Here is a 55746-nt window from a genome sequence, read left to right on the forward strand (position 1 = left end):
CTGTTGGCCATTGCACGCAATGCTTTTGGTGACCCCGATGGCACGGTAGTCACGGGCGTTTGCAGCGGCGTAAACCGGCGCGGGAAAATCCGGTTAATAGGCGTTAGCCAAGGCCGCGTGACGTCGGATGCAGCCGCAGTCGCGGGGCCTGCGAGATCGGCGCGGCCTTCACCCGGATCAGTCGCCGCTTCGCATGTCCCGGTCGATGCGCATTTGCACGCGCCTGATCGCGAGCAGCGCCAGCCTTCCTTGCACCCGCCCGGAGCGGACCTTGCCGCCGATCGCATAGGCATAGCGCCAATAGCCGGGCGCGGCATTCGGCCTCAGCGAATAGCGGATACCGCGGTGCATGCCGGCGCATGCATCGGACTGTCCGGGAGGGCGTGTCATCGTCTTTCGAATGCGGAATGGCCCCGATGCGTTCCTAATCGTGGGCCCGTCCGGTTCCCGTCGGCTTGACGCCGGATGCGTTGCTGGCAATAACGGCTGGGCCTCGCAAGCACCGGAAGTTGCGTTCATGCCGCAAGGAAAGCTGTGCCCGTGAAAAGTCTCCGTCAGCTCCTGACGGGAGAGGACGTCATCCAGCTCGTGATCCGGCTCGGCCTGCTCGCCCTGCTGATCATCTGGACCTTCCTGATCATCCGCCCGTTCGTGCCGATCCTGGCCTGGAGCGGCGTGCTCGCGGTTGCGTTCTATCCGGCCTTCAGCTGGGTCGCCAAGGCCCTGGGCGGCCGGCCCAAGACAGCAGCACTGATCTTGACGCTGATCACGCTCGGCATCGTCATCGGTCCGGCGACCTGGCTCGGCATCAGCGCGGTGGACGGGGTGCGCGAGTTGGCGCATCAGCTTGGCACCGGCGACCTGGCGCTTCAGGCCGCGCCCGAGCAGCTCAAGACTTGGCCGCTCGTCGGCCCCTGGCTCTACGAGCTCTGGGACCAGGCCTACACCAACGTCCGCGCTGTGGTGCGCGAGGTCGCGCCGTATCTCCAGCCGCTGGCGGGCCCGTTGCTTTCGCTTGCCGGCGATGCCGGCGTCGGCACGCTCCAGTTCCTGGTCTCGGTGTTCGTGGCCGGCTTCCTGTTTCCGCATGGGCCGCGGCTGGTCGCGGCCGGACGCGGCTTCCTGTTCCGTATCGTCCCCGAGCAGAGCGAGCATTTCCTGTCGCTCGCGGGCGCGACCATCCGCGCCGTGGCGCAGGGCGTGATCGGCGTGGCGATCGTGCAGGCGCTGCTCGCCGGCATCGGATTCAAGCTCGCCGCCGTGCCGAGCGCCGGCCTGCTCGCCTTCATCGTGCTGCTGCTCTCGATCGTGCAGATCGGCGCGTTCCTCGTGCTGCTGCCGGTCATCATCTGGATCTGGACCGCCAAGGACGTCACCACGGCGCTGCTGCTCACCGTGTTTCTCGTCCTCGTCGGTTTCATCGACACCATGTTGAAGCCGCTCGTCATGGGGCGCGGGCTGACCACGCCGACCATCGTGATCTTCGTCGGCGTGATCGGCGGCACGCTCGCCCACGGCATCGTCGGCCTGTTCATCGGACCGATCATCCTGTCGGTGGCGTGGGAAATGATGATGGCCTGGATCAGGACCGAGGACCGGGCAGGCGCGGGCAAGGACTGATCTTTCGGCCATCGACGCAATCTGCCCGCGGTACCGTATCAGGACCCGAGGCCTCGCAGCCTGTGATCAAAGCGTGCCGCGAACTTGTCTGTTCGACTAGACAAGTTACGATCGGGACGATTCTGTTTAAACGACGGCAGCAATGGCGAAGTCTTCCAAGCTGGTTGCCGCGAGGCGCGGCAAGGTATTGTTGGTCCGACGCCGGTCGGACGGCCTGTGGATGTTTCCGGGCGGCCGCAAGCGTGCGCGCGAGTCCGCGAAGGATTGCCTGCGGCGGGAGATCAGGGAGGAGCTTCCCAAGCTGAAGCTCGGCAGGATCAGTCTCTGGAAAGAAGTGAAAGCCAGGAACAAGCGCTCCGGCCGCAAGATGAGCGACGCGATCTTCATTGCCAAGACGGCCAAAGGCAGGCTGTCGATCGGCGACAAGAAGGAGATCGACCGCGCGGCTTGGCAGAAGCCGCGCGGCATCCGCCTGACCGCGACCTCGCGCTACATCCGCGACCGCCTGTTTCCGAGGAAGCAGAGGCGGAGGTGAGCTAGTCCTCGCGTCCCGCCGATCGCGTCCGTCCGGCGAACCTCCTCGACTGCGTCGCGCTCGGTTCCGGTGCAGCAAGCTTCGCGGCCTCGAGCTCTCGCATCTCCTTGCGGGCTTTGCGTGCGTTGCGCATCGCGCGCTTGATGAAGGGATGCTGGGAATCCTCGGCGAAGAACAGCACCACTTCGCAACTCGGACATTGCCTGGAATAGCCGTCCTGCAACCGCCCCGCGCGATCGCGAAACACGTTCTTGCACCGCGTGCACTGAATCTGGACCGAACTCATGCGCGGACAACAATGACTTCTGAAAATGGATATTCAGCTGATCCCAAATGTCTGAAGAAAGCTTGAATGCCGCGGGGCTGGATGTCGCAGAGCGCGCGCGGCCAAGCGCCGTCGGCCGGCCGCAGCCGGCATCGGAAGAATCCGGTTCGACGGGCCCGCCGGCTGTTATTGCTTGGCCGCTATCGTCTCCAGGCAGTGGTTGAGAAAGGCGGTGCGATCCCTCGGCAGCACCTTCTCGAGATCCGCCTTCAGCGCGCATTCGCGCTGGCGCAGCTGCTCGGCCCGGCGCTTCTCGGCGGCCTCGCGATATTCGGGAGCGACTTTGTTGGGATCGACCAGCGCCTGCGTGCGGGCCGGTGCCGTCGCAAGGACTGCGATGGCGACGATGAAAAGGAATTGCTTCAAATGAGCCTCCGTAAAAGCGGCATGGTAGCGCGCCGCGCGGGCGCGCTCAAATCAGCGGTGCGGTATCCCGCTCCGGCCCGATTGCACGGGTCGAGCGGGCCGGCGGTCCGAAGAGCCTTTCGCCGGCTTTGGAACGACTTGGCGTGACAGGCGTCGAATCCTCGCTCTCGGCCCAGCCCCAAGCCCCCCTAAAGCCTCGGGCCGCGAGAAAACCTTCCCCACAAAGGTTGGCGACCTCAGGGCCCCCGCGCTGAGGTCGTTTGTTTTGCTGCGAGGTGTGTGAACCAGTTCACACGCGCGCGGTGAAATCGCTGCTATGAAGACGTCATTGCTTGACCAGTTCATTTTGCTCGAAACGCCCCAGCGTGGCTCCAAGCGCTGGGGTTTTTCGTTTCTCTCCGGGCGCAGAATGTTTACAATCGCGCCAAGCGTCGCATCGACAGACGCAGCTCCCGCACCGCGCTAGTTCCGTTCCAAGAGCTCGATCGACCAGCCCTTGTGCCGGGATCGTTGCGCCGTGCCGAACGTTGCCGCCAGGGGTGCGTTCACGGGGCAAATCTCATATGCATGGCGCGAAGTCGCCGAATCGAAAACGAAGGCGGCTGGCGTTCAGTTGACGACGGTTTACGACCAGAAACGGATTCAAGTGAGGCTTACCAAGAAGGCGCGGGTGGCCAAGAAGTCGCCGAACAAGAGGTCGCCGAAGAAGACGTTGCCGAACAGGACGTCGACAAGCAAGGCGCAGCCAATCAGGACGTCGCCAAGGACGAGCAAGGCGGTGCAGCGCGCCTCGATCTCGTCGTCGTCGCCGCTCGGGGTGCTGGCTCTGCATCTGCTTGCCCAATGGAAGCAGTCCGGACGCAGCGGCATCGTTTTTCTCGCCGAGAACGAGAACAGGGCGGAGCGGCTGGGCAGCGTCATTCACGCCCTCGACCCCTCCTGCGAAGTCCTGGTGTTTCCGCGCTTGAACACCTTGCCGTTCGACCAGCTCGAGCCGTCGCACGAGCTCGCGGGGCGCAGAGCCTCCGTCCTGGGGCGCCTCGCGAAATCCAAGAAGCCGCTCTTTCTGGTCTCGACTGCGGAAGCCGTGATGGAGCGCCTGCCGCCGCCGGCGAGCCTGTCGCGCCTCAGCGTGAGCTTGAAGGTGGGCGGCACCTTCTCCGAGCGCGAGCTCGAGACGCGTCTCGAATCCCTCGGATACGATCTCGACGACGAGCCGGATTATCCGGGCGGCGCGCTGTTCCACGGCCAGACCTTCGAGATATTCCCCGCGGGCGCGCTGGGGCCGTTCCGGATCGAGCATTCCGATCGCGCGATCAAGCGGATCGTGGCGTTCGATCCGAACGAGCACAGGATCATCTTCGAGACCAAGGAGCTTCTCGTCGATCCCATGTCGGAGCGGCTTGGCCTTGCCGGCAAACGCGGCAAGCGCGCGACGCTCTTCGACTATTGCGGGCGTGCCAAATGGATCGCCGACGCCGGGGTTCCCGCGCATGCCGACGTTTGGCTCGATACCATCGAGGAGGCCGCGCCGCGCGCCGAGCGTGAGCGCGAATATCTTGGACGGCGCGATTGGAAGCAGCTCTCCAGGGGCATGAAGGTGTTGCCGCGCGCAGCGTCCTTCCAGACCATCCCGGAGTTTTCGAAGCTGACATCCGCCAGGAAGGCGCTGCGTGCGTTCGTCGAGGAGACGCGGCGGGCAGGTTCGCGCCTTCTCCTCGTCGCTGCGCAGGAGGACGATCTGCGCGTGATGGAGCGCATGAGCGGCCTCAAGGCGCCGCGCTGCGACGATTGGGAGGAGGCGGCGAGCGGACGGAGCGGCGAGGCGGCGCTGCTGGCCGATCTCGATGCGGGCTTCATCGTGCCGGGCAAGAAGCCTCTCGTTGTCGTGACGGCCTCCGACGTGCTCGGCAGCCGGGCGCATCATCCGCAGCCGATGGCGCGCGCGTGGAGCACGGCTTTCGACCATGCCGATGTGCCCGAGCAGGGCACGGTGGTCATCCATCTGCAGCGCGGCCTCGGCGTGCTCGACGGCCTGCAGACCGTGAACACCGGCGGTGGCGCGCTGCGCGAGATGATCCGCCTGAAGTTCGCCGGCGACAATGCGGTGCTCGTGCCGCCGCCCGATCTCGCCCTGATGTGGCCCTACGCGGCCGAACTCGGCAAGCTGGCCCTCGACAAGGCGGACGGCAGCACATGGTGGGCCCGCCGCACCGAAGCCGAACGCGAAATCCAGGTCGCCGGCAAGGCGCTCGCCAAGCACATCAGCCAGCGCCGCCGGCGGCGCGGCGAAAAGCTGGTCCCGCCGGGATCGGCCTATGAGAAGTTCGTCGCGCGTTTCCCTTACTTCACGACGACCGACCAAGCCAAGGCGATCGCCGACGTGCTGGACGATCTCGCCTCCGGTCATCCCATGGACCGGGTGATCTGCGGCGACGTCGGCTTCGGCAAGACCGAGGTGGCGCTGCGGGCGGCGGCGGCCGTGGTGCTGTCGGGCAAGCAGGTCGCGATCGCCGTGCCGACGACGGTGCTGGCGCGCCAGCATGTCGCAACCTTCCAGAAGCGCTTTGCGCCGTTCGGGATCGAGCTCGGCAATCTGTCGCGGGCAACCTCGGGCGCGGAGCTGCGGGAGACCCGGGAGGGCCTGCGCAGCGGCCGGATCAAGGTTGTGATCGGCACCCAGGCGCTCACAGGCAAGGACGTCAAGTTCAGCGATCTCGGCCTCGTCATCATCGACGAGGAGCAGCACTTTGGCGCGGCGGAGAAGGCCAAGCTCGCCGGCCTTGCCAAGAACGTCCATGTGCTGATGATGAGCGCGACGCCGATCCCGCGCACGCTCGCCGCGGGTCTTGCTGGCTTCCGCGACCTCAGCGTGATCGCCTCGCCGCCGGTGCACCGGTTGCCGGTCGCGACCCGGATCGCGCCGCTGTCGGATGCCGCCATCGCCTCGGCGCTGCTGCGCGAGCAGCGGCGCCACGGCCAGAGCTTCCTGATCTGCCCACGCATCCAGGATCTCGATCCGATGCTGGCGCGGGTGCAGGCGGTGGCGCCCGACCTGCGCATCGTCTGCTTGCACGGCAGATTGGCGGCGGACGAGATCGACGATCGCATGATGAGCTTCGTCGAGGGCAGGGCCGACGTGCTGCTCGCGACCAACATCGTCGAGAGCGGTCTCGACATTCCCCGCGCGAATACCATCGTGGTCTGCTGGCCGGAGAAATTCGGCCTCGCCCAGCTGCATCAGCTGCGCGGGCGCGTCGGCCGAAGCGGTATCCGCGCCTTCGCCCATCTCCTGACCGAGACGGCGTCCGGACAATCCGAGAAGCGGCTGGCCGTGCTCGAGGAGTTCAGCCGCCCCGGCGCGGGCTTTGCCATCAGCGAGCGCGACCTCGATCTCAGAGGCGCGGGCGATTTGTTTTCGGAGCAGCAATCGGGTCACGTCCAGGTGTTCGGGCCGGTGCTCTACAGCCACTTGCTGAAGATGGCCTCGGAGAAGCTCGACGAAGGGCAGGCGGTGTGGGTGCCGGACCTGAACCTGCCGGTCGCGGACATGCTGCCGGAGACCTATGTGCAGTCCGAGCCGGTGCGGCTCGAGCTCTATGCGCGCGCCGCAAGATGCACTGACGAGGACGACCTCGAAGACCTCGAGGAGGAAACCGCCCGCCGCTTCGGACCCTTGCCGAAGGTCGCGCGCGACTTCTTCGCTGCAGGAAGGCTCAGGATCGAATGCAAGCGCAGAGGCATCATCCGCCTCGACGTCGGCCCTGAAGCTGCGGCCGCGACGTTCCTGCCTGGACGCCTGCGGAAATCCCGAGGCAAGTCGCTGCAGCGCGACGGCGATCGCGTCGTCTATCACGCCAAGATGCAGGACGCGCCGTTCGAGCGGGTCGAGGAGCTGCTCGAGTTGCTGGACGAAGGCTAGGCGCCAGGCAAAATTGCGAAAACGACCCCATGCACATTAGCTAAGTAGCGCTGGCACAAGGCTTTTTGAATCGGGCGGGAAGGGGGCGTTTGCCCCGTCGGGCAAAACAGGATGCTCGCCAGGCCCCGTACTCGAACGGGGACGCCGCGCACATCGGCCGGCCCAGCCGCTAACGTGGAATTAATTCAAAATGCTCACAATTTTAGGCAGTTGTGTAAGGGTGCTGCGTACAAGGACTCGTCGTAAGGGCGTTCCAATGGCGGCTGCCTGTTGCTCGCTCATTGGGGTCCACGCACGTGACCACGACATTCGAAACGGCAAGCTTCGTCGAAGAGCTCGACGCCGTCGCCTTGGCCGACGCGGCGTCAACGCATGAATCCGAAATTCCCGAAGCTCCGGCGCCGGTCAAGCGATCCAGCCGCAAATCGATCCTGGCCTTCTCCGTATGCGCGCTGGCCATCAACGGCGCGGCGGCCATCTATACCTCGCCAACTGATTCTTCGTCGCTGAACGTCAGCCGATTGGCCGAACTGTTCCCGCGCCGCGAAGCGTCCGAGCCAAAGCCGGATCCCGTCGTCGCGGCCCTGAAGGACATTCAGTCGGCCCAGCAGCAACACACCGCGTTGCTGCAGCAGAACAATCAGGCCGCAGATCAGAACTCGGTGATGCTGCAACAGGATTCAATGCTGCTGCTGTCGCTGCGCCAGAGCATCACGGACGAACGGGTCGATGTGAGGAAGATATCGTCGCAGCTGTCCATGCTGATGGCGAAGATCGATACACTGCAAAGCACGATGACGATGTCGGACGTCACGTCCTCCATTCGAAAAGCGCATGCGCGCTACGGACTGTCCGCCGCGATGCGCAAGCGGATGGTTCGGGAGCCCAAACCTGTAGGGCCTGTAGGGCCTGTAGCGCCTCTGGGGCCCGTGGGGCCGGTCTCGGTCGGAGGCGCTCCGCTGAGTGTGCCGGCCGCGACGCCTGAGAGCTGAAGCCAACGTCAAGCTGATCGGCTACGGACGACGTCCGCGGCGGATCGGCGCCGTCACTTCAGGGCGTGATCGATCTTGTGCGCCAAATGCCCGGTGTCGTGATCGCGGCGCAGCTGGCTCAGCGACGTCTCGTTCAACTGGGTCAGGATTTCGCTGAGCTGCGTCGCATCGGGATACCCCGCCGCAAAACTCTTTCCATAGATCTTGCGCAACGTGCCGACCAGCGTGTTGCCGTGCTTCTTGCTGATCGAGCCGTCCTTGTCGCGGTGGCGGCCGTCCAGCCCCGGTTCCTTCATGGGTCTCTCCCGTACGGCGTCTGAAGCGCCTGGAGAGAGCCTGCGCTCAAACCGGTGAACTGGCAATGGCACGGCGCGTCCGGTGAGGGTCGGCCACTACCTTGCGAAGTGCGCGCCTAACCTGACTGCTAAGCCGTTAAGCCGCGAAACAACCCAGCGCTGGTTCAACAATGCCTGGTCGAATGTCGGCCGAGCCGGATAACGGCAGGAGATCGCTTGGGATCAGGCGGCCTGCTCTTCGAACGAGGTGTAGACCCGGCCGGCGGGATCGACGACCTGAACGTCCCAGCAACCGTCCTCGACTAGCTCCCTGGCTTTCTTGAGGGCGGCGGCGAGGGAAGGCCGCTTGAGGCTGACGATACCCGCCGTGTCGAAACCGTTGATTTCAAACATGCCGCTCCTCCGGTTTGGGTGCGAATCCTACACGTTTCGGGCGGGTTGTCAGCGGGTTTTTGGGGCGGGGGAGCTGGCGTGGGTGCAGACGGGAGGCGCTGGCGGCGCGGCCGTTAAGCGCGCCAGCTCAGCTATCCCGGCCTCAATCGAGCGGGATGGTGTCCACCCGCAGGCAGGGACGACACTGGTAGGCGTGCACAGCGGGAAGCGTGAAGATGGACGGCAGGGTCGCCAAGAACGTCATCGGCCGTCTGCACTTGGAGCAGATCAGAACGGGCGGACTGTCTTTCACTGCGCAGATCATCGCCAACATGCCCAAGGAAAGAGGGCACATTAGGCGCAGGCTGCGCGGAGTTCATCTCGGGGCGACTACTGGAGTCTATCGGAATCTGGCGCGGTTATTTGCGCACGAGGCAAAACCTGTCCTGCGCGCTGCCTGGAGGTCGTCAACTGCCCTTGGCGCCTGACGGTGGCTTGTAGCGAGCTTCCAACTCCGGGAACGGCTCATAGGGAGGATAGCCACATTGAAGCTTTGCGTTGACCGAAAGAATGGCCGGCGGCGTGCCATCATCATAGATAGCGATCAGATGATGCTGGAGGATCAATCCGTCGCCGAATCTAAATTTGGAGCCAATCCGGACGCAGACACTCCACCTGCCTATACCCGGGCGGGGTGGAGTGATGGCTGCGCTTATGATTTCGTCGGCGTTCCAAAACGTATTCTTTACCGCGAGGATCGCTGCCTTCGCATCCGGCGGGCGCGGCTCGCTTGCACTCACCTGCGAGCCGGCCGGTTGATGACTGGTCGTCTGGCAGGCAGATAACGCAGGAAGTGCAACGAGTGTGGCTGCGGTTAGCATTCTCGCAATATGCAACTGAAACTCCCACGAGCGAGCGCATGCCCACATTGCGGTAAACATCTGGCGACGTATTGAGGTTGAACAACACGCCGCAGTAGAGCGCAAGATCCATAGACCTTGGGCAGGTCCCGACGAGTGTTACCTTGACGTACCCGGATGCGACGAGGAGGTCGTCCTTCGCTACTAAGTCAATGATCAGGCTTGGTGAGCGCGCTGGGGCTCGAACCCAGGACCCCGTGATTAAAAGTCACGTGCTCTACCGGCTGAGCTACGCGCTCCCATGGCCGCTGATGGCTTTGACGAAGGTCGCCATCGTGTTCGGACATTCGAGAAGCATGTCTTGCCGCTACGCGCGATTTGCGTCGCGGGGAAAAACCGGCTGTTTCCGGATCATGCTTTCGGCCTGCGCTGTGTAGGGGGAGTGGCTGCGCAGGTCAATAGTCCGGGGCGCTGCCGAAACTCATGGCAGCAGCGGGGATTTGCTCGCGGTCTCCGCAGCTTAGGCCGGAATTCTCAACCCGATTGTCGGGCCACCATCCACGTCGAAGAGCTCGTGACTTTTAATCATGAGGTCCCGACTGGCCGGGAGCCCGTCAGTTGGTCTCCCGCCGCACTTCGTTCGGCACCGCCTGCGGCGCGCCCACGGGGGGCAGCGCGACGGGGCGGAGGCCGATCAGCTCGGCGGTGCGGATCGCGCTGTCGCGCCAGAACTGGAACGAGTTGATGCGGCTGAGCTCGAGGATGGCGATCGCGACGGCGGCCAGGAACGGCAGGCTCTGCAGCACCAGCACGCCGGCGAAGATGTAGATCTCGGTGATCTGCCGGAAACTGTTGGAGGCGATCAGGACGCCGGCGCCGACCAGGAGCAGGGTGCCGATCACGGCCTCCCAGAAAGCCTGAAACTCGATCGACATGCGGCTGAGGCCGCCCTTGGAGGTGCGGGCGAAGGCGATGTGCTCTGTGATGAGGCCCTGCGCCACCGCGCGCGACACCGTCCATTGCACGCTCATCGCCGCGATCATGGCGCCCAGCATCTGGCCGGGCTTGATGGCGACGCGGGCGCGGTACATCGACAGGAAGTGCACCAGCGAGACGATGAAGGCGCCGATGATCGGCAGCGTCAGGATCTTGTCGGGAATGGCGATGTCGGCGAAGGCGACGATCGGCACCCAGACGAGATTGAGCAGGGCCACCACGACGCCGAGGCTCTCGGCACCCAGCCAGTTCAGCCAGCCGAGGCCGTATTCGCGCTTCTGGTCGGCGGTCAGCCGGCTCGCGCCGGGCAGGAAGCGGCGCCAGTGCTTCTTGACGATCTGCAGGCCGCCATAAGCCCAGCGGTGGCGCTGCTTCTTGAAAGCCTCGTAGGTGTCCGGCAGGAGGCCCGCGCCGTAGCGGGTGTTGGTGTAGTGGGTGGTCCAGCCGAGCTCCTGGATCGCGAGGCCAAGATCGCTGTCCTCGCAGATCGTGTCGGACGACCAGCCGCCCGCCATGTCCATCGCGGCGCGGCGGATCAGGCACATCGTGCCGTGCACGATGACGGCGTTGAGCTCGTTGCGCTGGACCATGCCGATGTCGAAGAAGCCGGCATATTCGCCGTTCATGATGTAGTGCATGATCGACAGATCGCCGTCGCGGTGCTCCTGCGGCGCCTGCACGAGGCCGACGCGCGGATCGGCGAAGGCGGGCACGAGGTCCTTCAACCAGTCGGGCTCGACCACATAGTCGGCATCGAGAATGCCGATGATCTCGGCATCCGCGGCAGTGCGCTCCATCGCGATGCGTAGCGCGCCGGCCTTGAAGCCCTGCACCTTCTCGGCGTTGATGAACTTGAAGCGTTCACCGAGCGCGCGGCAGTGATCCTGGATCGGCTGCCAGAACGCGGGATCCGGCGTGTTGTTGATGATGACGACGCATTCGTAGTTCGGATAGTTCAGCCGCGACAGCGCATCCAGCGTCTGCTTCAGCATGTCGACCGGCTCGTAATAGGCCGGAATGTGGATCGAGACTTTCGGGCAATATCCTTCGGGCACGTTCTCGACCGGCTTGTCCCTGGTGATCAGCCGCTGCGGCGGCCGGCCGAAGGCGACTGCGGCGATCTCGTCGATGCGCGCCATCGCGATGAGGACGAGAGGAACAAGCAGGATCATGCCGAGCGTCAGCGCGAAGGCCGAGCCGAAGATGAAATAATGCCCGTTCCAGAACGCGAACACGGTCGCGGCCCAGGCGCCGACGCCGTTGGCGGTCGCCGACAGCAGGGCCGCCTGTTTCGCGGTCGGTTTTTCAATCCGCAGGATCGGCAGCGACAGGAGGACGCCGACCAGCAGCGCGATGCCCATCAGCTTCCAATAGTCGGGGTTCTCCACCGGGCCGGTCCAGGCGAATTTCGGCTCGCGGCTGGCGTTGAGGATGCCCCAATACGGACCGACGCCGCCTTCGAAATACTTCCAGGGCTGATCGATGGCTTCGACGATGTTGTAGTCCATGCCAAGCGCGTCGGCACGGCTGACGAAGTTGCGCAGTGTCAGGGCTTGCTGGAACGGACCAGGGTCCGCGTTGCGCAAATTATAACCCGCGCTTGGCCAGCCGAATTCGGCGATGACGATGCGCTTGCCCGGAAACTGATTGCGCAAAAGATTGTAGCGGTCCACAGCCTGGTCGACCGCCTGGTCCGAGCGGAAATTTTCCCAATAGGGCAGGACGTGCGCGGCGATGAAATCGACGTTGGAGCCGAGCTCGGGATTGTCGCGCCAGATGTTCCAGATCTCACCGGTGGTCACGGGCACGCGGACCGCGGCCTTGACCTGCTTGATCATCTCGATGAGGTCTTCGACCTTCTGCTCGCCGCGATAGATCACCTCGTTGCCGACGACGACGCCGTTGACGTTGCTGTTCTTGCGGGCGAGGGCGATCGCGGCCTCGATCTCGCGCTTGTTGCGATCCTTGTCCTTGTCGATCCAGGCGCCGACCGTGACCTTGAGGCCGAACTCGGCCGCGATCGGTGGCACCAGTTCCACACCGCCCGTGGACGAATAGAGACGGATCGCGCGCGTCATGGTCGACAGCGTCTTGAGGTCGGCGCGGATTTTCTCGACGGTCGGGATGTTGTCGATGTCGGGGTGGGCCGAGCCCTCGAACGGCGCGTAGGACACGCTCGGCAGCAGGCCCTTGAAATCGGGCGCGGGTTCCTTGTCGCGCAGGACCCCCCATAGTCCAGCGTGAAGCGCAGACACAAGCAACAAAACGGCGGCGACAACGCGCATCGCGGCTAAACCAAAAGGGGCTGAGGGGGCAGGGAAGCGGATCCGACCCCGAGATCCGACCAAGTCCGCGGCAAAGGGAGCATATCTCCGCCGCGCGGTTTCACAACTGTCATGGCCTCATGTCCTTATGAGGGCATGGCCTTTTTCGAACGACGCGCGGCAGTGCCAACCGCGTCTATGCCCGATCGTTCCTGAACGAGAGCTGAAACGACCGAGTCTGTTTAGGATCCAAATCCGTTTAAGATCCAAGTCTGTTTGAGATCTTGGGCTATTTCGGGGGCGCCGGCGACGGGCTTGCCGCAGGCGAGGGGCTCGCGGCCGGCTGCGGCTGCGCATTGTTGGCGGCCGGAGCCGCCGGCTGGGCGGCCGAGGCCGCCGCCTGCTGCGGCTGGGCCGCCGGGTTGATCCAGCAGGCGTGCACGCGGCTGTCCAAGGTCTCGGCGACCTTGGGGTCGATCTGGCCGCCGAACCGGGTCAGGCAGCGGAACGCGGCCTGGATATGGCCGCCGGGGCAGCCGAAGCGGTCGTAGAGGTCGAGATGGCGGAACGCGGTATCGAGGTCATCCCGCCACATCAGCCGCACCACGCGCCGGCCGAGCCAGACGCATTCGGGATTGCCGCCCGGACCGTTGATGACCTGGGCGGCTTCCGCGAACTCGTCGGTGCGGCGCTGGTTCTGGGCGGCATCCTTGGCGGCGTCGGCAGGCTGGGCGGCGGCCTTGCCCTGATCCGGGGCCGGCGTGCCGCTCTGGGCGGAGGCGCCACCGAGACCGGCGAAAACGAGAAGGCAGGAGACGGCCAAGGTGGCGGCGAACTGCCGCAGGACCGCATTTCGTGACTCGAACACCCGTTGCCGCATGAAATCCCCAATGTATGCGCTGGCCGTCCGCGTCAGGATCCCGCGGACGCGTCGGTGATGGCGTCCAAATGGGTCTCCAATGCGGCGGAAAAGTCTTTCGGAGTCCATGACCTGTATTTGGAATTTTGTCCAGCAAAGTCACGATGCTAGGCCTTGGTCGAACGGCCGCAGCCCGAATCCTTGAAGGAGAAGCGGAACGCTCGAATGGATTGGCATCTGGGCACCCGCTTGGACCCCCCTTGGCAGACGGCGTGCAAGCAGGTAATCGACGGGCCCTTCGCGGAGGACGGAACCGATTTCTCTTCGTACGCCACTGGCGCTTCTGCTCGTTTCACTGGGTGCGATTGCTGCCGTGTGGTGGTGGTTGGCGACGCCGATCACGCTCGCGCGCGCCCCGATCGATCCCGCGGACAAGGTCCAATGCGTCTCCTACGCGCCGTTCCGCGGCGAGCAGACGCCGCTGGAGGCGTGGACCCATATCGACGCCGAGCAGATCGAGCAGGATTTGCGCCAGCTCAAGGAGATCACCGACTGCGTCCGCACCTATTCGATGGAGAACGGGCTCGACCAGGTGCCGGCCATCGCCGCCAAGGTCGGCGGACTGAAGGTGCTGCAGGGCATCTGGCTCTCCAGCAACCGCACCAAGAATTATGAGCAGGCCGGGCTCGCCATCCGCCTCACCAAGGAATTCCCCGGCATCATCACGGCGGTCATCGTCGGCAACGAGGTGCTGCTACGCGGCGAGATGACGATGGCGGACCTCGTCTCCATCATCCGTCTGGTGAAGACGCAGGTCAGCGTGCCCGTCACCTATGCCGACGTCTGGGAGTACTGGCTGAAGAACCGCGAGGTCTATGACGCCGTCGACTTCGTCACGATCCACATCCTGCCCTATTGGGAAGATTTCCCGATCAAGGCGAAATTCGCCTCGGCCCATGTCGAACAGATCCGTGAGCGGATGGCGGTGGCGTTTCCCGGCAAGGAAATCCTGATCGGCGAGACCGGCTGGCCGAGCGAGGGTCGCATGCGCGACGGCGCGCTGCCGTCACGCGCCAACCAGGCGCGGGTGGTCTCGGAAATCCTGGCCCTGGCGAAGGCGCAGAAGTTCCGCGTCAATCTGATCGAGTCCTACGACCAGCCGTGGAAGCGCAAGCTGGAAGGCACCGTCGGCGGCTATTGGGGCCTGTACGACTCGGTGCGCCGGAGCCTGAAATATCCGCCGGGCGAGCCGATCAGCAATTTCCCCTACTGGAAATGGTACATGGGCGCGGGCATGGGCCTGTCCGTGCTGGTGTTCGCGGTCGCCCTCATCACGCTGCGCCGGCGGCCGTGGACGCCGCGCTTCTCGGCCTGGCTCGGGGTCGCGATCTCGGCGACGACGGCGGGGAGCCTGCTCGGGATCGGCGCCGACAAGATGTATTACGAGAGCTACGGCATTGGCGGCTGGCTGCTCTGGGGCGCGCTGCTGCTCGCCGGCATCCTGTCGCCGATCTTCTGCGCGCAGGCCATGGTGATCGGCCGCAGCCTGCCGACCTTCCTCGACCTGCTCGGTCCGCGCGAGGGGCGGAAATGGTCAAAGCTCACCGCCGTGCTGGGCCTGACGCTCGCGGTGGCGGCGGTGATCGCGGCCGCGACCGCGCTCGGCTTCGTTTTCGACCCGCGCTACAAGGATTTTCCCTACGCCGCGCTGACGATGGCGGTGGTGCCGTTTGCGCTTCTGATGCTGAACCGGCCGCAGACCGGCCAGCGTCCGATCGCGGAATCGGTGTTTGCGGGCGTGCTGGCGCTGTCGGCGGTCTTCGTGCTCTTCAACGAAGGCCGCGACAATTGGCAGTCGCTGTGGACCTGCGCGATCTATCTGCTGTTCGCGCTCACGCTGTGGCGGGCGCGGGCCGAGCAAATCCAAGAATGAACAGGCCGATTGCAAGGCCCGACAGCACGACATTGTAGAGCACGATGCCGAGGCCGGCCGCGATGATGCCGACCGTCAGCAGCACGATCGACGGCCGCATCAGGTTCAGCGTCGCAACCACCAGCGCGACGATGCCGAACACCGAATTCTTGAACAGCACGGTCGAGACCGAGCGCCCTTTGCAGATCAGCGTCTGAAGCCCGGCGTCGCAGGCGAGTGCGACCTGCGATAGCTCGATCGCGAGGTAACGCAGATAAAGTGCATAGCCGACGGATGCGAAGCCGACGACGATCAGGAACTGCACCTGGTAGGGCGTGAGGCGGAAGGGCTTTTTTGTCATGGCGGCAATATGGTCGGGATGGCCGGGGCAGGCAACAGGGCAGGTGACGTTTCTTGTCCGGCTGGCTTAGGGCGTGTGCGATGACCCGTCAAAGCCGGCTTTGCGTCCGGCTCTGTTCCGCCAGCCGGCGCTCGTATTTTTCCGCCAAGGCAAGCAATCGTTTCCTGATATGGGGATCCGCCCGGTCCGCCAGCTCGCGGATCAACGCGAGCTGCTCCCGCAGGAAATTCGCGTCCGCCGTCATCTCCGCTCCGAATCAAATCCGTCGCGGATCATGCCGGGTTACGTCGGCTTCGTTCGTATCATTTGGTACGCTCGCCCGACCGGCGCGCGCCGGCGGCCAGGCTATTTCAATCCCAACCGGCGCTCGATCCAGCCGAGAACGAACAGCACGAGCAACGTGACCGTGATCGCAGCGCCGACGAGGAGCCAGGCTCCCAGCGCGCATGCAATTCCGAGCCCCGCCGCGATCCAGACGGTCGCCGCCGTCGTGAGGCCGTGAACGGTCTTTGCCTTGGCATCGTGCAGGATGACGCCCGCGCCAATGAAGCCGACGCCGGTCAGCACCCCGGCGACGACGCCCTGAATGACCCGGGAGATCGCATCCGGATGGTCGCGCAGATTCTGAAACTCGATCACGGAGATCGACACGAGCGCGGAGCCGAGCGCCACGAGCGAGAGCGTCCGCATTCCCACCGGCTTGTCGTTCATGTCGCGGTCGATGCCGATCAGCAGGCCCGTACCCGCCGCAACGAGAAGTCTCAGCACATCGTCAAGTTCGTTCATGGGATTCCGCGAGTTTCGCAAGGAGATGCGACGCGTGGAGCGCGCTGTGAATGAACGCAAATCCGCGGCAAATGGGTAGCGCAGGTCGCAGCGTCCGATCGCCGCATGCAAGCGGTCGCCGTCGAGATGAGCGGCGTCCTACCGCCTGAAGAAGGATGTCAGTGTCGATGCCGCCGACGCCGTCTCCGGCTTGGCCGGTGCTGGCGGCGCTGCGGGCGGTGGCGCGGGCTCCTCGCGCTTCGACGATCGCTTTGAAGAATAGCCACGGCGGCGCTGCGGCTTTTCGGGCTTGGCGCTGGGCGCGGGCGCGGTTTCGGCTTGCGGGGCCGCGTCCTGGTTTTTCTCCGTGTTCTTCTCTTGAACCCTGTCCTGAGACTTTTCCTGTCCCTTCTCCGCCTTTTCCGAGCCGCGCATCGACAGGCGCTGGCCGTCGAACACGGTGGTCTCGCAATGACGGTTGCTCTCAGCGAGGCTCGCGCAGAATTTCGCGGCGGCGGCGGCGTTGACCAGGGGGCCGGCGCCCAAGCGGAGCTGCATTCCGAGCCCGGTATTGCCTTCCTTGATCATGATGATCGGTCGCAGCGCCGCGATTTCCGGATTGGATTTGGTCACGCCGCGCCAGAGCGCGCGCAGGCCGTCCACCGAATTGGCACCGCCGAGATCAATCGCGAAGCGCGTCTGCTGAACCGCGATCGCGGGGGACTCGCTCTCGGTTGCTTCTGCTGGCTTGGCGGTTGCCACGACGGCTTCGGTCGGACCGGGTGTCGGCTCGATCTTCTTCTCGGAAACCTTCTCGTTCGTCTCCGGCTGCATCAATTTCGATGCGGCCGGATCGGGCGGCGCCATGATCGACTTGGACGGTACCAGCGAGACGGCCGGCAAAGCTGAAGTCATGGAAGGCGACTGCTGGACTAGCGAGGCGGCAGCGGCAGTCTGCGGCGGCGGGCTCGGCGGCTCCTTTGCAACTTCCTTCAGCGTGTCCCTGGATGCTTCCTTGGAAGTATCTCTGGACGTGTCCTTGGAGGTGTCTTTGGACGTCTCCTTGGCAGCCTCGGTCCGAGGCTTGTCGGCGGCGGCAGCAGGCGTCGAGGCTACCGGTGCGACGCTCGGGGCTGCGGGCCCGGCATCCTGTGCCTTACCGGCCTGCGGTGCCGCAGTGGTCTGCTTGGCGATGGCGCCGGTGACGGAATCGAGCCCTTGCTCCAGCACGGTGACGCGCGAATACAGCCGGTCGCGATCGGTATTCAGCGTCTCGATGGCGGCAGTGAGCCGGCGAGCCTCGTTCTGGCTCTCCCTGGTGAGCAGCTGGAGCCGGTCGGCCTGGCGCGCCAGATCGGCGGACGCAACCTGGTCGCGCCGCCAGCCGAGCTGAGCCTGATTGGCCATGACCGCGATGGTGACGGCGGCAACGGCCGCCACGCCCCACGAGCCGAGCCGCCACATCATGCGGCGGTCGAACGCGCCTTCCTCAGCCACAAGTCCGGAGAATAGCCCGCCGGTCTCCTTGGTGCCGAAGGCGTCCGCTAATGGGTCGGAATCCTTTGCCATGAACGTTAAGTGCCCAGCCCCGAAGCTTCCCCGAATCAATCAGGGAACATTAACAGGAAAACCCCGTCGCACTTGAATTCCGGGCGTTTGCGGGGGTAGCAAGGCGAGACCCTTTGCGGGCGGCCCGCCCGTCGCGCCAAATGATTCGGCCGTATCTGACAGGATTTCGATGACCGCCCGTTCCAGCCTCACGATCGTGCTCGCCGCCGGCGAAGGCACGCGCATGCGATCGAGCCTGCCGAAAGTGCTGCATCCGGTCGCTCACCAGACGCTGCTGGCCCATGTGCTCGGCGCGGCGCCCAAGGGAACCGGCAGCTCGCTCGCGGTCGTGATCGGTCCCGACCACCAGGCGGTCGCGGACGAGGCCAAGCGCATCAGGCCCGACGCACTCACCTTCGTGCAGGCCGAGCGGCTCGGCACCGCGCATGCGGTGCTGGCGGCGCGCGAGGCGATCGCACGAGGCGCGGACGATCTTCTGATCGCCTTCGGCGATACGCCGCTGATTTCGGCCGAGACCTTTGCACGGCTGCGCGCGCCGCTCGCCAAGGGCGCTGCGATCGCCGCGCTCGGTTTTCGCGCTGCCGATCCCACGGGTTACGGCCGCTTCATCGTCGAAGGCGACCGCCTGGTCGCGATCCGCGAGCAGGCCGACGCCAGCGAAGCCGAACGCAAGATCGATCTGTGCAATGCCGGCGTGATGGCGATCGACGGCCGCCGGGCGCTCCAAATCCTTGAGCAGATCGGCAATGCCAATTCCAAGGGCGAATATTATCTGACCGACGCGGTCGAAATCGTCCGCAAGCAGGGATGGGAGTCCGTGGTGATCGAGACCAGCGAGGACGAGGTGCGCGGCATCAATACCAAGGCGCAGCTTGCGGAAGCGGAGGGCGTGATGCAGGCGCGGCTGCGCAAGGCGGCGATGGAAGCCGGCGTCACGCTGATCGCGCCGGAGACGGTTTATCTCGCCGCCGACACCGTGTTCGGCAAGGACGTCACAATCGAGCCGTTCGTGGTGATCGGCCCCGGCGTGTCGATCGCCGACGGCACCGTGATCCATTCCTTCTCGCACATCGTGCAGACGACGCTCGGCAAGAACGTCTCGATCGGCCCCTATGCGCGGCTGCGGCCCGGCACCTCGCTCGGCGACGGCGCGCGGATCGGCAATTTCGTGGAGACCAAGGCGGCGACGCTGGAGGCGGGCGTCAAGGTCAATCACCTTTCCTATATCGGCGATGCCACCGTGGGCGCCAACTCCAACATCGGCGCCGGCACCATCACCTGCAACTACGACGGCTTCAAGAAGCACAAGACGGTGATCGGGCAGGGCGCCTTCGTCGGCACCAATTCCTCGCTGGTCGCCCCCGTCAAGATCGGCAACGGCGCCTATATCGGCTCGGGCTCGGTGATCACACGCGACGTGCCCGACGATGCCATGGCGCTGGAGCGCAACCAGCAGACCATCCGCGAGGGCGGCGCGGCGCGCTACCGCGAGATGAAGACGGGCGGCAAGAAGCCGGAGAAGTAGGCGGCCGCGTGCCGATTGCTGTTCGGTGTTGCCAAGGCGACGCGCTCATGGATGAGGACTTCGTCGACGATCCGATCGCATTCCTCGTCAAGCACGTCGTCATGCCGCCCGGACGATGGGTGTTGGAACAGTTCGGCGAGCGCGACCCGACCGAGATCGCATCCCTGGTCGCCGGGCTGACGTTCTGGGCGTTCGTCGTTTTCCTCGTGTTCGCCCTGGTTCTCGGGTGGTGAGGCGTCCGCTATTCGTCGTCGGCGAATTCGGAGAAGATCGCGCGGGTCAGGCGCCAGCCGCGCGGCTTGGCGCGCTTGACCGGCTCGCCTTCCGGATGCTTCAGGAAGACCGGCTTGCTTTCCTTGCCGCGTTGGGGCGGCGGCCAATGCGCAAGGTGCGTGCCCGTGGTCTCGCTGGCGCGCACGGACATCGATGACAGACTTTTGCGGTCGGACGAGCCTTTCATGGCTTTGCTCTCCTGCACCGGAATCGTTGGTCAAACATGTTGACAACAAGTTAACGCGCGCGGTTTAAGGCCGGCCAATTCGACGCAGGCGAAGCTCGGGTCGCGGTCCAGGCTGTCTCAATCAGCAATAATTATTGAGTATATGGTTCCCTGGGAATTTCGCTAAAAACCGGGCGCGTCGTTTAGGCGATTTTTCGACGATTTGGGGGATAGTGATCCGCATGTGCGGGATTGTCGGCATTCTCGGGCGCGAGCCGGTTGCAGAGCAGCTGGTGGATTCGCTCAAACGTCTCGAATATCGCGGTTACGATTCGGCGGGCGTTGCCACGCTCGAAGGCAAGCATCTCGAGCGCCGCCGCGCCGAGGGCAAGCTGAAGAACCTGGAGAAGCGGCTGGAAGCCGAGCCGCTCAAGGGCACGACCGGCATCGGCCACACCCGCTGGGCCACCCACGGCAAGCCGACCGTCAACAACGCCCATCCGCACGCGACCGAGCGCGTCGCCGTGGTCCACAACGGCATCATCGAGAATTTCCGCGAGCTGCGCGAGGAGCTCGAGAAGAAGGGCACGGTGTTCCACACCGAGACCGACACCGAGATCGTGCTGCACCTCGTCGACGATCTGCTCGCGCGCGGCAATAAGCCGGTGGAGGCGGTGAAGCTGGCGCTGGGGCGCCTGCGCGGCGCCTTCGCGCTCGGCTTCATCTTCGCCGGCGACGACGATCTCATGATCGGCGCCCGCAACGGCCCACCGCTTGCGATCGGCTATGGCGACGGCGAGATGTATCTCGGCTCCGACGCCATCGCGCTCGGCCCGTTCACCGACACGATCAGCTATCTCGAGGATGGCGACTGGGTCGTGCTGACACGCAAGAGCGCTGATATCTTCGACAAGGACGGCAACGCCGTCCAGCGCGACAAGATCAAGCACGCCGCCTCGACGTCGCTGGTCGACAAGGCCAATTACCGTCACTTCATGGCCAAGGAAATCCACGAGCAGCCGGAAGTGGTCGGCCACACGCTGGCGCGCTACGTCGACATGGCGACGGAGCGGGTCTCGCTGCCGGTCAAGCTGCCCTTCGACTTCAAGACCATCCAGCGCATCAACATCACGGCGTGCGGCACCGCGAGCTATGCCGGCTTCGTCGCAAAATACTGGTTCGAGCGCTTTGCGCGCCTGCCGGTCGAGGTCGATGTCGCCTCCGAATTCCGCTACCGCGAAGCGCCGCTGCGCAAGGGCGATCTCGCCATCTTCATCTCGCAGTCGGGCGAGACCGCCGACACGCTGGCGGCACTGCGCTACGCCAAGGCCGAGGGCGTGCACACGGTCGCCGTCGTCAACGTGCCGACCTCGACGATCGCCCGCGAGAGCGAGACCGTGCTGCAGACGCTGGCCGGTCCCGAGATCGGCGTCGCATCGACCAAGGCCTTCACCTGTCAGCTCATGGTGCTGGCCAATCTTGCGATCGCCGCCGGCAAGGCGCGCGGCGAACTCTCCGACGAGGACGAGACCAAGCTGGTCCACGGTCTCGTCGAGGTCCCGCGCCTGATGGCGGACGCGCTCACCACCGAGCTCCAGATCGAGAAGCTCGCGCACCGGATCGCCAAGTCGCGCGACGTGCTCTATCTCGGCCGCGGCACCAGCTTCCCGCTGGCGCTGGAAGGCGCGCTGAAGCTGAAGGAAATCTCCTACATCCACGCCGAGGGCTATGCCGCCGGCGAGCTCAAGCATGGACCGATCGCGCTGATCGACGAGACCATGCCCGTGGTCGTCATCGCGCCCTACGATCGGGTGTTCGAAAAGACGGTCTCCAACATGCAGGAGGTCGCCGCCCGTGGCGGCAACATCATCCTGATGACCGACGCCAAGGGCGCGGAGGAGGCGACGGTCGAGTCCCTCGTCACCATCGTCATGCCCGACATGGCGGCGGCTTTCACGCCGATGGTCTACGCCGTCCCCGTGCAGCTGCTCGCCTATCACACGGCTGTCGTGATGGGCACCGATGTCGACCAGCCGCGCAATCTCGCGAAATCGGTGACTGTGGAATAGGCAGACGGGATATCAGTCGGTCGCGGTCTTCCAAAACCTGCTAGAAGACCCTAGCTTGTGTGCTGCGACCGACCTGGAACCCGAATGACCCCCCGCGACGACGCGCCTGCGCCTCTTGATCCCCTGCCGGAACCGCATACCGGCCTGATGGGCCGCTTCCGCAATTACTTTCTGACCGGCCTCGTCGTCACAGGGCCGATCGCCATCACGCTGTATCTGGTGTGGTGGTTCGTCACCTGGGTCGACGGCGTGGTGCGGCCGTTCGTGCCGCTGGCCTACCGGCCGGAAACGTATCTGCCCTACGTCATTCCCGGTTGGGGACTGGTTGTCGCATTCTTCACGCTCACACTGGTCGGTTTCCTCGCGGCTAACCTGATCGGCCGCACGCTCGTTGACGTCGGCGAAACGTTTCTTGGCCGGATCCCGGCCGTGCGCGCCATCTACCGTGGCCTGAAACAGGTGTTCGAGACGCTGTTCTCGGGCAAGGGCTCGAGCTTCCGGAAAGTGGGCCTGGTCGAGTTTCCCTCGCCGGGCATGTGGTCGATCGTGCTGATCTCGCAATCGCCGAATGAAGAGGTCGCGCGTAGCCTGCCGGGGCAGGAGGAGCATGTCTCGGTGTTCCTGCCGTGCTCGCCGAACCCGACCACCGGGTTCTTCTTCTATGTGCCCAAGAGCAAGATCGTCGAGGTCGATATGAGCACGGAGGATGCCGCGACGCTGATCATGTCGGCCGGCGTGGTGCAGCCCGGCTCGGCACCAGATCCGAAGAAGGCCGCGGCGCTTGCCGGCATGGCGAATGCCGCGCGCATCGCCAATGCGTCGGCGATTCGGCCCGAGCCTGCGAAGGTGGAGTAGGGCCATTCCCGCGCGGGATGGCCGCCGGTCGCGCTGCCTTCGCATCCTCTGCTATTCTCCGGTGACCTGAGCGCCTCGCTCGGAATTCGATCTGGAGTGCATGATGTCCAAAACCATCGCGATCCTCGCGCCCGGCGCCATGGGCAGCGCCGTCGCCCGCCGTCTCAGCGAGCATGGCGCGCGGGTGTTGACGTCCTTGAAGGGGCGGAGCGAGGCGACGAAAAAGCGCGCAGCAGACGCCGGCATGATCGGCGCCGAGAACGAGGCGATTGCGGACGCCGACATCATTCTTTCGATCGTGCCGCCGGGTGAAGCCGTCGCGCTGGCCGAGCGGCTGGCGGCGCTGATCGTCAGGCGTGAGAACAAGCCCATCGTCGTCGATTGCAACGCCGTCAACGTCGACACCGTGCAACGGATTGAGGAGATCATCGGCTCGGCGCAGGCGCCCTTCGTCGATGGCGGGATCATCGGCTTTCCGCCGCAGCCGGGCGGCAAGAGTCCTGCGTTCTACGTGTCCGGGGAGCACGCCAAGGACGTCGCGGTGCTCAAGGATTTCGGTCTCGACGTGCGGATCGTCGAAGGCCCGGTCGGCGCGGCGTCCGCTTTGAAAATGTCCTATGCCGGCATCGTCAAGGGCCTCGCCGGCATCGGCTCAGCCATGGTGGTCGCGGCCACCAAAGCGGGCGCGGCCGATGCGCTGCGCGACGAGCTGGCACTGAGCCAACCCGCGATCCTGGCCCGGCTTGAGGTCGCGCTGCCGGACATGATTCCGAAAGCCTATCGCTGGGTCGCGGAGATGCGGGAGATCTCCGGTTTCCTCGGGCCCGACCATCCGGCCAGCCAGATCTACGAGGGCTTTGCGCGCTGGTTCGAGCATCTGGCGGAAGACGCGAAGGGCGAGGCGGTGGATGCCGAACTGATGAAGGCATTTGCCGCGGGGATCGCGCGGAAGAAAACCTGATCGGATGGACTCACTCACCATTCACTGAAACCGAGTCCAGAAAGCCCTGAATGTCCCGGTCGCGCCTCAGGCGGACCACGGGGACATCGGGGCCGTGCTGCAAGCGCTCGGCCTCGATGACGGGCACGCGCTCGGTGTCGTAGCGCCATGCCTCCTGCATCACCTTCCAGTCGAACTGTTCCGGGCATCCCTCCGGCAGATCGGGCCGCCTCGTATCGCGATTGAACGCCGAGCGCCAGAGGATGCGCCACTGGCAGAGCCAGCGCGGACGGTCGATGACAACGAGAATATCGGCGCGTGCGATCGTGAGATCGAAGGCCAGATCCGAGAAGCTGCCGTCGACGATCCAGGCGTCGCCGGCGATGGCTTCAGTGACATTTGCCCGAAAGCTCGCCTTGTCCGATGGCTTCCAGCCCGGCCGCCAATAGAGCACGTCGAGATGCACCACGGGCAGGCCGAGCTTGCGCCCGAGACTCAGGGCGAGGCTCGTCTTTCCGCTGCCCTGGGAGCCAACGACAATGATCCGGCGCATCGCGAGAAGGTTTCACGAAAGCGGCCGCGGCGGAAGGGGCGGTCTGCTACAACAGCTTTATCCAAGCCGTCACGGAGGAGACGCTGCGGAGCGCATCTGCTATTGTCTTTGCGGTTCCTCTGCAACGGGAGTTCGAATGAGAGTGCTGGTGATCGGCGCTGGCGCGCTCGGCGGCTATTATGGAGCTTGCTTGGTTCGAGCAGGCCGCGACGTGACCTTCCTGGTGCGCGGGACGCGGGCCGAACAACTGCGCCTGAACGGACTACAGGTCGTGAGTCCACACGGCGATTTTGCCGTGCAGCCGAGGATCGTTCTGACGAAGGACCTCAAGGAGCCATTTGACGTCGTGCTCGTCGGGGTGAAGGCCTACTCGCTCGATGACGCGATGACCCAGTTTGCGCCCGCGGTCGGCCCGAGCACGCTGATCTTGCCGATCCTGAACGGGCTGAAACATGTCGACGCTCTCGCCGCACGTTTCGGCGCCGCGCGCGTCCTCGGTGGTCTCGCGAATGTCAGCGCCGGGCTGGATGCGGATGGCAGGGTGGTTCAGTTCATGGCCAACCAGACCATCGTTTTCGGCGAGGTCGAGGGAGCGCTGAGCGAGCGCGCGCTCGCATTGGAGGGGCTGCTCGACGTTCCCGGCATCGACGTGCGTGCCAGCGAAGCGATCATGCAGGACATGTGGGAGAAGTTCGTGCAGCTCTCGACGCTCGCCGGCATCACCTGCCTGATGCGCGCCAGCATCGGAGATATTCTGGCCGTGCCGAACGGCGAGCAGTCCATTTTCCGCTTGTTCGCCGAATGCTGCGCCGTTGCGACGGCGTCGGGTTTCGAGCCGCGCGCTCCCTTCATCGAGTTCGACCGCAAGCTCTTCACGACGCTGGATTCGCCGCTGAAGGCCTCGATGCTGCGCGACATCGAGCGTGGTTCGGTCACCGAATCCGAGCACATCCTTGGCGATATGGCCAATCGCGCCCGAGCGCTCGGCATCGAGACGCCGCTGCTGGATCTGGCCCGCGCGCATGTGTCGGCCTATGAAGTGGGGCGCCGAAGAGCCGCGAGCTAACCCGCCCCGATCAGCGGGATCGCCTCGTCCCGTTCGTAGAGATACAGCAGGCAGCGCAACGCCTCGCCGCGTTCGCCCTTCAGCTTCGGATCGTCTTTCAGGATGCGCAGCGCCTCGTCTCTCGCCTGGGTGATGAGCTGGCCGTGGACCTCCGAGCGCGCGATGCGGTAGCCGGGCAGGCCGCTCTGGCGCACGCCCAGCACGTCGCCTTCGCCGCGCAGCTTCAGGTCCTCCTCGGCGATGCGAAAACCGTCGGTGGTCTCGCGGATCACCTTCAGCCGGGCCTTCGACATCTCGCCGAGCGGCTCGCTATAGAGCAGGATGCAGGTCGAGGCCTCCGAGCCGCGGCCGATGCGGCCGCGCAACTGGTGCAGCTGGGCGAGGCCGAAACGCTCCGCGTTCTCGATCACCATGATGGTCGCCGCCGGCACGTCGACGCCGACCTCGACCACGGTGGTCGCGACCAGCAGCCCGATCTCGTGGGCGGCGAACTGGCCCATCACGCGGTCTTTGTCCGTGCCCTTCATCTGGCCGTGGACGAGGCCGACACGATCACCGAAACGCTTTTGCAGGCTCTCGAAGCGCTTAGTCGCGTTGGTGAGGTGCTCGGTGCCCTCGGCCTCGGATTCCTCCACCAGCGGGCAGATCCAGTAGACCAGCTTGCCGGCGTCGAGCGCGCGTCCGACGCCGTCCATGACCTCGCCGAGCCGGCTCATGGCGACGGCGCGGGTGTCGATCGGCTGCCGGCCGGCGGGCTTCTCGCGCAGCTCGGAGATGTCCATGTCGCCGAAGTAGGTCAGCACCAGCGTGCGCGGAATCGGTGTGGCGCTGAGCACTAGCACGTCGACGGCTTCCCCCTTCGACGTCAGCGCCAGGCGCTCGCGCACGCCAAAGCGGTGCTGCTCGTCGACGATGGCGAGCGCGAGGTCGTGGAAGATCACGTCGTCCTGGATCAGGGCATGGGTGCCGACGAGCAGATCGATCTCGCCTGCTTCGAGCTGCGTGATGATCTCGCGCCGCTCCTTGCCTTTCTCGCGGCCGGTGAGGATCGCGACGCGCATGCCGGCCCGCTCGGCGAGCGGAGCGATGGTCTTGATGTGCTGGCGCGCCAAAATTTCGGTCGGCGCCATCAGCGCGGCCTGCTTGCCGACCTCGGCGACGGCGGCGGCCGCGAGCAGCGCGACCACGGTCTTGCCCGAGCCGACGTCGCCCTGCAGCAGGCGCAGCATGCGCACCGGCTGCTGCAGGTCCTCGGCGATCGCCGCCGCAGCGCTGCGCTGGGAGGGCGTCAGTGCATAGGGCAGGGCGTCGATGATCTTGTTGCGGAGGTGACCGTCGCCGGCATTGCGCACGCCGGCGGGGCGACGGAGTTGCGCGCGGATCAGGGCGAGCGCGAGCTGCCCCGCCAGGAGCTCGTCGAAGGCAAGGCGCGACCAGAACGGCTGATCGGGCAGGATGTCCGTCAGCTCGACCGGCTGGTGCACCCGATTGAGCGCTTCGGCGATCGGCGGAAAATGACAGCGTCGCATCACCTCCGGGCTGATCCATTCCGGCAGCGCCGGCAGCTTCTGCAGGGCCTGCGCGATCGCGCGGCGCAGCGAGCCGAGCGCGAGGCCTTCCGTCAGCGGATAGACCGGATCGATGCCGGAAAGTTTCGAGATCGCTTCCTCGTCCAGCACGCGGTCGGGATGCACGATCTGCGGAATGCCGTCGTACATCTGCAGCGTGCCGGAGACGTAGCGCTTCTCGCCGACCGGTAGCAGCTTCTCGACATAGCCCGGCTTGGCGCGGAAGAAGGTCAGCACGACGTCGCCGGTGTCGTCGCTGGCGTAGACCAGATACGGCGCGCGCGAATTGCGCGGCGGGGGCGGGCGGTGACGGTCGACGGTGACCTCCAGCGTCACCATGGTTCCCTGCACGGCGTCTCGGATCTTCGGCCGCGCCCGGCGGTCGATCACCTGGCTCGGCAGATGCAGCAGGAGATCGACCAGCCGCGGCGTCTCGTTGCGGCTGAGCAGGTACTGCAGCAGCTTGTCCTGCTTCGGACCGACGCCGGGCAGGCTGGTCACGGCAGCAAACAGCGGATTGAGCAGGCTTGGGCGCATGGATGCGAATCTAGGATCGTTTCGGCCCGTCTTGCCCGGCTTTGTGCGGGGCATCCACGTCTTTTTTCGTACGCTGCGCTGGCCGCTGGGCCATGCCAAATCGAGGGCTGACACGGCCCGGTCGAATGGCTATATCAACCCCGCCCGGCACGTCCGGGCTTTCTGCGTTTGACTGGATTTGAGACATGACGGGAACGACACGATCGAGCAGCGGGCTGGACGATCGCCGCAAGCGGCTTTTGTTCCGCTGCTGGCACCGCGGCACGCGCGAGATGGATCTGATCCTCGGCCGCTTCGCCGATGCCGAGATCGGCCACCTGTCGGATGACGAGTTGACCCAGCTCGAGGCGCTGCTCGAGGTCAACGATCCCGATCTCTATGCCGCCATCACCGGCGACAAGGTGCTGCCGGCTGACGTCACCGGCGCATTGTTCGCCCGCATCAAGGCCTATCCGATCGCGGACGGCGGCGTATGAAACAGGGCATGAAATCGCCGGCCGAGCTGCTTGCGCCCGGCCGGGCGCTGACGCTTGCCAATGTCGCGGAAGGCGCCGAGGGGCTCGTCATCTCCGATCTCGCGCGCGCCATCGCGGCGCGGCCGAAGAAGCCCGCCGTCAGCCTGGCGGTGGTCTGCCGCGACGGTCCGCGCATGCAGCAGCTCGAACGCACGCTGCAATTCTTCGCGCCCGATCTGCCGGTGCTGACCTTTCCGGCCTGGGACTGCCAACCCTATGACCGCGTCTCGCCGCATGGCGGCATCCTGGCGCAACGCCTGACGACGCTGGCACGGCTTGCGTCCCTGACCGGCAGCGACAAGCCGCTGATCGTGCTGACCACGGTGAACGCCGTCGTGCAGCGCGTGCCCGCGCGCGAGCTCGTCGCGGCGCAGGCGCTGTCGGTTGCCCCCGGCAATGTCGTGCCGATGGACACCATCGTCGCCTGGCTGGAGCACAACGGCTACAACCGCTCCTCGACCGTGCGCGAGCCCGGCGAATATGCCGTGCGCGGCGGCATCCTGGACCTGTTTCCGGCGGGCCTCGACCAGCCCGTGCGCTTCGACTTCTTCGGCGACAGCCTGGAATCGATCCGCAGCTTCGATGCCGAGACCCAGCGCACGCTGCTCGATATGCGCTCGCTCGACCTCGTGCCGGTCTCCGAATTCCAGCTCGTCACCGACACCATCCGCCGTTTCCGCATGGGCTATGTCGCCGAGTTCGGCGCGCCCGAGCGCGACGATGCGCTGTACGAGGCCGTCAGCGAGGGCCGCCGCCATCCCGGCATGGAGCACTGGCTGCCGCTGTTCCAGGACCGGATGGACACGCTGTTCGACTATCTGCAAGGCGCTCCGATCGCGATCGAGCCACAGGCCGAGGACGCCGTCCGCGAGCGCTTCAAGCAGATCCAGGACTATTACGAGGCCCGCCGCGAGGCGATGGAGCATCCCGGCGGCGGCGCGATCTACAAGCCGCTGCCGCCTGATCGGCTTTATCTCACCGGCGAGGAATGGACCAAGCGCGAAAGCGAGATGCCGCTGGTGCGGCTGACGCAGTTCTCGGTTCCGACTGATGGGACTGGCGTCGTCGACGCCGGTGCGCGCAAGGGCCGCGACTTCGCGCCGGAGCGCAACGACACCACGGTCAACGTGTTCGAGGCCGTCGTCAGCCACGTCATGGCGCTGCACGCCCAGCGCAAGAAGGTCGTGATCGCGCTGTGGAGCGAAGGCTCGCGCGACCGCATGACCTCCATGCTGCGCGACCACAAGCTGACCCATACCGCCAGCGTCAACTCCTGGCGCACGGTGCAGGCGACCCCGCGCAACGAGACCATGCTCGCCGTGCTCGGCCTCGAGAGCGGCTTCGAGACCGACGAGATCGCCCTCATCAGCGAGCAGGACATCCTCGGCGACCGCCTGGTGCGGCCGCGCAAGGCAAGCCGCAAGCTCGACAATTTCATCTCGGAGGTGACGAGCCTTGCCGCCGGCGACATCGTCGTCCACGTCGATCACGGCATCGGCCGCTTCGTCGGCCTGCAGACGCTGGACGTCGCCGGCGCGCCACACGACTGCCTCGAGCTGCATTATGCCGCCGAGACAAAACTGTTCCTGCCGGTCGAGAACATCGAGCTGCTTTCGCGCTACGGCTCCGACCAGACCTCGGTCGAGCTGGATCGCCTGGGGGGCGGCGGCTGGCAGACCCGCAAGGCGAAGCTCAAGAACCGAATCCGCGAGATCGCCGGCGAATTGATCAAGATCGCGGCCGCGCGCCATTTGCACGAGGCGCCCAAGCTCCCGGTGCAGCCCGGCCTCTACGACGAATTCTGCGCACGCTTCCCCTATGACGAGACCGAGGACCAGCTCGGGGCCATCGAAGCCACGCTGAAGGACCTCGAGCTCGGCCGTCCGATGGACCGGCTGATCTGCGGCGACGTCGGTTTCGGCAAGACCGAGGTGGCCCTGCGCGCAGCGTTTGCCGTGGCGCTCGAAGGCAAGCAGGTCGCGGTCGTGGTGCCGACCACGCTGCTCGCGCGCCAGCACGCAAAGACCTTTACCGAGCGCTTCAAGGGCTTTCCCGTGAACGTGGCGCAGGCTTCGCGCCTGATCGCGACCAAGGAGCTCAACCTCGTCAAGAAGGGTATCGCTGACGGCTCGGTCGATATCGTCGTCGGTACTCACGCGCTGCTCGGCAAGGCCATCAAATTCCGCGACCTCGGCCTCGTGATCGTCGACGAGGAGCAGCATTTCGGCGTCACTCACAAGGAGCGTCTGAAGGCGCTGCGCTCCGAGGTGCACGTGCTGACACTGTCGGCAACGCCGATCCCGCGCACGCTGCAACTCGCGCTGACCGGCGTCCGCGAGCTCTCGATCATCGCTTCTCCGCCCGTGGACCGCCTTGCGGTGCGCACCTTCGTCGCTCCGCACGACCCGCTGATGATCCGCGAGGCATTGCTGCGCGAGCGCTATCGCGGCGGCCAGGCGTTCTACGTGGTGCCGCGCATCGACGACCTCGCCGAGGTCAAGGACTTCCTCGACAAGAACGTGCCCGAGATGAAGGTCGCGGTCGCGCACGGGCAGATGCCGCCCGCCGTGATCGAGGACATCATGACCGCGTTCTACGACGGCAAGTTCGACATCCTGTTGTCGACCACGATCGTCGAGTCCGGCCTCGACATCCCCAACGCCAACACGCTGATCGTGCACCGCGCCGACATGTTCGGCCTCGCCCAGCTCTATCAGCTGCGCGGCCGGGTCGGCCGCTCGAAGCTGCGTGCCTATGCGCTGTTCACGCTGCCGGCGCAGCAGAAGATCACCGCGCAGGCCGAGCGCCGGCTCACCGTGCTGCAATCGCTGGAGACGTTGGGCGCCGGCTTCCAGCTCGCTTCCCACGACCTCGACATCCGCGGCGCCGGCAATCTGCTCGGCGAGGAGCAGTCCGGCCACATCAAGGAGGTCGGCTTCGAGCTTTATCAATCGATGCTGGAGGAGGCGATCGTCAACCTCAAGGCCGGCGTGTCCGAGCCCGCCGCCGACCGCTGGTCGCCACAGATCACCATCGGGATGCCCGTGCTCATTCCCGAGGACTATGTCGGCGATCTCTCGGTGCGGCTGTCGCTGTACCGGCGGCTTGCCGATCTCGACACCGAGGAGGAGATCGAGAACTTTGGCGCCGAGATGCGCGATCGCTTCGGCGTTCTGCCCGACGAGGTGCGCTACCTGTTCAAGGTCGCCGCGATCAAGGCGTTCTGCCGCAGGGCCAATGTCGAGAAGATCGACGCCGGCCCGAAGGGCGCCGTCATCGTCTTCCGCGACAATTCCTTCGCCCATCCCGATCGCCTGGTGAGCTTCATCCGCAGCTACGGCCAGGCCGCCAAGGTGCGCCCCGACATGAAGGTGGTGTTTTTGCAGGACTGGGAGACACCGGAGGAGCGGCTTGCCGGCACGACGGAGATCATGCGGCAGCTGGCGCAGCTCGCGGAGAGCAAGAAGGCGGCGTGAGGCTCTTTGTGTCCCGGACAAGCGCAGCGAAGCGGAGCGCAGAGCCGGGACCCGGTTTTTGGAGGCAATGGTTTGCCCCGGTTCTGCAGCGCACCGCGAAGAGCGCTGCGCTGTGCCCGGGGCACGAGAGCCGTTACGACGCCGCCCGTGACGCGTCCGCCGACAGCCGGGCCAGCAGCGACCGTGCCGTATCCGACGGCGACAGCGAGTCCACGCTGACGACGGGCTCGCTGCGCATCTCGTGCTTGCCGTTCGAGGTATGCCGCATCACCGCCGACAAACGCCGCGCGATCATATGCGCGGTGCGGAAGTCGGTCTCCGCGAACACGACGATCACCGAGCCGTCCTTCTGCGCCACGCCGAAATCCATCTGCCGCATCAGGCGGCTTAAAATACGCGCGGCGTCGAGTTGGGCGCGGGAATTGCCGGGGTCGAAGGCGAAGCGTGCGACCGAGAGGCCGCCGCCGCGCGCCAGTGTCTGCTCGACCGCCTTGGCGAAATCGCGGGCGAAGGCTTCCGCCGTCAGCAGGCCGCTGCGCGGATCGAGCCAGCCGCCGGCATCGATCGAGCGTAGCGTGCGGCTCAATTGGGCTTCCATTGCGTGCTGGCGGATCAGCGGCAGCGCATTGGCCGCGACCCTGGCCGGCTCGCCGGGGATCAATTCGAGATTGGGCAGATCGTAGGTCTGCGTCAGCTGGTGCGCGGTGACGACCACGGGCAGGCTGCGAAAGCGGGTGTCCTCGGCAAGCACCGTCAGAAAGGCGTCGGTGACGCGCGCGGTAAAGCCCTCGGCAAGGACGACGCCGTCGAGGTCACGGGTGTTGAGGTGTTTCGCGGCGGCCTCGATCGAGAGCGCACCGACGACGCCGACGCGTTCGCCGAGCGCGACGGAGAGTGCGGGGTAGGCCGCGCCACGGCCGATCAGCAGCACGGTGGCATCGCGTGCGGGGTCACCCTCCGGCAGCGCGACTTTCACTTCGGGCAGACGGCGCAGCACCGTGGCGTGCAGCGTGCGCACGCGTAGCGCAGCGCGAAGCCGTGCGATCAGGCGGTCGGGATGGCCGCCGCGCGAGGAAAAGGGCAGGGCGTTGTGAGGCAGCGTGCCCGCCGCATCCATGGCGACGAATGGAAGGTAGGGCGATTGCTCGGCGATCTTCCTTGCGAGCGATGCCATATGCGGCTCGTGTCCGCCCGACATCATGGCGAGAATCGCGGCCGGCTGCACCTCTTCGACCGCGCGTGCCGCGCTGGCCCAATCGATATCGACCACGGGAAACAGCCGGGCCTCGTCCAGCGCCCCGACGAAGGGCGGCCGATCGGCATTGGACACAAAGAGGATCGGGCCCGCCTGGGACATTCGACAAACTCTGATCACGCGACAGATGCCGCGCAATCTAGTTTGGCCGCCTTAATGCGGCGTCAACGTTCCAGGCGAAACTGCGCCTAGATCGGCCCGGAGCGGTCGCGAAAAGCTTCGACCATCAAAGGGTTAAGCCCGAGCTCGCTGAGCGCCTCGCGGGCGCGCGCATTGTCCTGGGCGCGCCCGGCCAGCCTGTGCCCGGACAACCGGTCGGGCAGTGCGGTGAGCAGCGCGCCCTGGCCGAGCCGGCGTGCCCATTCCTGCAAATCGTTCGAGAGGAAGCGGTAGCCGCCGACGGCCATGATGCCGGATGGTGGCGCGGTGATGCAGATCGCGCCGCTCGGGCGGTCGAGCCGTGCGGCATAGCCGGTGTCGACATAGTCGCGCGGCGGTTGCGCCGTCAGGGTGTCGCCGACCGGCTGGGGTGGCGCATAGGCCGCGATCGGCACCATCGCGCCGCGCAGGCCGAGCGTACCCTTCGGCGTCAGCAGGATCTCGCCGGCAATGGACGAGCCGGACTGCTCGCGCGGAGCACCGTGCGGTCCGGGCATCACCGCGACCGGCATGCCGTCCTCGCCGCGGCGGGCACCGAACAGGCCGGCTTCACCGAACAGATAGACGTCGGTCAGCGGCGCATGGGGCGCGATCCATGCTTCGCTCGCCGCCACTTGCTCGGGCGCGCGCCACAGGCCGATGACGTTGCGCAAGGAAGGCATCCGCGCCGCCAGGTCGGAATCGCCGAGCCGCAGCGCGAGCTGCGCCGGCGCGATCAGCACCTCGCATTCATGCTCGTTGATCTGCTGCTCCAGCACCTCGTTCTCGAAGGGATGATGCAGCGCCAGCGCGCCGCCCGACAGCAGCCACACCGCGAGCGAGGAGGCGAGGCCGGCGAACGACATCGGCGCGAAGGCCGCCATCACCGTCGCGCCCTGCCTGATGTCGGCTTCGAGCGACATTGCGAGCCCGCCGGCGATCAGGCTGAAATGCGGCCGCGGGACCGGACGAAAGCCTTCCGCGGTGACGTCGAAGGAGATCATCGCCGCCTTGCGGCCGTCCTGGATCACGGTGCGCGTGGTGCCAGGCGGGCGTGCCAGCACGTCGTCGAGCGACGCCATGCCTTCGGGCAGATCGGTCCCGAAGCCGCAGACGTGGCGGATCGAGAAGGCCTCGGCCGCCGCATGCATCGCGAGGTCGGCATAGCTGACGCCGTCGACCTTGCTCATGGTGACGATGGCGCGAGCCGCCGTGCGATTGAGCGCGGCGGTCAGTTCCGCATGGCGCCACAGCAGCGGCAGCACGGCGACGACGAGGCCGGCACGATGGGCGGCGAGCACCGTCAGTACGAACTCGACGGTGTTGGGCAGCTGGATCGCGATGACGGAATTGGCCGGCAGCCCCGATTCGACGAAATGGGCTGACAGCGCCTCGATGGCCGTGTCGGCCTCGGCGTAGCTCATTCGCCGCGGCTGGTGCCCGGTCACGCGTGCCTTGTTGAGGGGATCGAGCAAAGCGGCCGCGTGCGGCTGCCGGGTCAGCGTGCGCTGAAACAGCGTGTCGAGCGTCGGCGATGCGGCTGGCTGGTTCACGGCGTCACTTTGCTTGAGTGGCTTGCGGCTGCCCCTTCGACCACCAGGTCTCCGGCAAATAGCCTGAGAGCGAGGTGGCCTTGGGCCGTTCTATCCGATTCCAGCGCGCGATCCATTGCTCGGATACGTTAAACAGGGGGATTGTGTAGAAGCCTGCGATCAGAGCCCGGTCGAGCGCTCGCACCGACGAGACGAACTCCGTATGTTCACGGGCCTCGAGCAGGGCGGCGATCATGGCATCGACCGCCGGATCCCTGGCGCCCATGTAGTTACGAGTCCCCGGATTGTCCGCGGCCGCGCTGCCCCAGTAGAAAGATTGCTCGTTGCCGGGCGACAGCGACTGGTCCCAGCGGTTCTGGATCATGTCGAATTCGTAGGCCAAACGGCGCTGGTCGAACTGCACGGGGTCGACCGACCGCACGCTCGGCTCGATGCCTGCGCGCTTGAGGTCGCGCTGGAACGCGAGCGCGATGCGCTCCTGGTCGCGGGTCGTGACCAGGATCTCGAAGCTGAAGGGCGCCTTGGTCGCACGGTTGCGCAGCACCGTGCCGTCGAGATCGTAGCCGGCCTCGGACAACAGTTTCAGCGCCGCGCGCAACGTGGTGCGGTCGCGTCCCGATCCGTCGGTCACGGGAAGGCGGTAGCTGCCGTCCATGATGTCGGGTGGAATTCGAGCGGCGAACGGCTTGAGAAGCTCACGCTCGCGCGCGTCCGCTGGCCGGCCATAGGCCGACAGGTCGGATCCGGCGAAATAGCCGGCAACGCGCGAATAGAGCCCGAAAAAATAGTTGCGGTTGACCAGCTCGAAGTCGAACAGCAGCGTCAGCGCCTGGCGCACGCGGATGTCGGCGAAGATCGGCCGGCGCGTGTTGAACACCAGGAATTCGGATGGCTGCGGCAGGCCCGGCTTGACGGTGTCGCGGATCACTTCGCCGCTTTTTGCGGCGGGAAAATCATAGCCGTCGTGCCAGCGCAGCGGCTCGTGCTCGACGCGGAAATCGTAGAGGCCGCGCTTGAAAGCTTCGAATTGGCCGTTGGCCTCGCGAAAATAGTCCAGCCGGATCTCGTCGAAATTGAAGAGCCCGCGGTTGATTGCGAGGTCGCGGCCCCAATAGTCGGGATTGCGAGTGAGCGTCACGCTGGCGCCGGGTCTCACGGCCGTGACACGATAGGGGCCGGAGCCAATCGGGCTCGTCAGCGTCGTTTCCTCGAAGGTCGCGACATCGACCGCGTGCTTGGGCAGGATCGGCATCAGGCCGAGGATCAGCGGCAGCTCGCGATCATTCGCGCCGGTGAGGTCGAAGCGGACGGTGAGGGGATCGGTCGCCTCGGCCTTGGCGACCTTGGCGTAATACTGCCGGTGGTTCGGCCGGCCGTGGTCGCGCAGCAGCTGCCAGGAGAACAGCACGTCCTCCGCAAGCACAGGCTTGCCGTCGGAGAAGCGGGCGCGCGGATCGAGACGGAACGTGACGAAGCTGCGCTCGTCGTCGGTCTCGATGCTCCTGGCGAGCAGGCCGTAAAGCGTGAACGGCTCGTCATTGCCGCGCGCTAGCAGGCTTTCGACCACGTAGCTCCGCATCTGCTGCACGGCCAATCCCTTGACGATGAAGGGATTGAGGCTGTCGAAGGTGCCGAGAGCGCCCCAGGTCAGGCGGCCCCCCTTGGGAGCATCGGGGTTGGCGTAGGGCATATGGCTGAAATCGGCAGGCATCGCCGGCTTGCCATGCATGGCGATGGCATGGGTCTCGTCGGCGCGTGCGGCGCCTGTCGACGGTCCACTGACAAGGGCCAAGCCAAGGACCGAGGCCATCACCAAAGCCAGGACGCAAAGGCGGACACCGGGGCCCTCGAAGAGGCGTTGGAACATGAACATCAGCACACGTTGATTCGAAGACCCGCGGGTCTGAATCCTATCACAGGGAATTCACTGGGCTGAGCTTGCGGCGTGGCCAAAGGCGCTTGTCGGCATTGATCTTTTCGTCGGCCACGTTAAGAAGGCACCCAATCGCGCAAGAGCGTCGAGCCCGTCACTTATCCGCCTCAATTGACGGGGAGAGAGCCGCGCCCAAGGCGGCCAGGTTCGGCGCTTCGGAGCGGTTCGGGCACTTCCCGTTCAGAAAGGGTTTTCCGCAATGAATTTCCGTTACTTGGCCGCGTCCGTCCGGCCGCGCGGGCGACTTTCCGCCTTGTTGACGGCGACGGCGTTGGCCGTCCCGTTTGCCGCCGAGGCCCAAACCCCGGCACCGGCCCCCGGCGCGCCCAAGGCGACTCCGGCACCGAAAGCGGCTCCCAAGGCTGCCCCCAAGGCTCCGGCGCCGGCCGCTCAGGCCCCCGCCCAGCAGGCTCCGGCCCAGGGCGCTCCGGCGCAGCAGGGCGCGGCCCAGCCGGCCGACCAGCAGATCCAGCTGATCTACGCTCCCTGGACCAAGTTCTGCCTGAAGGGCCAGGACGCCAATGCCAAGCAGGTCTGCTTCACCGGCAAGGACGGCCGCATCGAGTCGGGCCAGCCGGTCATCGCCGCCGTCATCATCGAGCCGGAAGGCGAGCCCAAGAAGATCCTGCGCGTGACGCTGCCGCTCGGCATGCAGCTCGTGCACGGCACCCGCATCATCGTGGACAGCAACGCGCCGCTGCAGCAGCCCTATGTGATCTGCTTCCAGAACGGCTGCATGTCGGACTACGAAGCAACGCCCGAGCTCATCAACAACATGAAGAAGGGTCAGAATCTCGTTGTCCAGGCGATCAATGCCAACGGCGCGCCGCTGACCCTGCCGCTGCCGCTCGCCGGCGAATTCCAGAAGGCTTATGACGGTCCGCCGACGGACCCGAAGGTGTTCGAGGAAACCCAGAAGAAGCTGCAGGAAGAGCTGCAGAAGAAGGCCGACGAGCAGCGCAAGAAGCTCGAGCAGCAGGGCACGCCTCCGGGTGCACCGGCCGCGGGTCAGAAGTAATCGGACCCAATCCCGGACATGAAAAAGGCGCTCGTTTCGAGCGCCTTTTTTGCTGGCCGCTGCCGGCGGAGAAATCCTAGTTCAGCGAGGGATTGCGCGGGCGATAGCCGCCATCCTTGTTCTTGATGAAGATCTCGGCCACCTGGGAATGCCGGACCGGCTCGCCAGATTCATCCGGCAGCAGGTTCTGCTCGGAGACGTAGGCGACGTATTCGGACTCCGCGTTCTCCGCGAGCAGGTGGTAGAACGGCTGGTCCTTGTGGGGCCGCACCTCCTCGGGGATCGACAGCCACCACTCCTCGGTGTTGTTGAATTCCGGATCGATGTCGAAGATCACGCCCCGGAACGAGAAGATCCGGTGGCGCACGACCTGTCCGATCTGGAATTTGGCGGTCCGCGCTTTAATCATTCCCCGTCGATAGACCAGGATTGTGGCCGATGCTAGTGGCCTCATCTGGAATTAGCGTTCACTGAAGGGGCGGATAGCCCCCAATTCTTCAGAAAACACTTCATCAATGGTCGATATCCTCAATCTCGCGCTACCTTATTTCGGCCTGATCTTCGTCGGTTTCGCCTGCGGCAAGGTCAAATCCCTGCCGGAATCAGGCCTCGCCTGGATGAACTTCTTCCTGCTCTACGTGTCGCTGCCGGCACTGCTGTTTGCGATCATGTCCAAGACGCCGTTCTCGGAATTGAACAACCCGCCGTTCCTGGTCGCAACCACGCTGTCCACCGTCGCCGCCTTCACCCTGGCGCTGGTCGTGGGCAAGGTTTTCGGCCGGCTGACATTGCGCGAGGCGACGCTTGCGGGTCTCTCCGGCGGCTACGGCAATATCGGCTATATGGGGCCGGGGCTGGCGCTCGCCGTGCTGGGGACCAAGGCCGCGGCGCCGACCGCGCTGATCTTCTGCTGCGACAGCATCTTCCTGTTCACCATCGTGCCGCTGCTGATCGAGCTCTCCGACCGCGACCATCCCTCGATCGTGCACGCCTTCGGCGTCGTGCTGAAGCAGATCGTGCTCAACCCGCTGATCATGTCGGCCTGTTTCGGCGCGGCCTTCGCATCGCTGCATCTCGAGATGCCGGTCGCGCTCGATCGCACGATCACCTTCCTGCAGAACGCGGCGGCCCCGACCGCGCTGTTCGTGCTCGGCGTGACCGTGACGCTGCGCCCATTCGACCGCGTGCCTTGGGAGGTGCCGGGCGTGATCGCCATCAAGCTGCTGTTCCACCCGCTCGCGGCATTCGGCCTGATGCTCGCGTTCGGGCCGTTCGCGCAGCCCTGGGCCGCGACCGCCGTGCTGATGGCCTCGCTGCCACCGGCGCTGAACGTGTTCGTGATCGCCCGGCAGAACGATGCCTGGATCGAATCCGCCTCCGTCGCGGTGCTGCTCGGCACCTTTGCATCCGTGGTCACGCTGACCAGCGTGATGTGGCTGCTCCAGACAGGACGGCTGGCGTTTCCGTGAGCGGGCTTAGCGGCGCCAGAACTACCTTCGCCAGGTCGGCGTCAGGCCCTCGCGCATCGCAAGACGGCGGAGCGGGCCGATGGCGCCGAGCAGGTGCATGCCGACGGCACGGACCGGCTGCAGCGGCAGGAAATCGTTGAGCAGGGAGCGGTTGGCGATGTCGATCGCAAAGGTCCGGCTCAGAATGTCCGGGCGCCGTGCGCGGTCGTAACGCTTGAGCACCTCGTCCGCGCCGGGATCCTGTCCCGCAATGACGGCTTCGCCGGCGAGCCGAGCGATGTCGGCGGCGTCGCGCAGGCCGAGATTGAGGCCCTGGGCGCCGATCGGGGGAACCACATGGGCGGCTTCGCCGATAAGCGCTATGCGGTCGCGGCCGAAGGATTTGGGGCGTTCGATCGCCAGCGGGAACAGGTTGCGCCCGGGCTCCACACTCATGCGTCCCAGGATCGAATGCGACTGCTTCTCGACCGCGGCGGAGAGCTCCGCATCATCGAGGCTCCGCAGCCGCTCGGCCTCGGCAGGAGCCGAGACCCAGACGACGCTGGAGCGGTCGCCGGGCAGGGGAACGAACACGCAGGGACCGTGCGGCGTGTGGAACTCGGTCGAGACGTTGCGATGCGGCCTGACGTGGCCGACGTTGAAGGTCAGCGCGGTCTGGGACAGCTCGCGCCGCGTCACCGCGATGCCGGCAGCCTCGCGGCACAGCGAATGCCGGCCGTCGGCGCCGACCACGAGGCGGGCGACGAGAAACTGCGCGGAGGCCGTGCGGATTGCAACGTCGTCGGCTTCGATCACGACGCTTTCAGCCTCGTCGTCGAACCGAACAAGATTGGGCAGCTCCGCCGCGCGCTCTTCCAACGCCAGCATCAGCGAGCGGTTGTCGATGTTGTAGCCGAAGGCGTCGAGCGCGATTTCGTGACAGGAGAACCGGACCTCGGGGCTGCGGAACAGCCGGCCGGTGTCGTCGACGAGGCGCATGACCTCGAGGGCGGCCGCCTTGTCCCTGCATCGCGACCAGACGTCGAGCGTCTCCAGGAAGTCGACGGAGGCACCCAGTAACGCGGTGGTGCGGTTGTCGGCATAGGGAACGCGCCGCGCCACCAATGCGGTCCGGGCACCCGCCTGCGCCAGGGCGATCGCCGCGGCAAGTCCCGCCGGCCCGCCGCCGATCACGGCGGCGTCATGAAGTGTCGATGCGTCTGTCATGGAACGACAATTGACACGCCCGGCGGCAAATTCAAGCCCGCTGATTCTGCCTGATTTTTCGACGAATTGTGTCACCGGGCGGCGCCCTGGCACATGTGCAAATCGGCCTCATTCTGATAGCAGAAGCCATGGATAGCCAAGAGGATTCCCTGAAGCCCACGCCCGCGATCCGCGCCGCGGCTTTCTCGGTGCACATCTTCACCGCGTTCGGCGCGGCAATCGCGCTGCTCGCGATGCTGGAAGCCGTGCGCGAGCACTGGGCGGCGATGTTTCAATGGCTGGGCGTCGCCCTGATCATCGACGCGATCGACGGTCCGATCGCGCGCCGGCTCGACGTCAAGAACGTGCAGCCGAACTGGTCGGGCGACGTGCTCGATCTCGTGGTCGACTTCGTCACCTATGTGTTCGTGCCGGCCTATGCGATCGTGGCCAGCGGTCTGCTGCTGCCGGTCGCAGCGCCCTTGCTCGGCGTCGCCATCATCGTCACCAGCGCATTATACTTCGCCGACCTGCGCATGAAGGCGGACGACAATCACTTCCGCGGCTTCCCGGCGCTGTGGAATGCGGCAGCGTTCTATCTGTTCCTGCTGCACTGGCCGCCGCTATGGTCGACGCTGCTGGTGACCGCGCTCGTCGTGCTGACCTTCGTGCCGTTCCACGTGCTGCATCCGGTCCGTGTCGTGCGGCTGCGCTGGCTGACGATGTCGCTGATCGCGATCTGGGCGGTGCTCGGCCTCTACGTGCTGGAGATGGATTTTCGGGTCGGCGCCGGCGTCACCATCGTGCTTTGCGCCATCGCGCTCTGGATCAGCTTCAGCGACGCCTTGATCCGCCTCGTCAGATCCTTCGCATGATGCACCTCATCACCAGCCCCGAGGCCTGGGCCGCGCTGCTGACATTGACCGCGCTCGAGATCGTGCTCGGCATCGACAACGTCATCTTCATCTCGGTGATCGTCTCGCGCATCCCGGAGAAGCAGGCGCATCGCGCCCGCCAGATCGGGCTGACGCTGGCGCTGGTGTTTCGCCTCATCCTGCTCAGCCTGCTGGTCTGGCTGATCGGCCTGACCGCGCCGGTGTTCTCGGTTGCCAATCAGGACTTCTCCTGGCGCGACCTCATCCTGATCGGCGGCGGCCTGTTCCTGATCGCCAAGGCGACGCACGAGATCCACGCCGAGGTCGAGGCCGATGACGACAGTAGCGACCAGAAATCCGGCGGCAGCGCGTTCTTCTGGGTGATCGTCCAGATCATCATCATCGACATCGTGTTCTCGCTGGACTCGATCATCACCGCGATCGGCATGGCGCAGGACATCGAGATCATGATCGCGGCGGTCGTGATCGCCTGCCTGATCATGTACATCTCGTCGGGTCCGGTGGCGCGATTCGTCGCAGAGCATCCGACCACGAAAATGCTCGCGCTGGCCTTCCTGGTGCTGATCGGCGTCGCGCTGGTCGCGGACGGATTCCAATTCCATATTCCGCGCGGCTACGTCTATTTCGCCATTGCGTTCTCGGCGGCGGTTGAATTCTTCAACGTGCTGGCCAAGCGCAATCGCAGGAAGACCGGCAAGAAAACCGGGAAGAAAACCGGCGAGCCGTCCGCGTAGCCGTTCCAGCTGCCATCGAGTTGACAAGGCGGGCGCGATGTCTTTCGCTGGCCCTGGAGAAGAGGAGGTCAGGTGATGACCAAAGCGGTCCGTGTGCACAAGGTCGGAGGCCCCGAAGCCCTGGTCTATGAGAGCGTCGACGTGCCAGCGCCTGGTCCCGGCGAGGTGCGGATCCGCCAGCATGCGGTCGGCCTGAATTTCATCGACGTCTATTACCGCACCGGTCTCTACAAGGCCCCGGGGCTGCCCTTCATCGCCGGCAACGAGGCCTCGGGCGAGGTGGTCGCGGTCGGGCCCGGGGTGACGCATTTCCATCCCGGCGATCGCGTCGCCTACTACCACAATCTCGGGGCCTATACCGGCGAGCGCAACATTCCCTGGGAGAAGCTGGTCAAGCTGCCCGACCACATCACCCACGAGCAGGGTGCCGTGCTGATGCTGAAGGGGCTGACCGTCTGGTATCTCCTGCACAAGACCTTCAAGGTCGAGCCGCACCACCGCGTGCTGATCCATGCCGCCGCCGGCGGCATCGGCCTTCTGGCCTGCCAATGGGCGAGGGCGCTCGGGGCGCACGTCATCGGCACGGTCGGCTCGCGCGAGAAGGCCGAGCTCGCCGAAGCCAATGGCTGCGACCACGTCATCCTCTACAACGAGGAGGACTTCGTCGCCCGCGTCAAGCAGATCAGCCGCAACGAGGGCTGCGACGTCGTCTATGACGGCGTCGGCAAGGCGACCTTCCCTGGCTCGCTGTCCTGCCTGAAGCCGCGCGGGATGTTCGTCTCGTTCGGCAACGCCTCGGGTCCGGTGCCGCCGTTCTCGATCGCCGAGCTCAACAATCACGGCTCGCTGTTCGCGACACGGCCGAAGCTCAACGACTATGTCGGCACGCGCAAGGAGCTCCTGGAAGGCGCCGACACGCTGTTCGCCGCCGTCATCAACGGCAAGCTCCACGTGCCGATCAACCATGCCTACGCCCTCAAGGACGCGGCGAAAGCGCATATCGATCTGGAAAGCCGCAAGACCACGGGCGCGTCGATCTTGAAGCCTTAGTGTCGCGTCCCGGCTCAGCAGCGCACCGCCGAAGAGGCGCTGCGCTGCGTCCGGGACACAAGCGGCTCTACGCCACCCGCCGTGCCGCGCCGGCCTTGGTCAAGATCCCGTCGAGACAATCGATCATCTCGGCGATCTCCGCCTTCGCGACGTTCAGCGCCGGCATGAAGCGCAGGGTGTCGACCTGCGGGGCGTTGAGCAGCACGCCTTGCTCGAAGGCCTGCGCGACGATGCCGGGTGCGATCGGCAGCTTGAGGTCGAGCGCGAGCAACAGGCCGCGTCCCCGCACGCCGCCGAGGCCGTGCCGGGCCGAGACCTTCTGCAGCTCGCTTTCCAGCAGGAGGCCGGTCTCGGTGACCTGTTTCAGGAAGTCCGGCTTGCCGACCTCCTCGAGGACCGCGAGGCCCGCGGCGCACATGATCGGGTTGCCGTTGAACGTGCCGCCCTGATCGCCATGTTCGAAGCAGGAGGCGCGCTCGGTCGCGAGCAGGGCTGCGAGCGGGACGCCGCCGCCGGTGCCCTTGCCGAGCGTCATGATGTCGGGCGAGATGCCCGTGTGCTCATAGTGGAAGAGTTTCCCGGTGCGGCCCATGCCGGTCTGGATCTCGTCGAAAATGAGCAGCAGGCCGTGCGCCTCGGTCAGCGCGCGGAGCTGCTGCAGGAACGCATCGGTGGCGGGCCACACGCCTGATTCACCCTGGATCGGCTCGAGCATCACGGCGACGGTGTTGTCGTTGATCAGCGCTTCGACCGAGGCGATGTCGTTGAGCTTGGCCTTCTTGAAGCCCGCGACCTTCGGCTCGAACAGCGGCTCGAACGCCTTCTTGCCCGAAGCCGACATCGTCGCCAGCGTCCGGCCGTGGAAGCCGCCTTCGAAACTGATGATCTCGAACGCACCCCCCTTGTGCAGGCTGCCATATTTGCGCGCGAGCTTGATCGCGCCTTCGTTGGCTTCCGCGCCGGAATTGGCGAAGAACACCTGGTCGAAGGCGCTGCCGGCGACCAGCGCCTGCGCCAGCTTCAGGCTCGGCTCGTTGTAGAAGGCCGGGCTCGGCGTCAGGAGCCGCTTCGCCTGGGCGCCAAGCGCGTCGGCGACCACCGCCGGGGAATGGCCGAGGCAGTTGACGGCCCAGCCCTGCACGAAGTCGAGATAGCGCTTGCGGCTGTCGTCCCAGAGGTAGGAGCCCGCGCCGCGGACGAACACGGCCTTCGGCCGTGCGGTGATGTCCATCAGCGCGTCGTACGGATGCGTCGTCATGTCGAACTCCTCTGGAGGCGGGTGGAAAAGGGGCGCAAAAAGCAGAAAGGCCGCACCTTGCGGGTGCGGCCTTCTCGAAAAACTCGGCTGAATTCAGTGGTTCAGCGGCGTCCTCGGACATGGCGCACCCTCTCGTCGTCGCGGGAGCGACGGCGGAGCATCTCGGTGCGCAGGTTGGTCCGGGCGTTGATCATGGGGCGCGGCAATACATGCGGGGGGCAGGGCTTGTCAAGCGGGCGTTTTGCGGATGCACGCCGAGCGTGTGGGGTTGCGTGCGGTTCATGCGAGGGGATTTCGCGCGCAGTTCGTCGATGGCCGTGAGAAACCATCCCGTCGCTGGCGCGTTTGTGATCGAAGGATGCGACTTGGTTCGAACCGAACGCAACGCGGCTCAGACCAAGATTGGCGGGACCAACGAGACAGTTTCAGCCTTGTCCGATACGCCTTATCCAATCGACCTCGACAGCATTCGCGGCGCATTTCCGCCGGGCATCGAAGCACCCCCGCTGCTGGTCGACTTTGCCACGTGGCTCGACGGACGCCCGTGGGGCAGCGTCGGCTGCTTTGCGCTGCAGGGCCAGTTCTCCGATCATGCGCCGATCGTCGACGGCAGTCCGTTGCGCGATCGGTTTTCGCTGTTCATGCGGCTGCCGGATGGTTCGGCCGTCGGCGGCTGGTACGGCGCAGGTCTCGACCGCGACAACCCGCCGATCGTGGGGCTGGGGTCGGAGGGCGATTACGAACTGCTGGCGCCGAGTCTCGATGGTCTGCTCGCCAAACTGACGTCGCAACAATTCGACAATGCCTGGAGCGATCTCAAGCCGCATGACGAGGTCGAGTGCCAGACGGTCGAGCTCGCACAGTGGCTCGCCGGACGGCCGCTTGGCGAGCCGACAACGCCCGAGGAGACGTCATCGGAGCTGCCCGATTTCCGCGGCTTCGTGGAGAAGTGGAGTCGGGATCGCGAAGATTATTGGGCCAATCATCGGCTGATGGCCGAGCTCGGCTGGCGGCTGGCCGCCCATTTGCCGAAGGGCAAGAACCCCTGGGACGAGACCCGTTTCGAGGTCGCGATCGTCGGCAAGCAGTACCAGGCGCGCGTGCTGTCGCGCGGGCCCCAGCCGTTCGCGGAAGCCGCTTCAATCGAATCCCTGCTGCGCGATCTGCGCGAGGAGATGCGCCGCGCGCAGCCCGAGCTTGGGCTGTGGTACGCGATGAATTTCGGCCTCTATGCGGACGGCCGCGTCATGCCCAGCTTCGAATACGATGTCCGCCCGACGATCGAGGGCGAACCGGCGCTGCTTGCTGAAGCCAAGGCCGATCTCGCCCGCGCCCCGCGCCCGGAGCGCTGGGTGCCGAAATGGCTGGCGTGACGGAGTGCGTCAGAATCCCGCGACGCTGCCGTGCAGATCGTATTGATCGGCGCGCTCGATCTTGGCGGTGACGATCTCGCCGACGCGCAAGGGGCGGCGGCTCGTGAGGTACACCGCGCCGTCGATCTCCGGCGCATCGGCCTTGGAGCGGCCCTTGGCGACAGTCGGTCCGACCTCGTCGATGATGATTTGCTGGCGCGTGCCGACCTTGCGCTTCAGCCGGCGCGCGGAGATCTTCTGCTGGCGGGCCATCAGCGCGTTGTAGCGCTCCTGCTTGACCTCTTCCGGCACCGGGTTCTCGATCCCGTTCGAGGTCGCGCCGGCAACGGGCTCGTATTTGAAGCAGCCGAGGCGATCGATCTCGGCCTCGTCGAGCCAGTCGAGCAGATAGGCGAAGTCGGCATCGGTCTCGCCGGGGAAGCCGACGATGAAGGTCGAGCGAAGTGCGAGATCGGGGCATTCCTCGCGCCAGCGCTTGATCCGCGCCAGCGTCTTGTCCTGCGCGGCCGGGCGCTTCATCGCCTTCAGCACGTCGGGGCTCGCATGCTGGAACGGGATGTCGAGATAGGGCAGCACCTTGCCCTCGTTCATCAGCGCGATGACCTCGTCGACATGCGGGTAGGGGTAGACATATTGCAGGCGGACCCAGGCGCCGAGTTCGCCGAGCTCGCGCGCAAGGTCCAAAAATCTGGCACGGACCTGGCGATCCTTCCACGGGCTCTCGGCATATTTGAGATCGACGCCATAGGCCGAGGTGTCCTGCGAGATCACCAAGAGCTCCTTGACGCCTGCGCCGACGAGGCGCTCGGCCTCGCGCAGCACGTCGTTGGCGGGGCGCGAGACCAGATCGCCGCGCAGCTTCGGAATGATGCAGAACGTGCAGCGGTTGTTGCAGCCTTCGGAGATCTTCAAATAGGCGTAGTGGCGCGGCGTCAGCTTGATGCCCTGCGGCGGCACCAGATCGACGTGAGGGTTGTGGGCCGGCGGCAGCGCGCGATGCACCGCGTCCAGCACGCTCTCATATTGCTGCGGCCCGGTGATGGAGAGCACGCCGGGATAGGCCTGCTCGATTTGCTCGGGCTCGGCGCCCATGCAGCCGGTCACGATCACCTTGCCGTTCTCGGCCATGGCCTCGCCGATCGCCGAAAGCGATTCCTGCTTGGCGCTGTCGAGGAAGCCGCAGGTATTGACGATGACGATATCGGCCCCGTCATGCTTGCGGGCGAGCTCATAGCCCTCCGCGCGCAGGCGCGTGATGATGCGCTCCGAATCCACCAATGCCTTGGGACACCCGAGCGACACGAAGCTGACCTTGGGCGCAGCCGTCTGATCCATATCCAAATCTGCCTGATTGACCGGCCTGAGCTAGTCCCAATTGCCCACAATTACAACCCTTTGCAGGGCGTTCCGGCGTGCTATGGATGAATCACCTGCCGTGAGTGAGCCATGAGCGCCGACCAGTCGCCCAAAATCGTGATCGTCGACGAAAGCCCGATCCGGGCTGCGATCCTGGAGGACGGGTTGCGGGAGGCGGGATTCACTGAGGTCGTCCATATCCGCGAGATGCAGAGCCTGCTGGCCCGTATTTATGCGGTGGATCCCGACATCATCCTGATCGATCTGGAGAACCCCAGCCGCGACGTGCTGGAGGCGATGTTCCAGGTCAGCCGCGCCGTGAAGCGGCCGATCGCGATGTTCGTCGACCAGAGCGATTCCGCCTCGATCCAGGCCTCGGTCGAGGCGGGGGTATCCGCCTACATTGTCGACGGGTTGAAGAAGGAGCGCATCAAGCCGATCCTCGACCTCTGCGTGTCCCGCTTCAATGCCTTCGCCAAGCTGCAGGAGGAGCTGGAGCGCACCAAGTCGCAGCTCGAGGACCGCAAGATCATCGAGAAGGCCAAGGGCATCCTGATGAAGGTGAAGGGACTGACCGAGGACGAGGCCTACGTGCTGCTGCGCTCCACCGCGATGCGCGAGAAGAAGAAAATCGGCGAGATCGCCCAGTCGATCATCACCGCGTCGGAGATGCTGAAATGACCGCCCCCCTGCGCATCGGGTTCATTCCGCTGGTCGATGCCGCCGCGCTGATTGTCGCCGTCGACAAGGGATTTGCCGTTGCCGAAGGGCTCGACGTCGAGCTGGTCCGCGAGGTCTCCTGGTCCAACGTCCGCGACAAGCTCAATATCGGCCTGTTCGACGCCGCGCATCTTCTGGCGCCCGTGGCGATCGCGTCCTCGCTCGGGCTCGGCCACGTGAAGGTGCCGATCGCCGCGCCCTTCAACCTCGGTATCAATGGCAATGCGATCACGGTGTCGCCGGCGCTCCACGCCGCGCTGATGGAGGAGATCGACGGAAACCGTTTCGATCCGATGGCTACGGCGAAAGCGCTCGCAAAGGTCGTGGCCGAGCGGCGCAAGGCAGGTGCCGAGCCGCTGACCTTCGGCATGACCTTCCCGTTCTCGACCCACAATTACCAATTGCGGTTCTGGATGGCCGCGGCCGGCGTCGATCCCGACGAGGACGTGCGCCTCGTGGTGCTGCCGCCGCCCTACATGGTCGACAGCCTCAAGAGCGGCCATGTCGATGCGTTCTGCGTCGGTGCTCCCTGGAACTCGATCGCCGTCGATCTCGGCATCGGGCATATCCTGCATTTCGTCTCCGACATCCTCGACCGTGCAGCGGAGAAGGTCTTGGCAGTCCGCCAGGTCTGGGCCGACAAGCATCCGGACGTGGTCGCGCGCCTGGTGCGTGCGGCGGTGAAGGGGGCCGAGTTCATCGAGAATCCTGCGAACCTCGCCGAGGCGGCGCAGATCCTGGCGCAGCCCGAGCGGATTGGCGTCGATGCCGAAGTGGTCCAGCGCACACTGACTGGACGCCTGAAGATTTCCCCTGACGGTACCTTCCGCGAGAGCGGCCGCTACCTCCTGGTGGGGCGGGAGGAGGCGGGGCGCCCCGATCCGGTTCAGGCCGCCTGGCTCTATGCACAGATGGTGCGGTGGGGGCAGACGGCGCTCACGCCGGAGGGCGTCAAGACGGCCATGGCCGTGTTCAGGCCCGACCTCTACGATGCTGCCCTCGGTCGCCGGCCGCCTGAGCAGGCTCCCGCGGCGTTCGGCGCATTCGCCGGCCCGGTCTTTGATCCCGGCAACATCCGGGGGCATCTCGAGGCCTTCGAGGTCGGGCGTTGGAAGGCCTGATTCGGCGCTGCCTATTTTTTGTGCCGATGGGCGCATCGGCTAAATTTTGAGCCGCGTGCCCGAATTTCGTGAGCCGCGCGGCCACCGGGATGTTCCCGACCCCCGCGTAATCATCTGAAATCACTGAGCTTCCGTTTTGCTCCAAGCTGGCACGCAACTTGAATGTTGCAGTGCGGCCAGCTTGTCACAGGTGCCTGCTGAGCCAAGTCCCGCAGCAACGAAGCTGATCGGACCGCTGGGGTGGCGAAGCCGGCTCTTGGAGCCAGCCTAGGTCCTCGCGGGTCGCGCAATGTCCGTCGATGCCACCCAGGTGGCCGCAGGAGCTTCGTTACCGACCATGAAAATCGATACGCTCGCAGTCGACTTTACCGACGAGCAGAAACGCTATCTCGAAGGTTTCACGACCGGTCTGCAGATCAGCCGGGTCGGGCGCGGCCTGGGTGGAGGCGGCGGCGGCAAGGCGAATGCCGAGCCTGTTGGCCCCGATGCCGTGCACATCAAGGCGCAGGACAAGGTGATCGCGTCGGGCAAAAAGCTCGCCGACCAGGAGAAGTTCAAGCGCGACGAGCATCCCTTCGATGCCTATCCGCGGCTGCGCCAGCAGGCACTCGACAATGCGCCGCCGAGCCCCGCGGACAATTTCCGCTGGCGCTATTACGGCATCTTCTACGTCGCGCCGACGCAGGACTCCTACATGAGCCGGCTGCGGATTCCGAACGGCATCATGAAGCACTGGCAGCTGTCGGGCCTTGCCGATCTCGCCGACGAGTTGTGCGGCCCCTATAGCCACGTCACGACGCGCGCCAATCTCCAGCTTCGCGAGATCCCGCCGAAGCATGCGATCAGGCTGCTCGAGGGCATCCAGGATCTCGGCCTGTGCTCGCGCGGCTCCGGCGCCGACAACATTCGCAACGTCACTGGGACGCCGACGGCCGGCGTCGATCCTCAGGAAATCATCGACACGCGCCCCTATGCGCGCGAGTGGCACCACCACATCCTCAACGACCGCTCGCTGTACGGCTTGCCGCGCAAGTTCAACGTCGCCTTCGACGGGGCCGGCAGGATCGCCGTGCTGGAGGAGACTAACGACATCGCGTTCACGGCATATGAGGTGAAGGATGGCTTCGGCGTCGAGCCGGGCGTCTGGTTCCGGCTCGGCCTCGGCGGCATCACCGGCCACAAGGATTTTGCGAAATATTCCGGCATCATCGTCAAGCCGGAGCAGGCGACCGCCGTTGCCGACGCCATCGTGCGCGTGTTCATCGACCATGGCGACCGCACCAACCGCAACAAGGCGCGGCTGAAATACGTGCTCGACGCCATGGGCCATGACGGCTTCCTTGGGCTGGTCGAGGAGCGGCTGAAGACGCCGTTCACGCGCGTGCCGGAGGAGGCATTTGCGCCGCGACCGGCCGCCGACCGCATGGCCCATGTCGGCGTGCACAAGCAGAAGCAGGATGGCCTCAACTGGATCGGCGTGTCGCTGACGCTCGGCAAGCTCAGCTGCGACCAGATGCGGGGCCTCGCCAAGATTTCGCACGACCTCGGCGACGGCGAGATACGCCTGACCGTCTGGCAGAACCTGCTGATTTCAGGGGTGCGCGATGAGAACGTCGAACTCGCCATTGCAGCGATCAAGCAGATCGGGCTCGCGGTCGAGGCCTCGCACATCCGCGCCGGCCTGATCGCCTGCACCGGCAATGCCGGCTGCCGCTTCGCTGCCGCCAACACCAAGCGCCATGCCGCCGAGATCGGCGACTGGTGCGAGCCGCGCGTTGCGATGGACAAGCCGCTCAACATCCACGTCACCGGCTGCCACCATTCCTGCGCGCAGCATTACATCAGCGACATCGGTCTGATCGGTGCGCGCGTGCCGGTGAATGAGGACGACACGGTCGAGGGCTATCACCTGTTCACCGGCGGCGGGTTCGGCCCCGACGCCGACGTCGGGCAGGAGGTCTATCACGACCTCAAGGCCGAGGACGCGCCGAAGACGGTCGAAAAACTGCTCAAGGCCTATATCGCCCATCGCTCGTCGCCTGACGAAACCTTCCTCTCCTTTGCGCGCCGCCATGACGGCGAAACGCTGCGCAAGCTTGCTGATGCCGAGGTGTCCTCATGAACCAGATCACGCCTCCGCCCAGGCTCGATATCATTCCCGCCAGCGCACCGTTCTCCGATGCGCAGCGCTCCTGGCTGAACGGCTTCTTTGCCGGGCTGCTGTCGCCTGACGTCGCCGCGCCGCTGTCGGCGGAGCAGGGCGCAGCCGTCATGCAGGGCGCAGCCGGTGACGGCGACGACGGCGAAGCGCCCTGGCACGACCAGACCATGCCGATCGCCGACCGCATGAAGCTTGCGGAAGGGCGCCCCGTCCGCCGCAAGATGATGGCGGCGATGGCGCAGCAGGATTGCGGCCAGTGCGGCTACAATTGCCACGACTATTCGGAAGCGATCGCCAGTCGCAGCGAAGCACGGCTCAATCTCTGCGTCCCCGGCGGCAAGGAAACCGCGCGGATGCTGAAGTCGCTGTACGAGGAGCTCGACAAGGCCCCGGCAGCCAAAGCGGCGGACAAGCCTGACGCTCCGGCGCCGGCCGTGACGGTCACGATCGCAGAACCCGGCCGCTCGCGCGACAACCCTGTGGCCGCGACCTTCCTGTCGCGCCGCTTGCTCAACAAGGGGAAGTCGGAGAAGGAAACCTATCACATCGAGTTCGATCTCTCCGCGAGCAAGCTCGACTACATCGTCGGCGACAGTTTCGGCGTGTTCGCGCGCAACGATGTCGGCCTCGTCGACCAGATCATCGCGCTGCTTGGCGCCTCCCACACCACCAAGGTCAACGGCAAGACGCTGCGCGAGGTCTTGATCGACGACGTCTCGCTGTCGCCGGCACCCGACACGCTGTTCGAGCTGATCTCCTTCATCACCGGCGGCGCGGCGCGCGAGAAGGCGCGTGCGCTGGCACAGGGTGAGGATCCCGATGGCGATGCCGCGACGCTCGACGTGATGGCGGCGCTGCAGAAGTTCTCCGGCACGCGGCCGCATCCGGAGGCCTTCGTCGAGGCGCTGGAGCCGCTGCAGCCGCGGCTCTATTCGATCTCGTCCTCGCACAATGCGACGCCCGGAAAGCTGTCATTGACCGTCGATTCCGTGCGCTACGTCGTCGGCAAGCGCAAGCGACTCGGCGTTGCCTCGACCTTCCTCGGCGAGCGCATCAATGAGGGCGAAGAGCTCAAGGTCTATGTGCAGAAGGCGCACGGCTTCGGCCTGCCGCAGGATCCGAAGACGCCGATCATCATGGTCGGCCCGGGCACCGGCATCGCCCCGTTCCGCGCCTTCCTGCTCGACCGCAAGGCGACCGGCGCGCCCGGCAAGAACTGGCTGTTCTTCGGCCACCAGCGCAGCGATTGCGACTTCTTCTACCAGGAGGAGCTCAATGCGATGAAGACCTCGGGTCTGCTGACGCGCATGTCGCTGGCCTGGTCGCGCGACGGCGAAAAGAAGTTCTACGTTCAGGACCGCATGCGCGAGGTCGGCCGCGAGGTGTGGACCTGGCTCGCCGAAGGCGCGCATCTCTACATCTGCGGCGATGCCAAGCGCATGGCCAAGGACGTCGAGTGTGCGCTTGTCGACATCGTCGCCCAGTTCGGCGCGCGTTCGACCGACGAGGCCGTCAGCTTCGTCGCCGAGCTGAAGAAGACGGGTCGTTTCCAGGCGGATGTCTATTAGGGACGACTTTGTGGGGTGGGTTAGGCGTAGCCCACCTCTTCTGCCACGGCCGATGCAGAAGTGGCGGATGACGCCTTCGGCTGATCCTCCCACCGAAAGCTGTCATCCCGCTGCCATCGATCTCGGTTCCAGTTCGGTCGGATCTTAACGAAAAAGATTCTTGGAACCGGCGCTTGGAAAGAATTTGCACCTGCAAGAGGGCTTTTGGAGAGAACCCTCATCGCTATTTGCTCGGAAGTCTTGCCTGATACCCCGGTTGATCCCTCATAATCCCGCAAATGGGGCGTTGGAGATCGACCATGCGCGAACTATCGGCGGAAGCCAGGTTGCACTTTTACGCGCGCTCGCTCTCGCGGCAGACCAGAGCGAACGCCCATCATCTGGCGCTCTACAGCGCGTTTGCGGTTATCGCGGCCATCGTCCTCGGGTCGTTGTCGGTGCACCCGTTTTAGAATGTCGTTCCGGGGCGGCGAAGCCGAACTCCGAACCTCGAGATCCCAGGTCTGATGCTGCGCATCATCCCGGAATGACCATCATCACGCCCCGCGCTTGAACGGCGCGACCTCGATCCCCGCATCCTTCAACGCCTGACGCAAGGTCCGCGCGATCTCGACGGCGCCATGAGTGTCGCCATGGATGCACACCGTGTCCGTGCGCATCTTGATGACCTTGCCCGTCACCGAGACCACTGCGCCGTCCTGCACCATGCGCACCACGCGCTCGGCAATCGCCTTGGCATCATGCAGCACCGCGCCGGGCTTCTTGCGCGAGACGAGGTTGCCGTCGTCCTCATAGGCGCGGTCGGCGAACACCTCGTGCACCATCGGCAAATTGGCGTCCTCGCCGGCCTTCACCAGCTTGGAATTGGCGAGCACGACGAAGATCAGGCTGGGGTCGACCGCCTTGATCCCCGCGGCGATCGCCTTCGCGGTCATGTCGTCCTCGCAGGCGACGTTGGAGAGCGCGCCATGCGCCTTGACATGCGTGACCTTGTGCCCGGCCGCGGTCGCGATCGCCTGCAGCGCGCCAATCTGGTAGGCGACGAGGTTCTCGATCTCGGAGGCCTTGAGGCCCGCGATCGGATGCCGGCCGAACCCATGCAGGTCGCGATAGCCGGGATGGGCGCCGACCGAGACGCCGCGCGCCTTCGCAAGCTCAACCGTCCGCCGCATGATGTCGGGATCGCCGGCGTGGAAGCCGCAGGCGACGTTGACCGAGCTTGCGAGCTCGATCATCGCGGCGTCGTTGCCCATCTCCCACGCGCCAAAACCTTCGCCGAGGTCGCAATTGAGATCGATCGTCTTCATGGGTGCTCTCCGCCTTCCGGTCTTGATGTTACGCTTAAGGCTCCGCGGTGACCTGCCAGGTGCCGGCATCGATCGCGTTCACCGCATGGCCGGCAACGTTGGCATCGCTGAGCGCCTCGATATTGAGCGCGACGCTGTCGGAGGAGCGCAGGCGATCGGGCAGGGCGCGGATCAATTGCGCGAACTTCTTCGCCTCGTCCTGTGCCTCGGCCATGCTGACGGCCTTGAAACGAAACGCCGTTCCTGCCGAGGTCTGTGCGAGGCGGCCGACATCGGCCGTGATGATGGTTGCGATCTTCGGATAGCCGCCGGAGGTGCCGCGGTCCATCATCAGCGCGATCGGTGCGCCGTTGCCGGGGACCTGGATGCTGCCGTTGACGGTGCCGTCGGAGACGATGTTGTGGCCGTGCAGATGCTTGATGGCGGGGCCTTCGAGCCGGTAGCCCATGCGATCGGAGGTCGCCGATATCTTCCACTCGCTGTCCAGGAACAGCGCCTTGTTGGCGTCGTCGAACTCGTCGTCCTGCGGCCCCAGCAGAACACGGATCGGGCCGCTCACGGGCTTCGGCAATTCGATGCGCATCTCGCCCGCGCCGCTCGCGGCATGGACGCTGAATTCGTCGCCGGCCTGGAGCGGGCGCGGGTAGGGGCTGCCGAGGCCGGCGCGGGCATTCACCGCGAGACTGCCGAACACCAGTTCGCCCGTGATGGCGCCTTCGATCGCCAGATAAGTGAAGGCGCCGCCGCGGGCAAAGCCCAGCGTCAGCGTCTCGCCGTCCTTCAGCGTCACCGAACTGTCCATGGCAACGGGGTTTCCGGCGACATCCGCGTTGCGCGGCGCGCCTGAAATGGCGACGCGCACGGCGCCGTCGCGGGCGGTGAAGGCGGCGCCGAACGGTCCGATCTCGACGGCGGCCGCGAACGGTTCGTTGCCGACGAGCGTGTTCGCCGCAGCCAGCGACAGCCGATCCATCGCGCCGCTGACTGTCAAGCCATAGCGCTGCGCGCCGAAGCGGCCGCCGTCCTGGACGGAGCTTGCCGGGCCGATGCTGGCGACGACGAGCCGGCTCATGCGACCACCTGCTCGGCGACGAGCTCGCCGGCCTCCGCGGCGCGATCCAGCTCCTCGAAGGTCTTGTGGTCGATGGCGAAGAACGTCACGCGATCGCCGGGTTCGGTCAGGAAGGTCGGGTTGCGATGGAGCTGATAGGTTCGCACCGGTGTGCGGCCGAGCAGATGCCAGCCGCTGGGGGCGGCGAGGCACTGGATGCCGGCCTGGACGCCGCCGATCGAGATCGTGCCGGCAGGCGTCAGCAGCCGCGGATTTTGCCGCCGCGACATGTGCAGCGATTTGTCGAGGCCGCTGAGATAGGACCAGCCCGGCGTGAAGCCGATCATGGCCACCTTGTAGTCGCCGCCGGCATGCCGGGCGACGATGTCGTCAGGCGTGGTGCTCAGCGCCTTGGCGACATCCTCGAGGTCGATGCCGTGCTCGCCGCCATAGGCGACGGGAATGCGCCAGCGGCGCGCCTTGGTCGCCGGCGGCGGCGGCTGGATTGCAATTGGCAGCAGCTTCTCGCCGAGCGCATCGAAACCGATCTTGCAGGGGTCGTAATGCACCAGCAGCGAGCGATAGGTCGGCACGGTCTCGGTGATGCCGTCGATGGGGCTTGCAGCCAGCGCCTTGTCCAGCGCCAGCACGCGCTGGTTCGCATCCTCGTCGATGGTGCGGCTGAACTCGACCGTGACGGCGCTGTCGCCACTGGGCAGAAGGCGGGGCGGGGGAAGCGTCGCGGCCATTGGGCTGTCGAAGAGCTGTCGAAATCGGGCTGGAAAGCGCGGGCTCGACCTTGAGTTCCGCGTCACCCCTGCTTCGCGTAAATGCGCCCGCAAGTCCAATAAATTAATGCAGGGGGAGGCGATAAAGCCTTGTTATCGCGTCGCATAAAGGCCCATCGGCCCTGCGTAATTGCTAGCCTCTTGGCCCTTGACGCAAGGGCTGCGGCTCGCAAGATGCAGGCGTTCTTTCCCGCACCTCCGGAGCTCTGCTGTTTCCATGTCGCTGTCCCCCGAAGCCCGCAAGACCCTCGCCGG

The 55746-nt window shown here is 65.5% G+C and carries 52 protein-coding genes, 1 tRNA gene and 1 pseudogene (2 of these 54 cut by a window edge); 25 read left to right on the top strand and 29 right to left on the bottom strand.

Translation table 11 applies throughout. From position 1 onward, the window contains the following. Positions 1-11, bottom strand: the beginning of a protein-coding gene (locus ML401_RS16585; RefSeq protein WP_028144530.1) for a hypothetical protein. 217 nt of this gene lie to the left of the window's left edge; 11 of the gene's 228 nt are visible here — the first part of the coding sequence; its start codon is at positions 9-11; its stop codon lies off the left edge, out of view. 166 nt (positions 12-177) lie between these two features. Continuing rightward, entirely contained in the window at positions 178-390 is a 213-nt protein-coding gene (locus ML401_RS16590) for a hypothetical protein (protein ID WP_211417519.1), read from the bottom strand. Between the two features lie 144 nt (positions 391-534). Here ML401_RS16590 and ML401_RS16595 point away from each other — a divergent pair, with 144 nt between their 5' ends. Next, positions 535-1620, top strand: a complete 1086-nt coding sequence (locus ML401_RS16595) for an AI-2E family transporter (protein ID WP_211416958.1) — start codon at positions 535-537, stop codon at positions 1618-1620. A 142-nt stretch (positions 1621-1762) separates the two neighbouring features. Next, on the top strand, positions 1763-2155 hold the full coding sequence (locus tag ML401_RS16600; RefSeq protein ID WP_211416959.1) for an NUDIX hydrolase: 393 nt from the start codon (positions 1763-1765) through the stop codon (positions 2153-2155). A gap of 1 nt (position 2156) precedes the next feature. Here the strand turns inward: ML401_RS16600 and ML401_RS16605 are convergent, their stop codons facing one another. The 3 genes from ML401_RS16605 to ML401_RS16615 all read right to left on the bottom strand — a co-directional run bounded on the left by ML401_RS16605 (position 2157) and on the right by ML401_RS16615 (position 3767). Next, positions 2157-2402: a hypothetical protein gene (locus ML401_RS16605; RefSeq protein WP_374762321.1), complete on the bottom strand. Its 246-nt coding sequence runs from the start codon at positions 2400-2402 to the stop codon at positions 2157-2159. Positions 2403-2606: 204 nt separating this feature from the next. Further along, complete coding sequence (locus ML401_RS16610) at positions 2607-2846, bottom strand: hypothetical protein (protein WP_285812481.1); 240 nt, start codon at positions 2844-2846, stop codon at positions 2607-2609. Positions 2847-3488: 642 nt separating this feature from the next. Continuing rightward, positions 3489-3767: a hypothetical protein gene (locus tag ML401_RS16615; RefSeq protein WP_194408518.1), complete on the bottom strand. Its 279-nt coding sequence runs from the start codon at positions 3765-3767 to the stop codon at positions 3489-3491. Between ML401_RS16615 and ML401_RS16620 the strand changes: the two genes are divergently transcribed. Further along, entirely contained in the window at positions 3664-6768 is a 3105-nt protein-coding gene (locus ML401_RS16620) for a DEAD/DEAH box helicase (protein ID WP_285812688.1), read from the top strand. The two genes, ML401_RS16615 and ML401_RS16620, sit on opposite strands and share 104 nt — an antisense overlap. Positions 6769-7064: 296 nt before the next feature. Further along, on the top strand, positions 7065-7760 hold the full coding sequence (locus ML401_RS16625; protein WP_285812482.1) for a hypothetical protein: 696 nt from the start codon (positions 7065-7067) through the stop codon (positions 7758-7760). A gap of 53 nt (positions 7761-7813) precedes the next feature. Here ML401_RS16625 and ML401_RS16630 read toward each other — a convergent pair whose 3' ends face one another. From ML401_RS16630 to ML401_RS16660, 7 genes and pseudogenes are all read right to left on the bottom strand, one after another. Then, positions 7814-8056, bottom strand: a complete 243-nt coding sequence (locus ML401_RS16630; protein ID WP_194408050.1) for a hypothetical protein — start codon at positions 8054-8056, stop codon at positions 7814-7816. Between the two features lie 46 nt (positions 8057-8102). Next, positions 8103-8156: pseudogene (locus tag ML401_RS16635) on the bottom strand (hypothetical protein); the annotation flags it as partial. A 122-nt stretch (positions 8157-8278) separates the two neighbouring features. Next, positions 8279-8449 carry a hypothetical protein gene (locus tag ML401_RS16640; RefSeq protein WP_194408051.1) on the bottom strand — a complete coding sequence of 57 codons (171 nt, stop codon included), beginning with the start codon at positions 8447-8449 and terminating at the stop codon, positions 8279-8281. 446 nt (positions 8450-8895) lie between these two features. Beyond that, positions 8896-9324 carry a hypothetical protein gene (locus tag ML401_RS16645; RefSeq protein ID WP_285812483.1) on the bottom strand — a complete coding sequence of 143 codons (429 nt, stop codon included), beginning with the start codon at positions 9322-9324 and terminating at the stop codon, positions 8896-8898. 187 nt (positions 9325-9511) lie between these two features. After that, positions 9512-9587, bottom strand: a tRNA-Lys gene (locus tag ML401_RS16650). Between the two features lie 315 nt (positions 9588-9902). After that, positions 9903-12569, bottom strand: coding sequence for a glycosyltransferase (locus tag ML401_RS16655; RefSeq protein ID WP_285812484.1), 2667 nt, complete (start codon positions 12567-12569; stop codon positions 9903-9905). 268 nt (positions 12570-12837) lie between these two features. Further along, the gene (locus ML401_RS16660) at positions 12838-13428 is read right to left on the bottom strand and encodes a beta-1-3, beta-1-6-glucan biosynthesis protein (protein WP_211416966.1); all 591 of its coding nucleotides are present in this window, start codon (positions 13426-13428) and stop codon (positions 12838-12840) included. A 352-nt stretch (positions 13429-13780) separates the two neighbouring features. Here ML401_RS16660 and ML401_RS16665 point away from each other — a divergent pair, with 352 nt between their 5' ends. Then, the gene (locus ML401_RS16665; RefSeq protein ID WP_285812485.1) at positions 13781-15340 is read left to right on the top strand and encodes a beta-(1-6) glucans synthase; all 1560 of its coding nucleotides are present in this window, start codon (positions 13781-13783) and stop codon (positions 15338-15340) included. Here the strand turns inward: ML401_RS16665 and ML401_RS16670 are convergent. The 4 genes from ML401_RS16670 to ML401_RS16685 form a co-directional block, all read right to left on the bottom strand. Then, positions 15300-15680, bottom strand: coding sequence for a hypothetical protein (locus tag ML401_RS16670; RefSeq protein WP_211416968.1), 381 nt, complete (start codon positions 15678-15680; stop codon positions 15300-15302). The genes ML401_RS16665 and ML401_RS16670 overlap by 41 nt on opposite strands. 88 nt (positions 15681-15768) lie before the next feature. After that, positions 15769-15924, bottom strand: a complete 156-nt coding sequence (locus ML401_RS16675; RefSeq protein ID WP_194408058.1) for a hypothetical protein — start codon at positions 15922-15924, stop codon at positions 15769-15771. Positions 15925-16025: 101 nt separating this feature from the next. Beyond that, positions 16026-16466, bottom strand: coding sequence for an MgtC/SapB family protein (locus tag ML401_RS16680; protein WP_211416969.1), 441 nt, complete (start codon positions 16464-16466; stop codon positions 16026-16028). A gap of 138 nt (positions 16467-16604) precedes the next feature. After that, on the bottom strand, positions 16605-18014 hold the full coding sequence (locus ML401_RS16685; protein ID WP_285812486.1) for a hypothetical protein: 1410 nt from the start codon (positions 18012-18014) through the stop codon (positions 16605-16607). Between the two features lie 169 nt (positions 18015-18183). Between ML401_RS16685 and glmU the strand changes: the two genes are divergently transcribed. Together glmU and ML401_RS16695 are read left to right on the top strand one after the other, a co-directional pair. After that, entirely contained in the window at positions 18184-19539 is a 1356-nt protein-coding gene (gene glmU, locus ML401_RS16690; RefSeq protein WP_285812487.1) for a bifunctional UDP-N-acetylglucosamine diphosphorylase/glucosamine-1-phosphate N-acetyltransferase GlmU, read from the top strand. 47 nt (positions 19540-19586) lie between these two features. After that, a complete protein-coding gene (locus ML401_RS16695) occupies positions 19587-19772 on the top strand; it encodes a hypothetical protein (RefSeq protein ID WP_285812488.1) in 186 nt (61 codons plus the stop codon). An 8-nt stretch (positions 19773-19780) separates the two neighbouring features. Here ML401_RS16695 and ML401_RS16700 read toward each other — a convergent pair whose 3' ends face one another. Next, positions 19781-19999: a hypothetical protein gene (locus ML401_RS16700; RefSeq protein ID WP_285812489.1), complete on the bottom strand. Its 219-nt coding sequence runs from the start codon at positions 19997-19999 to the stop codon at positions 19781-19783. Positions 20000-20220: 221 nt separating this feature from the next. Between ML401_RS16700 and glmS the strand changes: the two genes are divergently transcribed. The 3 genes from glmS (at position 20221) to ML401_RS16715 (ending at position 23863) form a co-directional block, all read left to right on the top strand. Next, positions 20221-22047, top strand: coding sequence for a glutamine--fructose-6-phosphate transaminase (isomerizing) (gene glmS / locus ML401_RS16705; protein ID WP_194408064.1), 1827 nt, complete (start codon positions 20221-20223; stop codon positions 22045-22047). 84 nt (positions 22048-22131) lie between these two features. Further along, positions 22132-22902, top strand: coding sequence for a DUF502 domain-containing protein (locus tag ML401_RS16710; RefSeq protein ID WP_211416974.1), 771 nt, complete (start codon positions 22132-22134; stop codon positions 22900-22902). A 103-nt stretch (positions 22903-23005) separates the two neighbouring features. Continuing rightward, complete coding sequence (locus ML401_RS16715) at positions 23006-23863, top strand: NAD(P)-dependent oxidoreductase (protein WP_285812689.1); 858 nt, start codon at positions 23006-23008, stop codon at positions 23861-23863. A 10-nt stretch (positions 23864-23873) separates the two neighbouring features. Here the strand turns inward: ML401_RS16715 and ML401_RS16720 are convergent, their stop codons facing one another. Next, positions 23874-24395 carry an AAA family ATPase gene (locus tag ML401_RS16720; RefSeq protein WP_212068615.1) on the bottom strand — a complete coding sequence of 174 codons (522 nt, stop codon included), beginning with the start codon at positions 24393-24395 and terminating at the stop codon, positions 23874-23876. A 136-nt stretch (positions 24396-24531) separates the two neighbouring features. Between ML401_RS16720 and panE the strand changes: the two genes are divergently transcribed. Further along, positions 24532-25461, top strand: coding sequence for a 2-dehydropantoate 2-reductase (panE, locus tag ML401_RS16725; RefSeq protein ID WP_211417494.1), 930 nt, complete (start codon positions 24532-24534; stop codon positions 25459-25461). On the opposite strand, the gene recG is transcribed toward panE, so the two are convergent. Beyond that, positions 25458-27566, bottom strand: a complete 2109-nt coding sequence (gene recG, locus ML401_RS16730) for an ATP-dependent DNA helicase RecG (protein ID WP_259209193.1) — start codon at positions 27564-27566, stop codon at positions 25458-25460. The genes panE and recG overlap by 4 nt on opposite strands. Before the next feature lie 185 nt (positions 27567-27751). Here recG and ML401_RS16735 point away from each other — a divergent pair, with 185 nt between their 5' ends. Next, on the top strand, positions 27752-28042 hold the full coding sequence (locus tag ML401_RS16735) for a succinate dehydrogenase assembly factor 2 (RefSeq protein ID WP_194408069.1): 291 nt from the start codon (positions 27752-27754) through the stop codon (positions 28040-28042). Next, on the top strand, positions 28039-31557 hold the full coding sequence (gene mfd, locus ML401_RS16740) for a transcription-repair coupling factor (RefSeq protein ID WP_285812490.1): 3519 nt from the start codon (positions 28039-28041) through the stop codon (positions 31555-31557). The genes ML401_RS16735 and mfd overlap by 4 nt, the downstream gene beginning before the upstream one ends. A 133-nt stretch (positions 31558-31690) precedes the next feature. Here the strand turns inward: mfd and ML401_RS16745 are convergent, their stop codons facing one another. From ML401_RS16745 to ML401_RS16755, 3 genes are all read right to left on the bottom strand, one after another. Beyond that, positions 31691-32914, bottom strand: a complete 1224-nt coding sequence (locus tag ML401_RS16745; protein ID WP_285812491.1) for a GGDEF domain-containing protein — start codon at positions 32912-32914, stop codon at positions 31691-31693. An 86-nt stretch (positions 32915-33000) separates the two neighbouring features. After that, entirely contained in the window at positions 33001-34503 is a 1503-nt protein-coding gene (locus tag ML401_RS16750) for a class I adenylate-forming enzyme family protein (RefSeq protein ID WP_285812492.1), read from the bottom strand. A gap of 4 nt (positions 34504-34507) precedes the next feature. Then, complete coding sequence (locus ML401_RS16755; RefSeq protein WP_285812493.1) at positions 34508-36376, bottom strand: extracellular solute-binding protein; 1869 nt, start codon at positions 36374-36376, stop codon at positions 34508-34510. A 259-nt stretch (positions 36377-36635) separates the two neighbouring features. On the opposite strand from ML401_RS16755, the gene ML401_RS16760 reads away from it, so the two are divergent. Next, the gene (locus ML401_RS16760) at positions 36636-37454 is read left to right on the top strand and encodes an invasion associated locus B family protein (protein WP_285812494.1); all 819 of its coding nucleotides are present in this window, start codon (positions 36636-36638) and stop codon (positions 37452-37454) included. Positions 37455-37530: 76 nt separating this feature from the next. Here ML401_RS16760 and hspQ read toward each other — a convergent pair whose 3' ends face one another. Further along, entirely contained in the window at positions 37531-37863 is a 333-nt protein-coding gene (gene hspQ / locus ML401_RS16765; protein WP_028136346.1) for a heat shock protein HspQ, read from the bottom strand. 106 nt (positions 37864-37969) lie between these two features. Between hspQ and ML401_RS16770 the strand changes: the two genes are divergently transcribed. Next, a complete protein-coding gene (locus ML401_RS16770) occupies positions 37970-38923 on the top strand; it encodes an AEC family transporter (RefSeq protein ID WP_285812495.1) in 954 nt (317 codons plus the stop codon). 21 nt (positions 38924-38944) lie between these two features. Here ML401_RS16770 and ML401_RS16775 read toward each other — a convergent pair whose 3' ends face one another. Continuing rightward, positions 38945-40129, bottom strand: a complete 1185-nt coding sequence (locus ML401_RS16775; protein WP_285812496.1) for a UbiH/UbiF family hydroxylase — start codon at positions 40127-40129, stop codon at positions 38945-38947. Positions 40130-40257: 128 nt separating this feature from the next. Between ML401_RS16775 and pcsA the strand changes: the two genes are divergently transcribed. The 3 genes from pcsA to ML401_RS16790 all read left to right on the top strand — a co-directional run bounded on the left by pcsA (position 40258) and on the right by ML401_RS16790 (position 42788). Continuing rightward, entirely contained in the window at positions 40258-40983 is a 726-nt protein-coding gene (gene pcsA, locus ML401_RS16780; protein WP_194408077.1) for a phosphatidylcholine synthase, read from the top strand. Continuing rightward, positions 40980-41738 carry a TerC family protein gene (locus ML401_RS16785; RefSeq protein WP_211416985.1) on the top strand — a complete coding sequence of 253 codons (759 nt, stop codon included), beginning with the start codon at positions 40980-40982 and terminating at the stop codon, positions 41736-41738. The genes pcsA and ML401_RS16785 overlap by 4 nt, the downstream gene beginning before the upstream one ends. Positions 41739-41813: 75 nt before the next feature. Beyond that, positions 41814-42788, top strand: a complete 975-nt coding sequence (locus ML401_RS16790; protein WP_194408079.1) for a quinone oxidoreductase — start codon at positions 41814-41816, stop codon at positions 42786-42788. 67 nt (positions 42789-42855) lie between these two features. Here the strand turns inward: ML401_RS16790 and ML401_RS16795 are convergent, their stop codons facing one another. Continuing rightward, entirely contained in the window at positions 42856-44046 is a 1191-nt protein-coding gene (locus ML401_RS16795; protein ID WP_285812497.1) for an acetylornithine transaminase, read from the bottom strand. A 431-nt stretch (positions 44047-44477) separates the two neighbouring features. Here ML401_RS16795 and ML401_RS16800 point away from each other — a divergent pair, with 431 nt between their 5' ends. Further along, entirely contained in the window at positions 44478-45419 is a 942-nt protein-coding gene (locus ML401_RS16800; RefSeq protein WP_285812690.1) for a hypothetical protein, read from the top strand. Positions 45420-45428: 9 nt separating this feature from the next. Here the strand turns inward: ML401_RS16800 and rimO are convergent, their stop codons facing one another. Next, a complete protein-coding gene (gene rimO, locus ML401_RS16805) occupies positions 45429-46754 on the bottom strand; it encodes a 30S ribosomal protein S12 methylthiotransferase RimO (RefSeq protein WP_285812498.1) in 1326 nt (441 codons plus the stop codon). A gap of 111 nt (positions 46755-46865) precedes the next feature. Between rimO and ML401_RS16810 the strand changes: the two genes are divergently transcribed. From ML401_RS16810 to ML401_RS16830, 5 genes are all read left to right on the top strand, one after another. Next, on the top strand, positions 46866-47456 hold the full coding sequence (locus tag ML401_RS16810) for an ANTAR domain-containing response regulator (protein WP_194408083.1): 591 nt from the start codon (positions 46866-46868) through the stop codon (positions 47454-47456). Next, positions 47453-48616, top strand: a complete 1164-nt coding sequence (locus tag ML401_RS16815; RefSeq protein WP_285812499.1) for a CmpA/NrtA family ABC transporter substrate-binding protein — start codon at positions 47453-47455, stop codon at positions 48614-48616. Before ML401_RS16810 ends, ML401_RS16815 begins: the two co-directional genes overlap by 4 nt. A 337-nt stretch (positions 48617-48953) precedes the next feature. Continuing rightward, on the top strand, positions 48954-50738 hold the full coding sequence (locus ML401_RS16820) for a NirA family protein (RefSeq protein WP_259209336.1): 1785 nt from the start codon (positions 48954-48956) through the stop codon (positions 50736-50738). Continuing rightward, positions 50735-52345, top strand: a complete 1611-nt coding sequence (locus ML401_RS16825) for a sulfite reductase subunit alpha (protein ID WP_285812500.1) — start codon at positions 50735-50737, stop codon at positions 52343-52345. The genes ML401_RS16820 and ML401_RS16825 overlap by 4 nt, the downstream gene beginning before the upstream one ends. A 299-nt stretch (positions 52346-52644) precedes the next feature. Beyond that, positions 52645-52797 (top strand): hypothetical protein, encoded by a 153-nt coding sequence (locus tag ML401_RS16830; RefSeq protein ID WP_198172553.1) that lies wholly within the window; start codon positions 52645-52647, stop codon positions 52795-52797. 84 nt (positions 52798-52881) lie between these two features. Here the strand turns inward: ML401_RS16830 and ML401_RS16835 are convergent, their stop codons facing one another. The 3 genes from ML401_RS16835 to pxpB are packed head-to-tail and all read right to left on the bottom strand — an operon-like array spanning position 52882 to position 55452. Next, entirely contained in the window at positions 52882-53652 is a 771-nt protein-coding gene (locus ML401_RS16835; protein ID WP_211416992.1) for a LamB/YcsF family protein, read from the bottom strand. A gap of 34 nt (positions 53653-53686) precedes the next feature. Then, the gene (locus ML401_RS16840) at positions 53687-54724 is read right to left on the bottom strand and encodes a biotin-dependent carboxyltransferase family protein (protein WP_259209393.1); all 1038 of its coding nucleotides are present in this window, start codon (positions 54722-54724) and stop codon (positions 53687-53689) included. Next, positions 54721-55452: a 5-oxoprolinase subunit PxpB gene (gene pxpB, locus ML401_RS16845; protein WP_259209411.1), complete on the bottom strand. Its 732-nt coding sequence runs from the start codon at positions 55450-55452 to the stop codon at positions 54721-54723. The genes ML401_RS16840 and pxpB overlap by 4 nt, the downstream gene beginning before the upstream one ends. A 256-nt stretch (positions 55453-55708) precedes the next feature. On the opposite strand from pxpB, the gene ML401_RS16850 reads away from it, so the two are divergent. Further along, a protein-coding gene (locus tag ML401_RS16850; protein ID WP_008564879.1) for a ribonuclease activity regulator RraA crosses the window boundary here: on the top strand, positions 55709-55746 show its 5' end (the start). The gene runs 661 nt beyond the window's last position; the window shows 38 of its 699 coding nt (coding positions 1-38); its start codon is at positions 55709-55711; the stop codon falls past the right edge of the window.

It is taken from the genome of Bradyrhizobium sp. 62B, from assembly GCF_030272265.2.
In the GTDB taxonomy this organism is placed as follows: domain Bacteria; phylum Pseudomonadota; class Alphaproteobacteria; order Rhizobiales; family Xanthobacteraceae; genus Bradyrhizobium.

Excerpts from the sequence above, each read along its gene's own strand:
- ML401_RS16590 (WP_211417519.1), bottom strand. The coding sequence starts at position 390 with ATGACACGCCCTCCCGGACAGTCCGATGCATGCGCCGGCATGCACCGC.
- ML401_RS16600 (WP_211416959.1), top strand. The coding sequence starts at position 1,763 with ATGGCGAAGTCTTCCAAGCTGGTTGCCGCGAGGCGCGGCAAGGTATTG.
- ML401_RS16615 (WP_194408518.1), bottom strand. The coding sequence starts at position 3,767 with ATGACGCTGCCCAGCCGCTCCGCCCTGTTCTCGTTCTCGGCGAGAAAA.
- ML401_RS16630 (WP_194408050.1), bottom strand. The coding sequence starts at position 8,056 with ATGAAGGAACCGGGGCTGGACGGCCGCCACCGCGACAAGGACGGCTCG.
- ML401_RS16640 (WP_194408051.1), bottom strand. The coding sequence starts at position 8,449 with ATGTTTGAAATCAACGGTTTCGACACGGCGGGTATCGTCAGCCTCAAG.
- ML401_RS16655 (WP_285812484.1), bottom strand. The coding sequence starts at position 12,569 with ATGCGCGTTGTCGCCGCCGTTTTGTTGCTTGTGTCTGCGCTTCACGCT.
- ML401_RS16660 (WP_211416966.1), bottom strand. The coding sequence starts at position 13,428 with ATGCGGCAACGGGTGTTCGAGTCACGAAATGCGGTCCTGCGGCAGTTC.
- ML401_RS16670 (WP_211416968.1), bottom strand. The coding sequence starts at position 15,680 with ATGACAAAAAAGCCCTTCCGCCTCACGCCCTACCAGGTGCAGTTCCTG.
- ML401_RS16675 (WP_194408058.1), bottom strand. The coding sequence starts at position 15,924 with ATGACGGCGGACGCGAATTTCCTGCGGGAGCAGCTCGCGTTGATCCGC.
- ML401_RS16680 (WP_211416969.1), bottom strand. The coding sequence starts at position 16,466 with ATGAACGAACTTGACGATGTGCTGAGACTTCTCGTTGCGGCGGGTACG.
- ML401_RS16685 (WP_285812486.1), bottom strand. The coding sequence starts at position 18,014 with ATGGCAAAGGATTCCGACCCATTAGCGGACGCCTTCGGCACCAAGGAG.
- glmU (WP_285812487.1), top strand. The coding sequence starts at position 18,184 with ATGACCGCCCGTTCCAGCCTCACGATCGTGCTCGCCGCCGGCGAAGGC.
- ML401_RS16695 (WP_285812488.1), top strand. The coding sequence starts at position 19,587 with ATGGATGAGGACTTCGTCGACGATCCGATCGCATTCCTCGTCAAGCAC.
- ML401_RS16700 (WP_285812489.1), bottom strand. The coding sequence starts at position 19,999 with ATGAAAGGCTCGTCCGACCGCAAAAGTCTGTCATCGATGTCCGTGCGC.
- glmS (WP_194408064.1), top strand. The coding sequence starts at position 20,221 with ATGTGCGGGATTGTCGGCATTCTCGGGCGCGAGCCGGTTGCAGAGCAG.
- ML401_RS16710 (WP_211416974.1), top strand. The coding sequence starts at position 22,132 with ATGACCCCCCGCGACGACGCGCCTGCGCCTCTTGATCCCCTGCCGGAA.
- ML401_RS16715 (WP_285812689.1), top strand. The coding sequence starts at position 23,006 with ATGTCCAAAACCATCGCGATCCTCGCGCCCGGCGCCATGGGCAGCGCC.
- ML401_RS16720 (WP_212068615.1), bottom strand. The coding sequence starts at position 24,395 with ATGCGCCGGATCATTGTCGTTGGCTCCCAGGGCAGCGGAAAGACGAGC.
- panE (WP_211417494.1), top strand. The coding sequence starts at position 24,532 with ATGAGAGTGCTGGTGATCGGCGCTGGCGCGCTCGGCGGCTATTATGGA.
- recG (WP_259209193.1), bottom strand. The coding sequence starts at position 27,566 with ATGCGCCCAAGCCTGCTCAATCCGCTGTTTGCTGCCGTGACCAGCCTG.
- ML401_RS16735 (WP_194408069.1), top strand. The coding sequence starts at position 27,752 with ATGACGGGAACGACACGATCGAGCAGCGGGCTGGACGATCGCCGCAAG.
- mfd (WP_285812490.1), top strand. The coding sequence starts at position 28,039 with ATGAAACAGGGCATGAAATCGCCGGCCGAGCTGCTTGCGCCCGGCCGG.
- ML401_RS16745 (WP_285812491.1), bottom strand. The coding sequence starts at position 32,914 with ATGTCCCAGGCGGGCCCGATCCTCTTTGTGTCCAATGCCGATCGGCCG.
- ML401_RS16755 (WP_285812493.1), bottom strand. The coding sequence starts at position 36,376 with ATGTTCATGTTCCAACGCCTCTTCGAGGGCCCCGGTGTCCGCCTTTGC.
- ML401_RS16760 (WP_285812494.1), top strand. The coding sequence starts at position 36,636 with ATGAATTTCCGTTACTTGGCCGCGTCCGTCCGGCCGCGCGGGCGACTT.
- hspQ (WP_028136346.1), bottom strand. The coding sequence starts at position 37,863 with ATGATTAAAGCGCGGACCGCCAAATTCCAGATCGGACAGGTCGTGCGC.
- ML401_RS16770 (WP_285812495.1), top strand. The coding sequence starts at position 37,970 with ATGGTCGATATCCTCAATCTCGCGCTACCTTATTTCGGCCTGATCTTC.
- ML401_RS16775 (WP_285812496.1), bottom strand. The coding sequence starts at position 40,129 with ATGACAGACGCATCGACACTTCATGACGCCGCCGTGATCGGCGGCGGG.
- pcsA (WP_194408077.1), top strand. The coding sequence starts at position 40,258 with ATGGATAGCCAAGAGGATTCCCTGAAGCCCACGCCCGCGATCCGCGCC.
- ML401_RS16785 (WP_211416985.1), top strand. The coding sequence starts at position 40,980 with ATGATGCACCTCATCACCAGCCCCGAGGCCTGGGCCGCGCTGCTGACA.
- ML401_RS16790 (WP_194408079.1), top strand. The coding sequence starts at position 41,814 with ATGACCAAAGCGGTCCGTGTGCACAAGGTCGGAGGCCCCGAAGCCCTG.
- ML401_RS16795 (WP_285812497.1), bottom strand. The coding sequence starts at position 44,046 with ATGACGACGCATCCGTACGACGCGCTGATGGACATCACCGCACGGCCG.
- rimO (WP_285812498.1), bottom strand. The coding sequence starts at position 46,754 with ATGGATCAGACGGCTGCGCCCAAGGTCAGCTTCGTGTCGCTCGGGTGT.
- ML401_RS16810 (WP_194408083.1), top strand. The coding sequence starts at position 46,866 with ATGAGCGCCGACCAGTCGCCCAAAATCGTGATCGTCGACGAAAGCCCG.
- ML401_RS16815 (WP_285812499.1), top strand. The coding sequence starts at position 47,453 with ATGACCGCCCCCCTGCGCATCGGGTTCATTCCGCTGGTCGATGCCGCC.
- ML401_RS16820 (WP_259209336.1), top strand. The coding sequence starts at position 48,954 with ATGAAAATCGATACGCTCGCAGTCGACTTTACCGACGAGCAGAAACGC.
- ML401_RS16825 (WP_285812500.1), top strand. The coding sequence starts at position 50,735 with ATGAACCAGATCACGCCTCCGCCCAGGCTCGATATCATTCCCGCCAGC.
- ML401_RS16830 (WP_198172553.1), top strand. The coding sequence starts at position 52,645 with ATGCGCGAACTATCGGCGGAAGCCAGGTTGCACTTTTACGCGCGCTCG.
- ML401_RS16835 (WP_211416992.1), bottom strand. The coding sequence starts at position 53,652 with ATGAAGACGATCGATCTCAATTGCGACCTCGGCGAAGGTTTTGGCGCG.
- ML401_RS16840 (WP_259209393.1), bottom strand. The coding sequence starts at position 54,724 with ATGAGCCGGCTCGTCGTCGCCAGCATCGGCCCGGCAAGCTCCGTCCAG.
- pxpB (WP_259209411.1), bottom strand. The coding sequence starts at position 55,452 with ATGGCCGCGACGCTTCCCCCGCCCCGCCTTCTGCCCAGTGGCGACAGC.